Below are 57,671 nucleotides of genomic sequence, written 5' to 3' on the forward strand. Positions count from 1 at the left end.
GACGCGATGAGCAAGGCGCGCTTCGAGTTCCGCTGGAACGATCAGTTTGCACTCGGCCTGGACCCCGACACGGCGCGGGACTATCACGACGAGACACTGCCCAAGGACTCGTCCAAGGAGGCGCACTTCTGCTCGATGTGCGGGCCGAAGTTCTGCTCGATGAAGATCACGCGGGACGTGCGCGAATACGCGGCGGCCAAGGGGCTCGAAGCGGCGGACGTGGTGGCTGACGGCATGGCGCAGAAGTCAGCCGAGTTCCGCAAGGCCGGCGGCGAGCTCTACATCCCCATCAAGCCGCAGGCGTGACCCGCGTTGCAATTGCGGGCGCCGGCGTCATGGGCCGGCTGTTGGCCTGGCAGCTCGCGCGGGCCGGGCATCGCGTGACCGTGGCTGACCCTGCCTCGGGGCCGGCCGAGCCCGGCGCCGCGGCCTTCACCGCGGCCGGCATGCTGAGCCCGCTGGCGGAGCAGGAACATGCCGAACCCGAAGTGGCGGCGCTGGGCTGGCGATCGCTCGCGCTGTGGCCCGCAATCGCCGCGGCGCTGGGGCAACCCGGCCTGGTGAAGACCGAGGGCAGCCTGCTGCTGGCGCATGGCAGTGACCAGGGCGCAGCGCGGCGCGTGCTGGCCCGCCTGGCGGAAGGCCCCGAGCCGCTGGATCGCGTCGCGCTGCAGGCGCTGGAACCTGCGCTTGCGCCCGATCTGAAGGCCTGGCTGCTGCCCGGCGAAGGCCAGTTGCTGCCGCGCGAGTTGCTGGCCGCCCTGGCCGAGCAAGCCGCCGATGTCGACTGGCTCTGGGGCCGCCGCGCCGTCGCTGTCCGGCCCCACATGCTGGAACTCGACGATGGCCGTCGCCTGGATGCCGACCTCGTCATTGACACCCGCGGTCTCGGTGCCAGGCCCGACCTGCCGGACCTGCGCGGTGTTCGGGGCGAGATCCTGTGGCTGCACGCGCCGGGCGTCGTGCTCAACCGCCCCGTGCGGCTGCTGCATCCACGCCACCGCGTCTACCTCGTGCCGCGGCCGGGCGACGTCATCGTCGTTGGTGCGTCCGAGGTCGAGAGCGAGGACCGCTCGCCCGTGAGCCTTCGCAGCGCCGTTGAGCTGATGGCCGCTGCCCACAGCGTGCTGCCGGCGCTGGCCGAGGCGCGCATCGTGCACATGGAAACCAACCTCCGCCCGGCCTTTGCCGACCATCGGCCGCGCATCGACCACCAGCCCGGCCTGCTGCGCATCAACGGCCTGTTTCGCCATGGCTGGCTGCTGGCGCCGGCGCTGGCCGAGAAAGCGCTTCAACATGTCTGAGTTCACCCTGAACCGCGAGCCTCGCCCCTGGCGCGAAGGCCTGAGCGTCGCCGCGATGCTGGCCGAGCAGGACAGGGCGCCCGAAGCCGTCGCCACGGCGTTGAACGGCGCCTTCGTGCCCCGTTCGCTGCGTGAGGTGACGCTGATCCAGCCCGGCGACGAACTGACCCTCATTCAACCCATCACCGGAGGCTGAGCATGTCTTGGACCCTTTACGGCCGCCAGCTCACCAGCCGCTTCCTGCTCGGCACCGCCGGCTACCCCTCGCCCGAGATCCTTCGCCGGGCCGTGCTGGCCAGCGGCGCCCAGGTGTTGACCGTCGGCCTCAAGCGCACGCTCGCGGCGGCCGGCGACAACGGCTTTGTCGCCGCCATCCGCGCGACGCTCGCCGAGACCGGCGGCCACCTGTTGCCCAACACCGCCGGGTGCCGCACCGCGCAGGAGGCCGTCACGCTGGCGCACATGGCGCGCGAGCTCTACGACACGCCGTGGATCAAGCTGGAGGTCGTCGGCGACGAGTACACGCTGCAACCCGACCCCTGGGAGCTGGTCACGGCCGCCGAGCAGCTCGTGAAGGACGGTTTCGAGGTCTTCCCCTACTGCACCGACGACCTCGTCACCTGCCGCCGCCTGCTGGACGCCGGCTGCCAGGTGCTGATGCCCTGGGGCGCACCCATCGGGTCGGGCCAAGGCCTGCTCAACCCGTTTGCGCTGCGCACGCTCCGCGAGCGCCTGCCCGGCGTGCCGCTGATCGTGGACGCCGGCATCGGCGCGCCGTCGCATGCGGCCCAGGCGATGGAGCTGGGCTTGGACGGCGTGCTCTTGAACTCCGCCGTCGCGCAGGCCGGCGACCCCATCCGCATGGCCGCGGCGTTCGGCCAGGCCATCGAGGCCGGGCGAACCGGCTTCGAGGCCGGCGTCATGAGCAAGCAGGACATGGCTGTCGCGAGCACACCGGTGGGCGGCAGGCCCTTTCTGATTCCATGAGCAAGCCACCCATCATCTGGAGCATTGCCGGGCTGGACAGCGGTGGCGGTGCCGGCCTGTCGGCCGACCAGCGCGCCGCCGATGCGGCGGGTGTGCACCTTTGCCCCGTGGCGGCCGCGTTGACGGCGCAGAACAGCGTCGCCGTCGAGGCCGTCTTCCCCGTACCGCCTGAGCAGCTCGACGCCCAACTCGCCGCGCTGGCCGATGACCTGCCGCCTGCTGCGATCAAGACGGGTCTGCTCGGCGGAGTCGAGCAGCTGCGCGTTGTTGCACGCTGGGTTGACCGGCTGCGCGAGCGCGCTCCCGTCACTCTGGTTGTCGACCCAGTGCTGCGGGCCTCCACCGGCGCCACCTTTGCCGACGAAGCACTGCTGCGCGCTTATCGCGAGGAGCTGCTGCCGCGGGCCAGCGCCGTCACACCCAACCAACGCGAGACGGCGTGCCTGGTGGGCGAGGGCAGCGTGCCTGCGCAGGCGCGCGCGCTGCAGGCCCTGGGTGCACGCGCTGTCTGCATCACCGGTGGCGATGCCGGCGGCCCGCTCGCCCTGGATTGGCTGGCGGCCGAGCATGCAACCGGCTGGCTGGCCCTGCCGCGCCGCGCCGCTGGCAACAACCACGGTACTGGCTGCACCTTCGCGACCGCTCTGGCTGCGGCATCGGCCCGAGGTTTCGTCGCTGCCGATGCGGCCGTCATCGCCAAGATGCTGACGACCTCCGGCCTGCGTGCCGACCTTCAGTCGCCTGGCGCTGGCGCGGGGCCGGTGCGGCCTGAGTCGGGCTTCATCGGCGATGCCAGCCTGCTGCCCGCGCTGTTCGACGACGAGGCACCACCCGAGGCCTGGCCGGCAGCGCGCCGCGGGGCGCCGGCCCTTGAAGGGGTCTACGCCATCACCGACAGTGGCATCCATGCCGCCAGCCTTTTTGACGGTGGCCTGCAAGCCGTTCAATTGCGCGTCAAGCGAACCGTGGGCGAGGCTGACGCCGTCTGGACAGCCCGCTTGCGCGCCGAAATCAAGGCCGCGCGTCACCCGGGCGCCGTCCTCATCGTCAACGACCACTGGCGCGAGGCGCTGGCCTCGGGCGTCGACTTCATCCATCTTGGCCAGGAAGATCTGCTGGCGCTTTCCGCTGCCGATCGACGTGACCTTGCCGAGGCGCGGGCTCGTGGCCTTCGCCTGGGCCTGAGTTCGCACAGCCTGTGGGAGCTGGCCCGCACCGTGGCCTGGTCGCCCGACTACATCGCCTGCGGTCCCGTCTGGCCGACGCTGACCAAGGCCATGCCCTGGCGGCCGCAAGGGCTGCACAACCTGGCCTGGTGGGTGGCCATGGCGCCGGCGCCGGTGGTCGGCATTGGCGGCGTGCTGGAGCTGCAGCAACTGGCCGAGATCGCCGCCAGTGGCGCCAGCGCCGGCTGCGTCGTGCGCGGCCTTGCACCCGGGGCGACCCACCTGCCGCAGGCCTGGCAACGGGCGTGGCGCGATGGGCGTGGTGCGCTGCCCTTTCACGCGCCGCACTGGCCGCTTCCCGGCCTGCCCGTCAAGCTCGAATGAGGTGCTTGAGCCCGATTGCGGTGTCGGTGGGCTTTACAGCGCTTGTTACAAAGAATGTGCGCTTCATAGGAGAAACCAGCAATGGCCCGGAGCTTGCTTTGATTTGCTAAATCGCCTGGAGAACAAGATGAATTTCCGTACCGTCCTTGCCGGTGTTGCCCTCGCAGCGTCTGCTTTGGTTGCCCATGCCGCACCCGTCCTGATCATGCAGGGTGTTGGTGGCGTGGATCTGAACAACCTGCTCATCGGCCAAACCTTCCAGGTCGAAGTGATCGTCCAAGGCGGTTCGGCCGGCGAGGTGGATGCCGGTGGTTCCGGCGGCGGTGCGTTCACTGCCGATGGCTCGCCCGCGCTGAACCTGACAAACATCGTCATCGGAACCCTGGGTAATGGTGTGGAGTGGAATCTTGACCCGTCGCTGTTCATCATCGATTACACGGCCGTTGCCGCGGGTTCCGGTTTCATCGCCACCAATTCCCAGTGCCTGAATTCCAACCTTCAGAACTACGGCTGCGGCTTCACCAGCGGCCCGCTGAATTTCATCGTGCGTGACCCGAACCGCCTGCCCGAGCCCGCCAGCCTGGCCCTGACCGGTCTTGCATTGCTCGGCCTGGGCGCCATCCGCCGCCGCGCCCAATGAACGTCGCGGCCTCAGCGCCGCACTTCGCTTCCATCCAGGGCCCCACAGTGGGCCCTGATGCTTTCTGCGAGCCGCCGCAGGGCCGGCGTCAGGCGGTGCCGCCCGACCGCCATCCAGTGAAGCGGCGCGGGCTCGCCGAGCCATTCCGGCAGCAGCGCCACCAGCCGCCCGGCCGCCAGGTCGGCGGCCACGTCGAGGCGGCTCTTGTAGGCGATGCCCAGCCCGGCCACGGCCCATTCGCGCACCAGGCCGCCGTCGTCCACGGTGCGGTCCCCACTGACCTCGACCGCGCAAGCCTCTCCATCGGGTGACGTGAAGCGCCAGCGGCCGTGCAGGCTGTCGCCGAGCACCCAGCGCAGGCAGTTGTGGCCGCGCAGGTCAGCGGGCGTCGCCGGTTGCCCGTGGCGAGCGACATAGGCCGGGCTGGCGCACAGCACGCGACGGTTGTCCGGCGCCAAGGGCAGGGCGATGAGACTGGAGTCCGGCGGCTCGCCGTAGCGCACGGCGTAGTCGACGGGCTCCTGCACAAGATCGGCCACCCGGTCGCTGAGTCGCAACTCCAGTTGCAACGCCGAGCTGCCATCGCTGGCAATGAAATCCTCGATCCAGTGCCAAAGATGCTGGCGCCCGATGTCGCTGGGCAGGCTCACCCGCAGGCGGCCGCTGAGGGGCTGGTCCTCGGCCGTGATGCCCCGCAGCGCGGCTTGGCCACCCTCCCATGCCGCCAACAGCTGCCGTGCATGCGGCAGCCATTGCTCGCCCGCTTCGGTCAGGCGCAGCCGGCGCGTCGAGCGCTCGAACAGCCGCACGCCCAGCTCACGCTCTAGCCTTGCAATGGTGGCGCTGGCCTGCACGGGGCCGAGGTCCAGGCGTCGCGCGGCCGCCGAGAAGCTGCCAGCCTCTGCTGCGCAGACAAAGAGCTGCAGCGGTGAAAAGCGATCCATCTTCATTGTTGTGATGAAACTGATTCTCCGATCCTAGTCTTTCTGATTTGAATGCCGGCCGCCACCATGACGACCATCGTTGATTCGTCTCAGAAAGGACGCCCCATGAAAGCCGTCGGCTATCTGCAATCCCTGCCCATCGATCACCCCGAATCCCTGATCGATCTCGAACTGCCCGCGCCGGCGCCCGGCCCGCTGGACCTGCTGGTTCGCGTCGCGGCCGTGTCGGTCAACCCCGTCGACACCAAGGTGCGACGCAACCGCGCGCCCACGGCATCCCGGCCCGAGGTCCTCGGCTGGGACGCCGTGGGCACCGTGGAGGCGCTGGGCCAGGACGTCAGTGGCTTTGCCATCGGTGACCGCGTGTACTACGCCGGCGCCATCGATCGCCCCGGTTCCAATGCCGAGTTGCAGGTCGTCGACCACCGCATCGCGGCGCTGGCGCCAAAAAGCCTCACCGACGCCGAGGCCGCCGCCTTGCCGCTGACCGCCATCACGGCCTGGGAGCTGTTGTTCGACCGCCTCGGCGTGGCCGAGGGTGGCGGCACAGGCCAGAGCCTGCTGGTCACCGGCGCGGCCGGAGGCGTCGGTTCCATCCTCGTGCAACTGGCCCGCGAGCTGACCCAGTTGCGCGTCATCGGCACGGCCAGCCGGCCCGAAACGCAGGACTGGGTGAAGCAACTCGGCGCCCACATCGTCATCGACCACAGCCAGCCATTGCGGCCGCAACTGGTGGCCGCCGGCGTCGCAGAGGTCGAGTTCATCGCCAGCCTCACCCATACCGAGCAGCACTGGGACGCCCTCATCGATGCCGCCGCGCCCCAGGGCCGTCTGGGCCTCATCGACGACCTCTCGGGCCCCATCGATGTGATGACGCTCAAGCGCAAGGCCCTGTCCCTGCACTGGGAAATGATGTTCACGCGACCGATGTTCGGCACGGCGGACGTCGCGGAGCAGGGCCGCCTGCTGGCGCGCATCGCCGCCCTGGTCGACGCGGGTCGTGTGCGCACCACGGTCAGCGAGCAGCTGCGCCCGATCAATGCGGCGAACCTGCGGCGGGCGCATGAACTCGTTGAATCGGGCCGCATGCGCGGCAAGATCGTCCTTAGCGGCTTCTGAGCCGCGTCGGACAGCGGCGGGCCCGCGCTGCGCCCTTGTCCGACGCGCGAGTCGTGCCGGCCTGCCTAGGCTGTGGACATGACGATCTTCATTGGTACGTCGGACTGGGGCATTGCGGCCGAAGGCACGGCCGCCTTCCGCGCGGGTGACTCCGACCTGCAGCGCTATTCGGCCCTGATGGGCTGCGTGGAAATCAATTCGTCCTTTTACCGCAGCTATCGCGCCAGCACCTACGAGCGCTGGGCCGGCTGCGCGCCGGCCGACTTCCGTTTCGCCGTCAAATGCCCGAAGCAGATCTCGCATCGCTGCCGGCTTGAAGGCGTGAAGGAGCCGCTGGCGCGCTTCGTCGATGCCGCCACGGCCCTCGGGCCGAAATGGTGTGTGCTGCTTGTGCAACTGCCCACCACACTTGCGTATGACGATCTCGTCGCGGGCCGCTTCTTCGAGCAGGTGCATGCCCGCTTTGGCGGCACCATCGTCTGTGAACCCAGGCATCCGAGCTGGTTCACGCTGCCGGCCGAGCGCTTGATGCGGGACGTCGAGGTATCGCGCGCTGCGATCGACCCCGCGAAATGGCCGGGCGCTGACGAGCCGGGCGGCTGGACCCAAGTCCTGGCGATGGATCATGCTCCGCCGCTGTATTGCCGCTGGCATGGTTCGCCGCGGGAATACTGGTCGTCCTACGACGAGGCCTGGCTGCGCGATCGCGCGCTGGGGCTGCAGGCGCAGCCCCAGCACCAAGCCTGCTGGTGCATCTTCGGCAACACCGCCGGCGGTGCGGCGCTGCGCAATGCGCTGCGGTTGAAAGCCATGCTGCGCTCCGACCCGCGGGTTGAAGAGGGGTGGCTGCATGGCCAGGCATCATTTGAAGCGCGCGGCGTGGCGCGGGGTTGAGCGGCTGGCGTTGTGCTCATGCCCGAAGGCCGCATGGATTCCGTCGACTCCATCTATGTCGCCACCGCGGGGTGGTCCATCCCCGCCAAGGTGGCCGCGGACTTTCCCGCGGAGGGCTCCCAGCTGGAGCGCTATGCCGCCGTCGTGAATGGCGTCGAGATCAATTCCTCCTTCTACCGTCCCCACCGGCCGCAGACCTACGAGCGCTGGGCGGCCAGCACACCCGAGCATTTCCGCTTCGCCGTCAAATGCCCGAAGCAGATCACGCACGAGGCCAGGCTCGAGGGCGCGGATGAGTTGCTGGCTCGCTTTGCCGGCGAAGCTGGCGCGCTCGGCGACAAGTGGGCCGTGCTGCTGGTGCAATTGCCGCCGTCACTGCGTTTCGATGCCCGTTTGGCCGGTCGCTTCTTCAAGCAGGTGCATGCGGCGTTCTGTGGTGCCATCGTCTGCGAGCCCCGTCATCTGAGCTGGTTCACGGCCGAGGCCGAGCAGCTGCTGCGCGGCTGCGAGGTGGCGCGTGCCGGGGTCGACCCCGCCAAATGGCCCGGTTCCCACGAGCCCGGCGGCTGGCCAGGCCTGCACTACTTCCGCTGGCATGGCTCGCCGCGCATCTACTGGTCACCCTATGAAGAGGCCTGGTTGCAGGAGCGCGCCGAGTTGCTGCCGCGAGACGTGCCCTGCTGGTGCGTCTTCGACAACACAGCGTCCGGTGCGGCGCTGCAGGATGCACTGCGGCTTCAGGCCCTGCTGTGAACCCGGCTCACCACTTGCAGCCCTTGCCGCGCGCCGCGTCCACGGCCAGTGGCAGGGCGGCCAGGATGCCGGCGTTCGCGTAGGCCTTGCGGCAGTCCTTGTTGGCAGCGTCTTCGATGGACTGCTCGAGCTTGGACTTGCGCTCCGGTGGTTGCGGCAGCATGTCGACCAGGCCCGGGCCGCGGCGGGCGGCAATGTCACCGCGCGGCAGTGACAGGTTCAGCGGCGCGCGCGGTGCGCTGGCCGCGGCCGACGGCGGCATGGGCAGGTCGGGGCCCAGGCGTGAGCCGGCATCGGGCGAGCCTGCCGCAGCTTTGGGTGCGGCATAAGGGCTGGCGTTGGGATCGCCTTTCGCCGGGCCGGCCGGGGCGTTGACCTCGCCGGGCACGTTGCCTGACAGCTCGTTCAGCGCCGACGCGCCAGGTACGGCCGCGGCGGTTCGCGGGGTGGCGGTGCTTTGCAGCGGCGTGACTGCAGCACCGCCATCGGCCGACTCCAGGCGGCGCACCGGTGCCGGCAGGTCCTGGCTGTTCAGCGCCGGCGCCGTGGCCGTGGCGGCTGCCGCTGGTGCGCGCAGTTCGCTGGAGCGCGTCAGCGGCGTGACGGCGCCGCCTTCGGCTGTCGGCGCCTCCAGCCGCTGTACGGCGGAGGGCAGGGCGGTGCTCGGTTCAGGCTGGGCGACGGTGCTCGGCGGCGCGGCACGCAGCTCGGCAGCGCGTGGCGGTGCCCGGCTCACACCCGCCTCGGCTGGCGCCTCGAGGCGGCGCACCGGGGCCGGCAGCTCGACGCTCGGCGTGGCGGTGGTGGCCGGCGCAGGCGCAGCACGCAGCTCAGCCGGCCGGGGCAAGGCGGCCGCAGGGGCGGCGGGTGCAGCCTCCAGGCGGCGCACCGCCGAGGGCAGATCGGCAGGCAGGGTGGGCAGTTCGGTCGGGCGGCTCGGCGCGCGCAGGCTGGTGGCGGAGGGCAATGGCGCCACGGCGGCCTCGGGCCTGGCTTCCAGGCGGCCAACGGCGGCGGGCAGTTCCGCCGAGGGCGTCTGCAGCGGCGCGGTGCGCGGCGGTGCGCTGAGGTTCTCGCGCTCCACGGGTTTGAAGCCTTCGGGCAGCTCCAGCGTCGCCGCGCTGGGCGGTGCGGGCGAGGGCTCCTCGGTGCGGGCGGCTTCGGGTGGCACTTCCTGCGGGTTCGGGCGGCCCAGCCTGGCGGCGCCAGCTTCGGTAACGGCGGGCGTTGGCCCACGCTGTCCGCCGGAGTCGGCCGTGCTGCTGTCGCTCGGCGGCGCGCCGGCTTGGCTGCCGCTGCGGCCCAGCAGCTTGACGGTCAGGCTGCCCCAGACACCCTGGCCCGGCGCGGCCGTGCCGCTGGCGTTGCCGAAGACGAGCACCAGCCACACATGCAGCAGCACCGCCAGCAGCAGGCAGCGCTGCAGCTGCTTGGGGTCGGGCGGCAAACGGCGGGGAAGGGCGACGGCGGCAGTCACTGCGGGCGCATTTTGGCTCGGCGCCGCGCCCGGGTTGTTACCAGCTCCGGCGATCAGAAGATGGTTTGTGCGAAGGTGTCACGACCGGCGGCCTTGGCGCGGTACAAGGCCCGGTCAGCGCGCTCGAGAAGGTCGTCGGCACCGTCGCCCACGCCGCCCCAGCAGGCCATGCCGACGCTCGTCGTCACGAGGATCTCGCCGCCGGCGGGCAGTGGCATCGGCGGGCGGATGGCATCGACGAGCTTGGCCGCCACGTGCGACGCCTCGGCATCGCTCAGCAGGCCTTCCAGGATGACGACGAACTCGTCGCCGGCCAGGCGCGCCGCGGTGTCGGTGCTGCGCACGGCGCCGCGGATGCGCGTGGCAAATTCCTTGAGCACGGCATCACCGGCGGCATGGCCATGGCCGTCGTTGATGCGCTTGAAGTGGTCGATGTCCATGAAGATCAAGGCCAGGGCCTTCTGGCCGCGGCGGGCGCGCGCCAGCGCCAGGGCCAGCCTTTCCTCGAACTCGCGGCGGTTGGGCAGGCGGGTCAGCGGATCGATGCGGGCCAGTTCATGCAACCGGCGCTCGATGTCCTTGGTGGCCGTGATGTCGGTGGACAGGGTGTAGACGCCGGCGACGTTGCCGTCGGCGCGCCGGTCGGGGATGTAGACGGTGTGAAGGTACCGGGTCAGGCCCAGGGCCTGGGACGCGACCTCAAATTCAACGCGTTCGCCGCGCAGCGCCTGCTCCAGGGCCGGCTGGCGCTGGGCATAGAGCTCGGGACCGATCAGCGCTTTCAGGTGGCTGCCGACGGCCAGTTCGGGGGCCACGCCCATCCATTCCTCGAAGGTCTTGTTGACGAAGGTCAGGCGTTGGTTACGGTCGATATAGGAGATCAGCACCGGCAGGTTGTCGGCGATGGCCTTGAGGTGGGCCTGGGCGTCGCCGAGACGCTGGGCGGCGAGCTTGCGGTCGGTGATGTCGAAGGTCACCGCGAAGACGCCGACGACCTGACCGTCGGGGTCGAACTCCGGCACGTAGGTCTGCTGGTATTGGCGGGCCTGGCCAACACTGGGGCCGGTCTCGGATTCGAAGACGACGGTCTGGCCCGCCATGGCCTTGGCCAGCCAGGGGTGCACCTGCGCGACGTAGTCCGCGTCACGCACTTCGTCAATGCGCCGGCCGAGCAGTTGCTCGGGATCGAGTTTGAGCAGGGTCTCGAACTGGCGGTTGGCGAACAGATAGCGGCCGTCGGCATCCAGGTGGGAGATCAGGGCCGGCAGGTTGTCGGTGATGGAGCGCAGGCGCCGCTCGCTGCGCTCCTGCTTCAACTGGGCGCTGCGCAGGGCCGTGATGTCGAAGGTCATCAGATAGAAACCGCTGACGGCATCGGTCTGCGCGTCGCGCATCGGCACGAGGTGGATCTGGAAATAGCCGGTGCCATCGCGCCAGGGCAGCGAGCCCTCGAAAGTCTGGCGCTGGCCTTGCAGCACGGCCTTCACATGGGGCTCGTGCAGGGCATAGCTGGCCTCGCCCAGGCCGTCGCGCATGGGCAGGCCGATGGCCTTGTCACGATCGAGGCCGTGCACCTTGAGGGCCAGGTCATTGGCAAAGACGCAGCGCTCCTGGGCATCGAAGACGCCGACCATGGCGGGGATGGCGTTGGTCACGTCGCGCATGCGCTGCTCGCTGGCGGCGAGCTGGCGGGCGGCGGCCTTGCGCTGGCTGACGTCGCGCACGAAGGCATGTGCCGCGTAGCCGTCGCCCACGGCCATCGCGGCAACGGAAAGCTCCACGTCCAGCAGCCGGCCGTCGCGGTGCTGGGCCATGAGCTCGACGCGCTGGTTGACGACGCGGCCCTGGCYGGTGTGCCGGAAGCGTGCCATGCCGGCCTCGTGGGCGGCGCGTGACTCGGGCGGGATGATGAGTTCGGAAACGCGCTGGCCCCTCGCCTCGGCCGCCGTGTAGCCGAACAGGCGCTCGGCCTGCAGGTTCCAGTCGGTGATGAGGCCTTCGCTGTCCAGGCCGATGAAGGCGTCGCTGGAGTGGTCGAGGATGGCGCGGCAGCGCGCCTGCTCGCCGGCCAGCTGCTTCACGAGGGGCCTCACGTGCTGCCTGAGCACCCAGGTGCCCATCAGAGTCAGCACCGTCAGCAGCAGCGCCAGCCAGCCCAGGCGCTGTCGGATGACGGCGAAGACGGCGTCGATGTCGGCCTTGACGACCATGGCCAGGCCGGTGCGCCCGAGCGGCACATAGGCCGCGACGACCGGCACGCCGCGCAGGTCGGGCGTCAGCATGACGCCCGTCTCGCCGAGCAGGGCGCGGTTGATCGGCAGGTTGACGTTGCCGCTCGCGTCGAACATCGGGATAGTGAAGGCCTGCGGGTAGAGCTTGGACGGCACGCAGGACGCGACCTTGTCGACGCGGTTGCAGATCAGCACGTCGGAGGAGGCATCGGTGTCGCGGATGCGCATGACCAGGCGGTCCATCAATGCCAGGCGCTGCTCACTCTGGAAGCGGCCCACCACCTCGCCCTTGTCCATGATCGGAACGTCGGTTGCAAGCAGGAAACCGCTGGTCCAGGCGAGACGACCCGTGGCGGCGTAGTCGCGCGCCAGCGCCAGCGAGGGCGTGCCGGCCTGGGCAGCGAAGGCGCCGGCCTCGGCCAGCGGCGCGCCGGTGGCGTCGACGAAGCGCGCCGCGGTGACGCCGGCCGTCAGCAGGCTGCGGGTGATGTTGCCCAGGCGCTCGCGCCGGGCAGTGTCGGCCGGGCTGCTGGCCAGCGCCGCGAGTTGCTCGATGACGACGGGGCGGGTGGCGATGGTCTGCGCAAGCCAGACGCCGCCGTCGACGGCGCTGACCAGTGCCTCGGCGGTGAGCACTGCCGTGGAGCGCACATCTTCCTTGCGCGTGTGCTCGAACTCCGATTCCAGCGCTGCGAAGCCGCCCGCGCCGGCCGCCACGGCGACCAGGGCCAGCACGGCCAGCGAGCGCCGCGTGATGCGCTGCTCATGCAGGTCGATGCGCTCACGCAGGTCGCTCCAGCTCAGGCGCAACTCCCAGATCGACAGGGCCAGCAGCGCCAGGCCAGCGGCCGTCGGCAGCGTCAGGCGGTTGTATGAACCCCAGTGGTAGAGCTGCTCCAGATTCAGCAGATAGCCCAGGATGCCAAGGAGGGCGATGCAGGCCGCGACGATGATGCCGACCGCGCTCAAACGCCGGGCCAGCGTGCGTGGCGGGCCGGCCAGCAGGCCCTGGCAGGCGAACAGCAGCAGCAGGGCCACGCAGCCATTGGGTGAGATGCGGCCGGGGTGAGGGTTCAGCGCCGTTGGCAGCACGCCGGGGCGGGTGATGTCGATACCCAAGGACTGGCCACCCATGGCCTCGATGAGCATCAAGGCTGGCAACACGGCCATCAGCAGTGCCATGCCCTGCACGGCGCGCCTGGCGGCAGCGCTCGGCGCCTGCCCGCTGCGCCAGCCGGCCATGACCCAGGCCGTGGCGCTGCCGAGCAGCAGCAGCACCGACGACACGATGCCGATCTCGGCCAGTCCGGGCAGGAAACTGCCGACATCCAGTTGCAGGCACCAGCGCACCGCGACAAAGCCGGCCAGGACCATGCAGGCCAGCGCGGTCCAGCGGGCGGTCGACAGGCGAGGCAAGGGTTTCATCGGGCAGCGAGAAGCGGCAGTGCCCGCCTGTATATCAGCTTGAGCGGCGCCTGGGTCAGGGCCAGCGGCTCAATTCGTGGTGGACGGGCGGGAGCCAGTCACCGCCGGCCGTGATGCTGCGCTCGATGACGTGGGTAGTACCGTTGGCCTCACGGATCAGCACGGTCGCGCAGCGCGTGCCGTAGACAGCCCTGTCAGGCCGAGCCGGATCGGGCATGCGCACGAAGCGGGGCGACAGCAGGCGCTCCCGGGCCAGGCCGACGCCGGTGTCGGGCAGGGTTGCGTCCGGAGCCGGCGTGGCGTCGGCCAGCGCGGCGAAGAGCCGGCTTGCCAGTTGCTGCGCCGAGGCCGAGCTGCCGAGCGCCTCGGCCAGCGCTACCGACAAGCCCTCGGTCTTGGGCCAGGGCGTGTCAAGCGAGGCATTGGATAGCGCGTGGATGCCGGGCCGCAGTTCAAGCGGCGCGGAGGCACGGTTGCTGATCCAGTGCCAGGCGTTGCGGGCCAGATCGGCGGTGATGAGATTGAAGCCGTTGTAACCCTGTGCCAGCCCCGCCGCGAAATCGTCAGCGGCGCTGGATGAGCCCAGCCAGTCAACGACCAGGGCGCCGCGCGATGGCGCATCGGCGACTTGCCGTCCGGGCTCGCGCACATTGGTCAGCAGCGCGAGACGCCCGGCGCGCGTCAGGCCAAACCAGGTGCCGCCGGCACTGAGATCGCGGCCGGCGAGGATGTCGGGCAGGTCCGGCCACCAACCCATGGGCGCGGCCTCGCGAGCGAAAAACTCGTCGCGGTTGGCGGCGATGACGAGGGGGAAGCGCGGGTGGGCGTTCAGCGCGAACGCAGCGAGGCACATGGCCGCGTCAGCACTCGACGATGTTGACCGCCAGTCCGCCGCGGGCCGTTTCCTTGTACTTGGTCATCATGTCGGCGCCGGTGTCGCGCATGGTCTTGATGACCTTGTCCAGGCTGACGAAGTGGGTACCGTCGCCGCGCAGCGCCATGCGCGCCGCGTTGATGGCCTTGACCGACGCGATCGCGTTGCGCTCAATGCAGGGAATCTGCACCAGGCCGCCGACCGGATCGCAGGTCAGGCCCAGGTGGTGCTCCATGCCGATCTCGGCGGCGTTCTCGACCTGCTCCGGCGTGCCGCCCATGACGGCGCACAAGGCGCCGGCGGCCATCGAGCAGGCCACGCCCACCTCGCCCTGGCAGCCGACCTCGGCACCGCTGATGGAGGCGTTTTCCTTGTAGAGGATGCCGATGGCTGCGGCGGTCAGCAGGAAGTCGACGACCCCGCGTTCAGTGGCGTGGTGGACGAAGCGCGTGTAGTAGTGCAGCACCGCGGGCACGATGCCGGCGGCGCCGTTGGTAGGCGCCGTGACGACGCGGCCACCGGCGGCGTTCTCTTCGTTGACCGCCAGCGCGTAGAGGTTGACCCAGTCCATCACCTGCAGTGGGTCGCGCAGCGCGGCCTCGGGGTTGGCTGTCAGGTCGCGGTGCAGCTGGGCCGCGCGGCGCTTGACCTTGAAGCCGCCGGGCAGGATGCCCTCGGTCTTGCAGCCGCGCGTGACGCAGGCCTGCATGACGCCCCAGATCTTCATCAGGCCGGCGTCGATCTCGGCCTCGGTGCGCCAATGGCATTCGTTGCGGCGCATCAGCTCGGCGATGGAGATGCCGTGGCGCTTGGTCAGCTCCAGCAGCTCGTCGCCGGACTTGAAGGGGTAGGGCAGCACGGTGGTGTCTGGCGCGATGACCTTCTGCTTGCTGCCGTCGGCCGCCACCTCGTCGCTGACGACAAAACCGCCGCCGACGGAGTAGTAGACGCGGTTGGCGATTTCGTTGCCATCCGCGTCGAAGGCGATGCAGCGCATGCCGTTGGCGTGGAAGGGCAGCGTCTCGCGGCGCTTGAAGACCAGGTCCTTGGCTTCGTCGAAGACGACCTGGTGCTGGCCGAGCAGGTTCAAGTCGCCTGCGCGGATGGTGTCCATCAAGGCCGGGATGGCCTCGATGTCCACTGTGTCAGGCTCATGCCCGGCCAGGCCCAGCAGCACCGCCTTGTCGCTGCCGTGGCCCTTGCCGGTGGCGCCCAGGCTGCCGTACAGGATGACCTGCACGCGCGCCACCTTGTCGAGCAGGCCGTCGTGTTGCAGCCGCAGGCCGAAAAGCCGCGCCGCGCGCATCGGCCCGACCGTGTGCGAGCTGCTCGGGCCGATGCCGATCTTGAAGAGGTCGAAGACGGAGACTGCCATGGGAGGCCTTTCGGGCAATGAGTGGAAGCCTCTCAGCGGAGCGGGTGCGGGCGCTGCCTACACTCCCGCCCCATGCTGAAGAGGTGTTTGGGTGGGCGCCAGCAAGCCTGGCGGTGGTGGGTGGCGGGGATGTTGTGGCTGCTGTCGGGCGTCGCCTGGGCGGGTGGTGTCGACCTGCAGGCCCTGCCGGCCGATGGGCTGGCGCTGGGGCCGCACTGGGAGCTGTTGCAGGACCCGGACCGCAAGCTGGATCTGGCGGCCGCAGCCCGTGGCGACTGGCAGCCCAGCACGGCCGGCGGCGAGGCCGTGTCGTTCGGCTACACCGGGGCTGCGGTCTGGCTGCGCCTGCCGCTGCGCAACGGTGGCAGCCAGCCGGTGCAGGCCATGCTGGACATCAGCTATCCGCTGCTGCAATACCTCGACGTGATCCTGCTCGCGCCGGACGGCACCGCCGTCCGGCATGAGCTCGGCTACCAGCGCCCCTTTGCGCAGCGGCTCTGGCCGGGTGGCAACTTCGCCGTGCCGGTCACGCTGGCCCCGGGCGAGACCCGGACGCTGGTACTGCGCGTGGCGTCCGCGAATTCGCTGATCGTGCCGGCCCGACTGTGGCGCGCCGACGCCTTCCCGCACTTCGACCAGCGCCGGCTGGCCGTGCAGATGCTGTACTTCGGGCTGGCGCTGGCCGTGGGCCTCTACAACCTGGTGATCTTCCTGCTGCTGCGCGACGCGTCGTTCGGTTGGTACGTGCTGTTCGCCGGCAGCATCGCGGCGTCGCTGGCCTGCTTCACCGGCATCGGCACGAACTTCCTTTGGCCGGACGCAGCCTTCTGGCAGCAGCGCGGCGTCAACGTGCCCGGCTCTGTGGCGGCTATCGCGCTGATGATGTTCTCGCGCCGCATGCTGCGCACGCCACAGACCATGCCGCGGCTGGACCTCGGGCTGCGTGCGCTGATCGCGCTGAATGTGCTGCTCATCCCGTTGCTGATGGGCTGGTTCGCGCAGACGGCGCCGTTCTGGGCCGTCTGCAGCGCCACGACCGCCGCGTTGCTGCTGGCCTGCGGCATCACGGGCACGTTGCAGCGCCAGCGCAGTGCCTACTTCTTCGTCGTGGCCTTCAGCGTGCTGCTGGTGGCCGTGCTGCTGGGCCATATGCGCAACCTGGGCGTGCTGCCCAGCAACCTGATCACCAGCGCCGGCACCCAGGCCGGCTCGGCGGTCGACCTGCTGCTGCTGTCGCTGGCGCTGGCTGACCGCTACGCGCGCATGCGTGCCGACAAGGAGCAGGCCCAGGCGCGCGCGCTGCAGGCCGAGCAGGCCCGCGTGCAGGCACTGACCGACAGCGAACGCGTGTTGGAGGCGCGCGTGCTGGAGCGCACCGCGGCGCTGGAGGCCGCCAACCGGCAGCTCGAGCTGATGAGCCAGACCGACGGCCTGACCGGGCTGGCCAACCGGCGGCATTTCGACGCGGTGTTGGCCGCTGAATGGGCGCGCGCCCAGCGGGCCGGCCAGCCGCTCGGCCTGGGGCTGCTCGACGCCGACCTGTTCAAGGCCTACAACGACCGGATGGGCCATGTCGCTGGCGACGACTGCCTGCGCCAGATCGCGGCCGTGCTGGCCGACACCATCGGCCGGCGCAGCGGCGAGCTGGTGGCTCGCTATGGCGGCGAGGAGTTCGCCTTCATCGTGCCCGGCGCTAGTGCCATGCAGATGCAGGCGCTGGGCGAGCGCATCGTCGCCGCGTTGCGCGCGCGGGCGCTGCCGCACCCGGCCAGCCCCACGGGTCATGTCACGGCCAGCATTGGGCTGGCGGCCGAAGTGCCCGGCGCAGATCGTCGCCCCGAGCTGTTGGTGCAGACCGCCGATACGGCTCTCTATGCCGCCAAGGCGGCTGGGCGTGATCGGGTGCAGCTGGCGCACGAGGGCTAGAACCGGTACCGGGATGTCGTCTGTTTTCCGATACCAGCGAACCCGCATGGCCTGAGCCTCAGGCCTCTTCGTACTCGCTCAGCGGCACGCAGCTGCAGAACAGATTGCGGTCGCCCCACACGTTGTCCACGCGGCCCACCGGCGACCAGTACTTCTGGCGGCGCAGCGAGGGCAGTGGGAAGGCGGCGGCTTCGCGGCTGTAGCCGTGGGTCCAGTCGGTGGCGCTGACGACCATCGAGGTGTGCGGCGCGTTGACCAGCGGGTTGTCCTCGCGGCTGACCTTGCCGGACTCGACGTCGGCGATCTCCTGGCGGATCTGGATCATCGCGTCGATGAAGCGGTCCAACTCGGCGCGGGACTCGCTTTCGGTCGGCTCGACCATCAGCGTGCCGGCTACGGGGAAGCTCAGCGTCGGCGCATGGAAGCCATAGTCGATGAGGCGCTTGGCCACGTCCTCGGCGCTGACGCCGGAGCTGTCCTTCAGCGGGCGCAGGTCCAGGATGCACTCGTGGGCCACGCCGCCGCCCTTGACGCCATCGATGTTGCCGCTGAAGTGGATGTCGTAGTGGTCCGACAGGCGGGCCGCGACGTAGTTGGCCGACAGGATGGCCACCTCGGTGGCCTTCTTCAGGCCCTCGGCACCCATCATGCGGATGTACATCCACGAGATCGGCAGCACGGCCGCGTTGCCGAGCGGCGCGGCGGAGACGGCGCCGATGTTGGTCTCCTTGCCAAGCCCCGCGGTGCGGTGCGCGGGCAGGAAGGGCACGAGGTCATCGACGACGCAGACCGGGCCGATGCCCGGGCCGCCACCGCCGTGCGGGATGCAGAAGGTCTTGTGCAGGTTCAGGTGGCTGACGTCGCCGCCGAACTCGCCGGGTGCCGCCACGCCAACCAGCGCATTCATGTTGGCGCCGTCCACGTAGACGCGGCCGCCGTGGGTCTTCACCATCGCGCAGATTTCCTTCACGTGCGTGTCGAACACGCCATACGTGGAGGGGTAGGTGATCATGATGGCGGCCAGCTTGGCGGCGTGCTGTTCGCACTTGGCCTTCAGGTCGACCAGGTCGATATTGCCTTCCTTGTCGCACTTGGTGACGACGACCTGCATGCCCACCATCTGGGCCGACGCCGGGTTGGTGCCGTGTGCGGATTCGGGGATCAGGCAGACGTTGCGCTGGTGGTCGCCACGCGACTCATGCCAGGCCTTGATGGCCAAGAGGCCGGCGTACTCGCCCTGCGAGCCGGCATTGGGCTGCAGGCTGATGCCGGCATAGCCGGTGCACTCGGTCAGCCAGTTCTGCAGCAGCTGGTCCAGCTCGGTGTAGCCGGCCAGTTGGTCTTGCGGCGCGAAGGGGTGCACGCCCGCGAACTCCGGCCAGGTGATGGGGATCATCTCGGCCGTGGCGTTGAGCTTCATCGTGCAGGAGCCCAGCGGGATCATGCTGCGGTCCAGCGCCAGGTCCTTGTCCGACAGGCTGCGGATGTAGCGCAGCATCTCGGTTTCACTGTGGTGGGTGTTGAAGACCGGGTGGGTCAGGTAGGCGCCGCTGCGGCGCAGTTGCGTCGGGATCAGGCTGTCGACGCCAGCGGCGAACTCGGCAACGGTCGGGACCGTCGCGCCGGCGGGCGCGAACCAGCTCCAGATCGCCTCGACGTCGGCGCGCGTCGTCGTCTCGTCCAGCGCGATGCTGACGTGCTTGTCGCTGATCTTGCGCAGGTTGGCCTGGGCCGCCACGGCCTTGGCCATGACGGGGGCGGGATCGCACTCCACCAGCAGCGTGTCGAACACATGCGGCGTGACGACCTTGGCGCCCATGCGCGTCAGGCCGGCGTGCAGGATGGCCGTGTAGCTGGCCACGCGTTCGGCGATGCGCTTGAGGCCTTGCGGGCCGTGATAGACCGCGTACATGCTGGCCACGACGGCCGGCAGCACTTGCGCCGTGCAGATGTTGGAGGTGGCCTTCTCGCGGCGGATGTGTTGCTCGCGGGTCTGCAGCGCCAGGCGCATGGCCGGGTGGCCTTGCGCGTCCTTGCTGACGCCGACCAAGCGACCCGGCATGGAGCGCTTGAATTCGTCCTTGCAAGCCAGGAAGGCGGCGTGCGGGCCGCCGGCGCCCATGGGCATGCCGAAGCGCTGGCTGTTGCCGGCAACGATGTCGGCGCCGAACTCGCCAGGCGAGACCAGCAACGTCAGCGCGAGCAAATCGGTGCAGACGATGAAGGCGGCGCTCTTGGCGTGGGCCTGGTCGGCAAATACCTTCAGGTCATGGATGAGGCCGGTGGTGCTGGGGTATTGGCAGACGACGGCGAAGTAGTCGTTCTCGGCCATCAGCGCGGGCGCCATGCCGACCTTCACGTCGATACCCAACGGCGCGCAACGCGTCTGGATGACTTCGATGGTCTGCGGGTGCACGTCACCAGCAACGATCAGCGTGTTGCTCTTGCTCTTCACGCCGCGCTTGGCCAGCGTGACGGCTTCTGCGGCCGAGGTGGCCTCGTCCAGCATGGAGCCATTGGCGATGTCCATGCCGGTGAGGTCAGTCACCATGGTCTGGAAGTTCAGGATGGCTTCCATGCGGCCCTGCGAGATCTCGGCCTGATAGGGCGTGTAGGCCGTGTACCAGGCGGGGTTCTCGAGGATGTTGCGCAGGATGACGCCCGGCGTGTGGGTGCCGTAGTAGCCCTGGCCGATGAAGCTCTTGTAGACCTTGTTCTTGCCGGCGATGAGCTTCAGCTCGGCCAGCGCGCCGGCCTCGGTGATGGGCGCGGGCAGCTTCATGCCCTGGGCGCGGCGGATGGATTTCGGCACGACCGCGTCGATCAGCGCGGTCCGGCTGGCCACGCCGACGGCGGCACACATCAGGGATTCATCGACGGCATCCGGCCCGATGTGGCGGGCGTGGAATTCGGAGGCGTCTTCGAGATGGGAGAGCGGCGTCGGCATGGCGGGTCTTACTTCGAGGATTTACAGAGTCTTGAGCAGGGCGTCGTAGGCGGTCGAGTCCATCAGGGCATCGAGCTGGCTGGGATTGCTCAGCTTGACCTTGAAGAACCAGCCGGCCTTGAGCGGGTCGGTGTTGGCAAGCGCCGGGTCGTCGCGCAGCGCTTCGTTCACTTCGACGACTTCGCCGTCCACGGGCATGTAGACGTCGGCCGCGGCCTTGACGGATTCGACGACGCCGGCGACTTCCTTCTCGGCATAGGTCTTGCCGACTTCAGGCAGGTCCACGAAGACCACGTCGCCCAGCGCGTCCTGCGCGTGCACGGTGATGCCGACCGTCGCCGTGCCGTCGCCGTGGACGTCAAGCCATTCGTGATCGGGGGTGTACTTGATGCTCATCGTTCAGGCTCCGAGTGGATTAGCCGCGGTAGTAGCGGTTGGGGGTGAAGGGGGTGGCGGAAACAACCATGGGCGTGCGCTTGTCGCGCACGATGGCGAAGACTTCGGTGCCAGCGGCGGTATGCGCCTTGTCGAGATAGGCGAGTGCCACCGGTTGGTTGACCGTGGGGCCGAGTGTGCCGCTGGTGACGGTGCCGATCTCGGTGCCGTCGGCCGACACGATCTTGGCGCCCTCACGCACGGGCATGCGTTCCTTGCCGACCAGGCCCACGCGCTTGCGCGCCGCGCCGTTGGCCAGTTGCTCGTCGATGATGGCCGCGCCGGGATAGCCACCGGCACGCGCGCCGCCAGCGCGGCGCACCTTCTGGATGGCCCAGGTGATGGCCGCTTCGACCGGCGTGGTCGTCTCGTTGATGTCATGGCCGTACAGGCACAGGCCGGCTTCCAGGCGCAGCGAGTCGCGCGCACCCAGGCCGATGGGCTTGACCTCGGGTTGCGCCAGCAGCTTGCGGGCGAAGGCGATCGCGTGATCCTGGTGGACCGAGATTTCGAAGCCATCCTCGCCGGTGTAGCCCGAGCGGGTCAGGAAGAAGTCAATGCCGTCGACATAGAAGAAGCCGCCGGTCATGAAGGTCAGCTTTTCGACACCGGGAATCAGGCGGCTGAGCGCATCGACGGCCAGCGGGCCTTGCAGCGCCAGCAGCGCGCGCTCGGGCACGGGGATGACTTCGCAGCGCGAGCCGATGTGCTTTTGCATGTGGGCAATGTCCTGCTCCTTGCAACCGGCGTTCACGACGACGAACAGGTCGTCGGGCCGCTTGCAGACCATCAGGTCGTCCAGCAGGCCGCCTTGCTCGTTCGTGAACAGGGCGTAGCGCTGCTTGAAAACGCCGAGGTCGACGATATCGACCGGCACCAGGGTCTCGAGCGCAGCGGCAGCATCCGCGCCGACCAGGCGCACCTGGCCCATGTGCGACACATCGAACAGGCCGGCGGCGGCCCGCGTGTGCTTGTGCTCGGCCATCACGCCGGCGGGGTATTGCACCGGCATGTCATAGCCGGCGAAGGGCACCATCTTGGCGCCGAGTTCGACGTGGAGGGCGTGAAGAGGCGTGGTTTTGAGTGACGACAGCAAAGAGGACATCAAGAGCTCCGACGGAATTCGGGATTGGATGTCCTCGCTGTCCCTGGTACCTGAGAGATTGACAAGGCGGTGTGCAGTCCCGCGCAAGCTTGCCCCTTCGGTGAGCCGGCTCCAGGGCCGGCTTCTCTCCAGTGAGGAACGTCGGGAGTGTCTGCCACTGGTGGCGCCCACTCAAGACGTTTGTCAGTCCTTTTGCCTGAGCGTTCGGATCGCAAGACCCTGCGCCTTCGGCGGCCCCCAACTTCAGCGGGGCGCTCTCCTGACGAGTGAGGATTCTATGCACATCTAGGGGGCTGTCCGCGCAAGCAGCTAGGGGCAGACTCGCGGCCATCATTTATGAGGAGACCGCCATGTTGCTTATCCGCGCCGCGCTTGCCCTAGCGATAGCCTCCTTGGCGGCCCCCGCCGGAGCTGTCACCAATGTCACGGTGCAGCTGGGTGTGAATCCGAATTTCTTTGGCGGCACCGGCCCGGTGAATACCTTGCTGACCCAACCCAGCACGGCTGAGCTGAGCAGCGGCCTCGTGACCGGCGGCTTCAATTCCAGCGGCGCCGCCCATGCCTTCGCACAGGCCGGCACCCTGAAGATGGACGGCACCTCGACGGGCAGCCTGAACAGCCTGGCCCGGGCGACCTTCCGCGACGATTTCAAGCTGGATCTGGCCGGGGTTGCCGCGGGCACCCAGGTGGTCGTGCAATTCGATCTGCTGCTGAGTGGCAGCTTCAGTGTCGGCGCGTCCAATGAGGCCGCGGCGAACTGGCAGGTGCGGGCCGACATGGGCGGCGGCGCCTTCGACCTGGGTGCCGGGGGGCATCTGTACAACAACTCCCCGACGCTGGCTATCCATGGCTATGTGGGTGATCCTGTCGGCATCTTGCACGGCACGGCCACTATCAACACCGGCCAAATGCTGCCCCTGTATGTGGAGCTGGAAGCCTCGGCCCAGACCTCATACAACGGTCAGGGCGGCGCCTTGGCCACGGCCGCTTTCGATCTGGGGCACACGCTGCGCTGGGGCGGCATGACGGTTTCGCTCAACGGTGTGCCGCAGAGCCAGGTGACGCTGACCTCGGGCTCGGGATTCAACTACCTGCAGGCGGCCCCCGTGCCCGAACCGGGCACGCTGGTGCTGGCGCTGTGCGGCGCTTCAGTCCTGCTGGCGAGAAGGATGCGCCAGTCCTGAGATGTTCTTTCCGGCGGGCCGAGCGCCGGGCCGCTCCCTAGCCGGCCCGCGCTGGCGATGTGCTTGGCGGTCAATCCGCCAAGCATCGCCCTCCCCTCGGGGGACCGCCCGGGCGGACACGCGTTCAGCGCGGCCAGACCGGGCGAGGGGCGCCATTTCAGTCGCCGAGGTGGCCCGACTCCAGGGCCTCCGCGTCGATGGGCATGGTCTGGCCGTCGGCGCCTTCGAAGAACAGCGGCTTGCGCGCCTTGGCAACCGGGGCGACCTGGTTCATCGTCATCGCGTCGAAGAGGCGGCCGTTCTGCATCACCTGGGCGATGCGGTCGGTCTGGCGGATGTCGGCCAGCGGATTGCCGTTGATGACGACCAGGTCGGCCAGCTTGCCGGGTTCGATGGAGCCCAGGTCCTTGTCGAAACCGAAGTTGCGTGCCGGGTTGATGGTGGCCGTCCGCAGGGCTTCGTGCGGCGTCATGCCGCCGAGCACGAACATCCACATCTCCCAGTGCGAGCCCAGGCCCTCGCGCTGGCCGTGGGCGCCGATGGAGGTGTTGACGCCGGCGCGTGACAGCTGGGTGGCGGTACGGGCCACGCGGATGACGTTGAAGTCTTCCTCGGGCGCGGTCTCGCGGCGAATCGAGCGCGGCTCGAGCACGGTGCGCGGCACGTAGCGGCTCAGCAACGGGTGCTTCCAGACGTCGGTGTGGGCATACCAATAGTTCTCGCCGAACAGGCCGCCGTAGCCGACGTTCAGCGTCGGCGTGTAGCCCACGGCGTTCTGGCTCCACAGCTGCTTGACGTCGTCCCAGACCTCGGCCAGCGGCAGCGCATGCTCCACCGTCGTGTGACCGTCGACGATCATGCTCATGTTCAGCTGAAATAGCGAGCCGCCTTCGGGCACCACCATCATGCCGGTCTGGCGTGCGGCCTCCAGCACCTGCTGACGCTGGTCACGGCGCGGCTGCTGGTAGCTCTTGACGCTGATGGCGCCTTCGGCCTTCTGGCGGTTCAGGTGGGTCAGCGCGTCGTCCAGGCTGTTGACGTTGGAATAGAAGGGCGTGCGGGCACCGTAGAGGATGGTGCCGGTCGAGTAGATGCGCGGGCCCAGCACGAGGCCGGCGCGCTGCATCTCGGCCTGCGTGAAGATGGCCGAGCTCAGGTTGGACGGGTCGTGCAGCGTCGTCACGCCGAAGGCCAGCGAGGCGAGGTTGACCCAGCTCTGCTGCGGGATCAGGCCCGAGTCGTTCATGGAACCATGCCAGTGGGCATCGATGAAGCCGGGCACGATGGTCTTGCCGCTGGCGTCGATGCGCTTGGCGTCCGCGGGAATCGCGACGTCCTTGCCGACCGCCACGATGCGGTTGCCGTCGACCAGGACCGTGCCGCCCTCGATGACTTCATCACCCTTCATCGTCACGATGCGGGCGCCGGTCAGTGCGACCTTGCCCGTGGGCTTGTCGCTGGCCTGCTCGAAGCCGATCTTCTGGCTGGTTGCCTTGTCCTTGCCTTCGGCGCTCGCGGTGAAGAGCTCATCACCCAGCGTGAAATGCAGCTTCTTGCTGTCGCCGCTCCAATGCAGCGCCGAGCCGGCGTTGACGTCGAGCTGACGCACCGGCAGCGCGTCCATCTTGGCGCCGACGGTGATGGTCTTGCCGGACTGGCCCTGCACATTCGGCAGCGGCATCACGTAGGCGTGGTAACGCTCGACAAAGCCCAGCCACTGGCCGTCGGGTGACACGCTGTACTCGGCCGCCGCGTCGCTGCGCGCCACCTCGGTCTCGCTATGGTCGCGCAGGTTCAGTCGGGTCAGCGAGAAGCGCTGCTCGACCTCACTGGTGCCGCTCGTCTTCGTGAAGAAGAGCTCGTCGCTCTTCGCACCGAACTGCGCGCCGCTGCCCTCCTTGGCTATCCGCTCGGGCTTGCCCGAGCCATCGGCCGCGGCGAGGTAGAGGCCGGTGTCCAGGCTGTGCCAGGGGCTGGTCAGGCCGCCGCCCTTGACCTTGCGGTAGACCACCTGCTTGCCGTCCGGCGACAGGCGCGGTTCCAGGTATTTGCCCGGCTCCTTGACGAGCACGGTCTCCTTGCCGGAGGCAATGTCCAGGCGGCGGATAGCTCCCTGAGCGTCGTCGCGCCAGGTGGCGTAGACCAGGCTCTTGCCGTCGCGCGCCCAGCTGGGCGCAAACTCAMACGACTCGTCTTGCTTGGTCAGCCGGCGCGGCGTGCCGTCCGGCAGATCCTTGACGTAGAGCGAGCCCAGGGCCGAGTAGACGACGCGCTTGCCGTCCGGCGACACCTGGGCACCGCGCAACTGGTGCACGGCGAACTTCGCCGGGGACACGTCTTGCGCAAAGCGCATCGGTTCGCGCAGCTCGCGCGTGTCCTTCACGTGGAAGGGAATGTCGGCAGCCGTGCCCTTGAAGGGGTCGACGCGCCAGATCTTGCCCTCGGCCCAGACGACCATCTCCTTGGAGCCAGGCATCCACGCGAAGCAGGGGTAGACGCCCCACATCGCCCAGATCTCCTGCAGGTCGCGTGACAGGCCACTCCAGGCCGGGCGCTCGACACCAGTGCTCAGGTCCTTCAGGAACAGCGTGCTCTGGTTGCGCACGCGGCGCACGAAGGCCAGGTATTTGCCATCCGGCGAGGGCGTGGGCCGCACCGCGCCACCGGGGCCTTGAACGAAGGCCTCGACCGACCCGTCGCCCAGGTCCTGGCGGAAGATCTTGTAGATCTCGCCATTGCTGTCCTTGTTGTATTCGAAGGTCTTTCCGGGTGTCGTGTCTTGCGAGTAGTAGAGGTACTTGCCGTCCGGCGACACGGCCGGCTCGCCGAGGTCCTTCTGCCAGTTGGGCTTCTCGTTGAGCTGCACGCCCTTGTTCTTCGCGGCGTCGCCGTCGACATGGAAGAGCCAGATCTCGCCCGAGCCCGCGCTGCGCGTGCCGGTGTAGTGCTTGCGTGCCAGCAGGTATTTGCCGCTGGGGTGCCAGACCGGGTTGTTCAGCAGGCGGAAGTCTTCCTTGGTCACGGCGCGGGCGCCGCTGCCGTCCACGTTCATGACCCAGATGTTGTCGCCGCCGCCGGCGTCGCTGAGGAAGGCGATCTGCTTGCCGTCCGGCGAGAAGCGGGCTTGGTGTTCCCAGGCGATGGAGTGGGTCAGCGCCTTGGCCTCGCCGCCGCCGATCGGCAGCGTGTACAGGTCACCCAGCAGGTCGAACACGATCGTCTTGCCGTCGGGGCTGACGTCCACGCTCATCCAGGTGCCGGTCTTCACATCGATGCTGGCCGTCCTGGCCACGCCGGGCGGCGTGTTGACATTCCAGACCGCGGACGCGGCCGGCGCGGCAGGCTTGGGCGCTTCTTGTGCGTTCGCGGCCAGGGCTGCGGCCAGCAGCAGGGCGGGGGCGGCGTTCAGACGATGCATGGAGGCGGGTGTTGGGAAGACCAAAACCTTCGATGCTAGCGAAGGGTGGCTTGCCCGCCCGTTCGTCACGCCCCAGCCAAGGCCAGGGCTTCTGCGAGGCTCAGGGTTTGCCCGGAGGCCCAGGCCAGCTTGGCGCCGTCACGGCTGAGTTGGGCGCCGGCCAGGCGGCGCACACGCGCCAGCGCGCGGGCTTCACGCGAGCCCAGGGCGCCCAGATGGCGCTGCCAGTACTGCTCTGCAAAGGCCGCCAGCTGCAGCGCCTGCTCGGGCTGGCGCAGCCGTGCCAGCGGCCGGGGGAAGAGCTGCAGCGTCAGGGCCCGCGCGTGCAGATGCTGACGCCCATGCGCGATGCGCAAGGCCTGGCGAGCCGCCGCGAGCATGGCCGGCCAGTCGCGGCGGGCTTCGTGGACCATGGCGAGCGAGATGGCCGCGTCGAGTTGGCCCACGCCGTCGCCATCGGCCTCGGCCAGCCGCTGGCAGGCGGTGATCCAACCCAGCGCGGTGGCGATGTCGCCCAGCTCGATCAGGCACTGGGCGCGGTTGCGCAGCCTTGCGGCGGCCTGGCGCGAGTGGCCGACCGCCTCCCACAGCTCCTGGGCGCGGGCGTACAGCGCCTCGGCCTGCGCGGGCTGGCCACGCGACACGGCTATTGCCGCGAGCTGCTGCCAGGCACGTGCCTCGGTGGCCACGTCGCCGACGCGCCGGGCCAGGCCGATAGCTTCTTCAAGCGGGCGGGTCTGGCCCTGCTCGCGGTTGTCGCCGGCCAGCAGCACCCAGGCACGGCGCACCAGAGCCGGTGCGCGGGCGACGGGGTCGCTGCCGGCCAGTTGCAGCGCACGCTCGGCCTCGGCCAGCGCGAGGGCGCGGTCGCCGTGTGTGAAGGCCAGTTGCGCGCGCAGCTCATGGCCGGCGGAGGAGGGTGCGAGTTGCAGCAGCAGGCCGAGCTGGTCCACCAGCGTGCGATCCACGCCGTCGCTTTCCCAGCAGGGGCGCATGGCCAGCGCCAGGCGCAGGCCGGTGGCCGCGTCACTGTCGTCCGCCGCGCTGGCCACAAGGGCGCGAGCCTGCTCGCGCCGTGGCGCCCAGGCCGTGATGGGCGCCTGCAGGCCCAGCGCCAGCGCCCAGTCGCACAGCGCCGCGCGCAGCTTGCGGCGCGCTTGGCGCTGCTCGGCCGCGTCCACGTGCGCCAGCACGCCGCGGCGCAGCAGCTCCAGCATGCGGTAGCGCGGCTCGGCGTCGCCGCCGGCCTGCAGCAAGGAATGGCCGACCAGTTCACTCAGCAGTGCCGGTGTGCCGCCGAGGGCTTCGACGTCGGCCCAGGCGAAAGCACCGGACAGGGCGGCCAGGCGCTGCAGCAGGGCGCGCGGCTCGGGGCCGAGCAGGGCCAGGCTCCAGTCCAGCAGGCCCGCCACCGAGGCGTGGCGGGGCGCTCGCGTCGGGCTCGCGAGCCAGGCAGGCAGTGGCGCGGCCTGCGTGCCGAGGCCGCGCCACTGCGCCAGCATCTGGGCCGGCGAAAAGCTGCGCACGCGGGCGGCCGCCAGCTCCAGCGCCAGCGGCAGTCCCTCAAGCTCGCGGATCAGTTCGGTCAGCGCGGCCTGGTTGTCGCGGCTGGCGTGGAAGTCGGCCCGCACGGCGCGGGCGCGGTCGATGAAGAGAGCCTGGGCGGTGTCCTGGGCCGAATTGTCAGCACTTGCGAGCGGTGCCACCTCGACGAGGGTTTCGCCGTCCACCTCCAGCGCATGCCGGGACGTGACGAGCAGGCACAGCGTGGGCGCCTGCGCCAGCAGCCGCTGCACGGCCAGGGCGACGACGCCGAGGGCCTGCTCGGCGTTGTCCAGCACCAGCAACCGCAGGCCGCCGGGGTCTTGCAGCGCAGCCTCGATGGCCGGCCAGCCGCCGCCGCGCGTGACGGTCAGGGCGCGCTCGAGCGCTGCCACCAGGCCGGCCTCGTCGCGCACCTCGGCCAGGGCCGCCATGCCGCAGCTCCAGTCGTGCTCGCCGAACTGCAGCCAGGCCAGCTCCACCGCGAGCCGGGTCTTGCCCACGCCGCCTGGGCCGACGAGCGTCAGCAGGCGCAGCTGGGGCAGCCGCACGGCCAGCGCTTCGAGCCGGTCCGGCGGCGCGAAATAGCGCGTCAGGTAGCGCGGCAGGCTGGTCGCGAACGAGGGCAGGGCGGGAGCCGTTGCGAACTGCAGCACCGGCGGCGGTTGCGCGGGCAGATCGTCGGCCAGCGCGGCCAGCCGATGCCGCTCGGCGACGACCCAGTCGTCGAAATAGCCAGGCAGCAGCTCGCCGCCATAGTGGGACGGGTTGCGAGTCGCCTCGAAGTCCTGCACGTCGGACGAGAGCGAACCGGGCAACAGCGAGATCTGCAGACGGTCGGCGTTGAAGAGCGGCGCTTCGTCGGTTTCGAGCAGGGCACGCAGCGTGGACAGGGTCTGGCGCAGCCGGTTGCGGCCGACGTCCAGTTCGACACCCGGCCACAGCAGCTCGACAAGTTCCTCGCGCGGATGCTGGCGCCTGGGCGCCAGCGCGAGGCGGGCCAGCAGCAGCACGCTGGCGCGGCTGGGCAGGCGGGTCAGCTCGACGCGGCCGGCCCGCTCGATCTCAAAACCACCGAGCAGGCGCAGACGGAGCATGGGTTCAGAACAGCCACCAGACGAACAAGCCGCCAAAGATCAGCCACTGCAAGCCGTAGTAGGCGAAGCGGCTCCTGGCCTTGATGCGTTTGCCGAACATGCGCACCTGCTGCACATAGGCAAACAGCTGGTTGATGCCGCCGGTCTTGTCGGTGTCCGAGTTGGGGGCGGCTGCGGCGCGGATCAGCGTGTGGCTGATGAAATGGTTGAACCAGCGCGCCACCGGGTTGTTGAGCGGCCGCTCGACGTCGCAGAACAGGATGATGCGCATCACGTCCGACTGGTTCTCTGCGTAGTGCAGATAGGTCTCGTCAAAGATGACGCCCTGGCCGTCACGCCAGGAATAGCGCTCGCCGTCGACCGAGATATAGCAGCTGTCGGCATTGGGCGTGACGAGACCGAGGTGATAGCGCACCGAGCCGGCGAAGGGATCGCGGTGGGTGACGAGGCGCCCGCCCGGCGGCAAGGCCGCGAACATGGCGGCCTTCACGGTCGGGATGCGCTGCAGCAGCCCGGTCGTCACCGGGCAGAGTTCGCGCGCCGATGGATGCGCGTCGCCATACCACTTCAGGTGAAAGCGCGTCCAGCCGGTCTTGAAAAAGCTGTTGAAGCCGGCGTCGTTGTACTTGTCGCTCTTCTTGATCTCACCCGCGTCGGCCAGCTTGAAGGCTTCGGCGCGGATGTCCTGCCAATGGTCTTGCAGCAGCTTGAGCTCCGGGAAGCCGGCGACCGGCAGATAGGGCTTGGCCGGCAGCCTGGAGAACAGGTACATCAGGCAGTTGATGGGCGCCATGAAGGTGGAGTGATCCATCAGCTGGCGGAAGAAGCGCAGGCGCACGCGGCCGCGGAAATGCACGTACATCGTGCTCGCGATGAAGACCGCCACGATGAGCAGCTTGATATAGGGAATGTCGTGGGTCATTTGGCGTAGAAGTCAGCCTCGCCGGGAGGCCGTGACTTGAAGCGCTTGTGCAGCCAGAAGTATTGGTGCAATTGTCGGCGCGCTTGAGCCTCGATGACGGCGTTCATCCGGGTGGCGTCGGCGACGATGTCATCGGTCGGGAAATTGGCCAGCGCCGGCTCGATGACCAGCGTGTAGCCATCCGCCTCGCGGCGCGGGTAGCAGGGCAGCACGGCCGCCTTGGTGACAGCCGCCATGCGCGACAGCCCGCCGATGGTGGCCGCCGGCACGCCAAAGAAGGGCACGAAGACCGAGTCGCGGTGGCCGAAGTCCTGGTCGGGCAGGTAGTAGAGGCGATAGCCCTCCTTCAGCGCCCGCAGCGTCGGCCGCGTGCCCTGCTGGCGCGCAAAGATGATGCCGGTGCCAAAACGCAGCCGCTTGGCGCGAAAGAACGCGTCCAGCCAGGGGTCCTTCTGAACCGAGTAGATGCTGACCAGCGGCGTCTCCAGCGACACCCGCAGGCCGGCCAGGTCCAGGCCGGTGAAGTGGGGCATCATCAAGATGACATTGCGGCCATCCAACGCGCGCAGGTTCTCAAGGCCTTCGATGCGGACCAGGCGCTTCAGGCGCTCGCGCGAAGCGAACCAGCCGTAGCCGTACTCCAGCAGCATCTGCACCATGGCGACGAAATTCTGGCGCAGCAGGCGGCGGCGAGCTGCCGGTGTCCAGTCCGGCAGCGCGAGCTTCAGGTTGACTTCACCGATGTGCCGGCGTGACGACGGCATCGATGCGACGAGGTTGCCAATCAGCCAGCCGAGGGCCGTGATGGCGCGAAACGGCAGCCAGCTGAGCAGCCAGACAAAACCGACAAGAAGCCTCAGGCCCACGATGTTCCCTGCCGTTTTTTCAAGGCATTCCTTTTAAAAACAATCACTTAGGGGTGAAGTGCGCCCTGATGGCGCGCGGCCATTGTCTCAGGCCGCCAGCACCGTGCGCCGCAGGCGCAAGCGTTGCGCCGTCAGCATCAGCAGCGGGATGGCCGCCAGCCAGGCGTAGGCCCAGGCGGACGGATGCATCCACCACGCCGCCGCGACCAGGCCGCATTGCAGCAACATGGCATTGCCGAAGCCCGCGCCGCGACCGCCGGTGTAGCTGGCGATCAGCATCGCCGCCAGCCACAGGCCGAGCAGGATGCGCAGGGCGAGCCAGAGCATGCCGGGCTGGTCGAGGGCCAGCAGGCCGACCAGCGCCGGCCATTGCAGCAGCGCGAAGGTGCAGGGTTCGGAGAGGGCACGGTTCAGCATGGGGTCTCCCGGGCTCATCAGGGTTCGACGGTGTAGTTGCGCCAGCGCGTGGTGATGGTGTTGGCGACGCTGATGTTCAGGTTGGACGTCCGGCGTCCGCTGGCGTTGAGGATCTCGGCTCGGCATGTGATGGTGCTGGGGATGTATTGCTCTTCCTCGACCACACCGCGGACGGCCTCCAGCTCACGGCGCCGGCTGGCGCTGGCCGTGGCGAGCTCGGCGTTGATCTCGTTCAGGGCCGCTCCGCGGTTGCCGCGGCCGTAGTTCATCGTCACATTGAAGTTGCGCGCCGAGCCACCGCCGTCCACCGCAGTCTTCACGTCCGTCTCGAAGGCATGCAGCATCGAGGCGCCGCCGCGGTTGTTGGCGTCCTGCGTGATGGGGCCGAGGTTCTCCCAGATATTGCCGGGGCCGTCGAGGTTGTGGTTGAGCAGGTGGCCCTTGACGTAAAGGTGGTCGCCTGCATTGCCGTCGCTGCGGCGCTTGGCCAGCCGCACCCAGCGCGCCGACGTGACGCTGGGCTCGCCACCGCGCACTGGCCAATGCGAGCGTTGGGCGTTCAGCCGATCGATCTGCGCGGAACGGGCCCATCCCTGCGCGGTGACGGTGCCGAACGCCGGCGGTGTGGAGGCGCCACCGCCGGCCGGCATCAGGCGCCGCGTGACGGTGGCGATCTCGGTGATCAGCGCGACGATGGCGGCGGAAACCACCTGAGGATCGTTGGACGTCATCGGATCGGCCGAACCGCCCGCGGCCGCAGTGCCCGCAGCCGGTGCCGCGCTGCCCAGCGAGCGGGCACGACGGCGCAACTGCTGCAGCCGGCGGTACTTCTGCTGGGCATCCGTGCGGTCTTCGCTGGCGGGCAGGCCGGCCAGGAAGTCGGGGAAGCGCTGCGGCGTCGAGGCCACCATCAGCTCGCCTTCCTCGCCTTCACCCTCGAGATAGAGCTCGTGCGGCTCGCCGCTCTCCGTCGTGAAGCTGAAGCGCTCGCGCCACCATTGCACGACCGCACCAACGGCACCGCGCACTGCCGCCACGCCGCGGCGCGCCATCGCGATGAAGGCCTGGCCCAGCTCGATGGCGCGGTCGATCAGCCAGTCGATGGCCTGGTCGACCAGCGCGCGCACGGTCTCCAGCAGCTCGTGCATGCGCTCGCCGATGCGGCCCAGGCCGAACTGGTTGGCCAGGAAACCGATGGCAACGGGCATGGCGCGGTCCAGCGCGTCCTCCAGGAAAACGGCCGCGCCGTCGATGGCGCCGTGGGCGATGTCCAGGATGCCGTCGAGCACCTTCGAGACGATCTCCAGCATCTCGCGCAGGTACTGCATGAAGGACTCGATGGCGTTGTAGACGGCCACCAGCGTGTTGATGACCGGCATGATCCCGGTCACGTCCAGCAGGCTCATCAGCCAGCGCGTGGCGCGGCCGATGATGGCGTCGGTGACCCAGCTGATGACGCCGTCCAGCACCCGGTCCCACAGGTTGGACAGCTGGTTCTGGATCTCCACCCACAGCCCCGCCGGCCCCTCGTTGATAAGGATGGACAGGAAGTGCCAGGCGCCGGTGGCCAGGTTCATGATCTGGCGCAGGCGCCGCACGGTGCTGGCGTCGAGCTTGAGCGTCAGCCGCTCGAAGATGTGCTCCACCGTGATGCCCAGCACCTGCAGCACGAAGCCGAAGATGGAGCCGATGGAAAAGTCGGTCGGCGGCGCGATGCCGGCGGACTCGGCCTGGCCGAACAGCCAGCCGCTGACGCCGTTGAGCAGATGGGTGCCGATGTTCTCGAAGAAGCGCCCGAAGCCGGCCTTCACGGCGCCCAGCAGGTTGATGAGGAAGCCGACCGGGTCGGTCAGGATGTCGCCGATGGCCGCGGCGGCCTTGGCCAGCACCTGCACCACCAGCTCCGGCGGCAGGCCCAGCACGCGCAGCACCGACTGGAAGAAGGTCCAGGCCGCGCCGGCCAGGTCGCCGTCGACGAACACCTGGCGCAGGATGCGCAGGGCTGTAGCCTGCACCCGCGGCCACAGCGTCGGGTCGCTGAAGAACTGGCCGAAGACGGGGATGCGCGCCAGGATCTGGTTGAAGACGAAGTTCTTGATGGGCTCCCGGATGCAGCAGGGAATCGCCTCCCAGACGCTGGACAGGATGAGCTGGGGCAGGCGCATCAGGTCGCCCACCACGCCGATGAGCTTGCGCACCACGCCCACGGCGCTCTCGATGAAGGGTGTCAGCGCGTCGAAGCCCTGCAGGATCCAGTCGAACAGGCCGCGCACCTTCTCGTCTGCCCAGCTCACGAGGCGCAGGGCCGCGTCCTCCAGCCAGCCCAGGGCATTGGCCAGCATGGCCATCAGGCTGTTGGAGCGCAGGCTGCCCATCAGCGAGGACACCGCATTGCCGAGCGCGCCCACCTTGGTCGACACCCAGCCGCCTGCTTCAACGATGACGCTGCGCACCGTGCCAATTACCTGCGTGACGGAAGGCAGCACGGTGGCCAACGTGTCGCGGTTCTCGGCCACGCCATCGCCGCCTTCCATGGCCGTGGCCGACGCGTTCAGCTGCGTCGACATCTGCTGCATCTGCTGGCCGAAGTTGCGCATCCACGGCGGCGGCAGCATGTCCGCCACCTTCTGCGCCGTGGCGGCGATGGGCTGCCAGACGGGCGCCGTCTGCTCCTTGACCCAGTCCCAGGCCTCGCCGGCCTTGCTCGTGATCCAGCCGACGATGCCGCCGGAGCTGTCGGCGCTGGTCGCATCCTCCGGCCCGAAGAGCTGCTCCTTGACCCAGCCCCAGGCATCGCCGACGGCATTGCGCACCGGCGCGGTCCAGTTCCAGATGTCGGTGCCGAAGGCCTCGATACGCGCCCACACGGCGCCGGCCTTGCTGCGCAGCCACTCGATGGCCGGCGCGCCGTAGCCGTTCCACAGGTCGGTGAAGAAGTCGCCGATGGGCTGCAGGAAGGTCGTCAAGCGCTCCCAGGCTTCGCCGGCCACCTCCGTCACGAAGGTCTTCAGCTCGTCGATGGCGTTCAGCAGCGGCTGGCAGTCGCCCGAGATCAGCGCGGCGGCAATGCCGCTGGCCCGCTCGACCAGGCCGGTGAACACGCCCAGCATCGTCGTCAGCGTGCCGCTCGGGTCCAGCGCGTTGAGCACCGAGGCCAGGCCGTCCAGCGCCGAGGACACCATCTCGCGCAGCAGGGCCATCGGTCCGCGCTCGATGACGGGCACCAGGCTGGGTGCCACTTCGCGCACCAGGCGCATGGCCACGGCGCCGATGGCTTCGCCGACCGCCTCGACGGCGGAACCGGCTGCATCCACGCCGGCATCCACGACATCGCCGCCGAAATCGGCCACGGCGCCCGCGGCGTTGCCGAGGGTGTCCAGAATGCCCGAGCGCTGCACGCCGGCTGCGGGTTGTTCCTTGGCCGTCAGCGGCGCGCTGCTGGCCACCTTCTTCGCATTGGCCTCGGCCTCGCGTTCGGCCTTGTCGTGGTGGGCGCCACCGTCGGCCGCGCTCGGCTGGGTCGCAGGCACGCCCGCACGCTGCTGCTGCACGACGTGGGTGAGCTCGTGCGCGAGCAGGCCGCGGCCCTCTGCGCTTTCCGGCGCGAAGTGGGCGGCGCCGAAAACGATATTGCTGCCGGCCGTGTAGGCCCGCGCGCCCATGCCGGCGGCGGACTCGGCGGCGTCGCCGTCGGTGTGCACGCGAACATCGGCCAGCGGCACGCCGAAGCGGCCTTCCATCTCGGTGCGCACCGGCGCCGGCAGCGGCTGGCCGCCGCCGGCCTTGTCCTGCAGATAGCGGGGCAGGCCTGCGGCCGATGTTTTGGCTGCCGCTGCGCGCGGCGGCCCGCGGCTGGCTGCGCCTCGCGGCTTGCGTGCGGTGGCGGTGCGCGCCTGCATGGTCAGGGCCTGCTAACGCTACGGGAATCGGTGCGAGAGGGGCTACGCGGGTGCACGGCTAGGCGTCGCGCTGAAGCCCGGGCTGGGTGCCCGGGCAAGGCGCGCAACAACGCCGTGCGCCCGCGTAGCCCCTCTCCCGAAGGGTTGTCACTCAAAAGCCCGCGCGCGGCGTTGCGAAGCCTCGCTGGGGTCGACCCCAGCTTCGACTTCGCGCCTTGCTCGCGGGCTTTTGAGTGGCAACGCATCCGATCCCCGTAGTGTTAGCAGGCCCTACAGATCAGACGGCGCGCTACGCCCCAGCTTGCGGTACTCGGCGCGCAGGCCGTCAGCAATGTCCGCATAGGCAATGCGCTCACCGCGGGCGCGGGCCTGGGCGGCGGCAGCGAGCACGGCATTGCGCACATGGCCACCGGCGAAGTCGCCCAGGGCCGCCAGGCGGTTCAGGTCGGCGGCGCTGCAGTCGCTGGCCTCGCCGAGATGGGCCTGCCAGAGGCTGCGCCGCGCGGTAGCGTCGGGCGCGACGAAATCGATGATGAAGTCCAGCCGGCGCGCGAAGGCCGGGTCGAAGCGGGCGCGGCTGTTGCTCGTCAGCACGACGATGCCGCTGTGGGTCTCGATGCGCTGCAGCAGGTAGTTGGTCTGCGCATTGGCGAAGCGGTCGTTGGCGCTGGCCACCTCGGTGCGCTTGCCGAACAGGGTGTCGGCCTCGTCGAAGAGCAGCACCGCGTCGGCATGCTCGGCGCGGGCCAGCAACTCGGCCAGGTTCTTCTCGGTATCGCCTATCCATTTGCTCAGCATGGCCGCCAGGTCCACGCGGTAGACCGGCAGGCCCAGACGGTGGGCCAGCCACTGGCCGGCAAGCGACTTGCCGGTGCCGGAGCCGCCGGTGAACAGCATGCGCACGCCATCGCAGGCGCGCGTGCGTGCCGCCGCGCCCAGGCCGACGTGCAGGGTCTCGCGTTGCATGCAGCGCTGCAGGATGCGCTCCAACTCGGAGCGCAATTGCGGGCTGGCGACGAGGGCGGCGTCGGGCACGGGTTCGCTCAGTGGTTGGGCGAGGGCGTCGAGGGCGCGGCCTGAGGGCGTCATCAGCGCGGCGCGGTGCAAGCTATCTACGGTCGCTTGCCCGGCACCGAGCAGGCGTGCCAGGCGGGCGTGGTCGCTGATCTGGGCGTAGCCGGCGCGGTAGCGGCCAGCGGCTTGCGTGGCCAGGGTCTCATCGGCCAGCGCGTCCCGCCAGAGCGCGGTGCGGGTCGCCGCATCGGGCAGCGGCACGCGCCAATCGGCCATGGGGCCATCGCGACGCACGCCGCCGTCCAGGCCGGTGACGACCAGGGCCGGGCCGTCGTACACGGCCAGGGCTGGCAGCGTGGTCACGGTGCCCGGCGCGCCGTCGATCTCGAAGACGGGAACCCGGCCGGTCAGCACCAGCCAGGCTTCGGCACCGGGCGGCAGGGCGTCCGCGTTGGCAAACCAGGCGGGTTCGGCGCCGAGGCGGCGCACGAGTTCGGCGGCCAGGCCGCGTGCCTCGTGGGGCGCGGCACTGCGGATGACCAGGCCGGAGCGCGGCATGGCGGCCAGGTCTCGGGCCCAGTCGGCCAGCGCTGTGTCGAGAGCGGGGACAGGGGTGACGGGCCAGACCGCCGGCGTCGGCGCGCCAGGCCAGTCGCAGGCCACGCCCGCCAGCGCGGCGGCGATGGGCGCCGGCACGCGCAGCGCGGTCTCGCACAGCGGATGGGCAGCATTCGGCTCCTCGGCCTGCAGCAGGCCATGGCGCATGGCGCGGCCATAGGCCAGGGCGTGAAGGGTCGTGGCTTCACTGCGTTGCGGGTCTGTGTCGCAGAAGCTTTCGTGCAGCGGCGCGAAGGCGCGGGCGAGCAGGGCCAGCGCGGGCCGCGGGCTGGCCTGGGGCGCCTGCATCCAGGCGATCACGCGGCAGGCGAGCGGGTCGTCTTCTACCGCGGCGACCAGGGCGAGCGCCAGGGTCTCGATGCTGCTCAAGCCGAAGGCGTCGCGAGCGCGAGCCAAGGGCGCATCCCTGTCCAGGCTGGCCGGTGCATGGGTGCGCCACTCGTCCCCGCCAGCGGCAGCCAGGGCCTCGCGCAGAAAGCGCTCCTCGGGTGCGGCGTTCTGCTCGCTCGGATGAATCAGCAAGGCACCCAGCGCTGCGAGGCCGAAGTCGCGCGGGCGCATCGTCGGCGTCAACTGGGGCGGCAGGTCGGCGGGGTTCATGACGGGTAATGAAAGTGCACGATGCGGCCCAGCCAAGGCACGAAGCCGGGGTTGATGTCGAAGCCGGCGCGGCGGATGCGCAGGTCCAGCGATGTGGGCGGGAACTCGACGTCGATGCGCTCTGGCGAGATCCAGACCGCGCCGCGGCGGCGAGCAAGGCGAAGCAGGGGCAGGCGGGCGTCGTGGGCGGCGGCCAGGCGAGCGGCGCGCAGCCAGCGCGGGTCTGCGGCGACGGGCAGGTCGAGCCCGGCGAGTGCGGCGTGGATGGGGTCGTCGTCGGGGATACGCAGTCGCCTGCACGCGGCTCGCATCGCACCGGCCCAGGCGGCCAACGGATCATCGGCGTCGTCCAGGCCGTGGCGCAGCAGCATGGGCAGCAGCAGCCAGAGGCCGGACCAGAGGCTGGCGAGGCCGTTGCTGAGGAGGGCGTGAGGCTCTGGTTTGGTGATGGCCTGAGCCGCAGGCGCTTCGGTGGCGATGACCTCTGGGCGTCGGGACGCTGCAGGCGCTGCTTCGTCGGGATGCGCTGCCAGCGCTTTTGCCTCCGCCTGCAGAGCATTCGACAGGGTTGACGACGTGACGCGCAGCTCGATGAGCGCGTCTTCAGCGCAGGCCGACATGGCTGTCATCAGCTCGAGCAGCCGTGCCCGCGGTGTCACGGCAGGCGGCGCAGGCGACTCGTTGTGAAGCCGCCGATGAGCCAGCTGGGGGTCCTCATCTGCCGCTTCGATCAGGCTCAGGACGGCGAGGGCTTGCGCATCGGCGATGGCCTCGATGAACTGCGCCGCCAGCCTGTGCTCAGCGACCAGCGCCAGCAGCGCACGCACTTGCAGGGCCTGCCGCCGCGCCCCGGCGAGGGTGCAAGGCCCGGGCGCTTCGTCATCTGCCATCAGCATCAGCGCCACGGCACGCGCCGGCCATGCGCCGTCCACATGCGGTGAAATCAGCCGCTGCCAGAACCAGGCCTTGGCGTCCTCACCGCGCAGCCATCGCCGCAACAGCGCCTGGCGCGCCACTGCCAGGCCAGGCGCCCACACCGCTTCGGCCGTCTCGCTCGCCTGCTCCATGGGCTGGGCCTGCGCTGCCAGTTGCTGCCAGGCCCGCTCCAGTTGCAGGGCCAAGGCCTGCGCACTGGCACCTGCCGCCACGCGAAGCCGCAGTCGGCGCACAAGCACAAAGCGATTCAGCAACGCAGCCGGCTTGGACGAAACGCGCAGCGCGTCCTCCACGTTCGGCAGCAGGCCCGGCACCGCTGACCGCGACTTCAGCCGCAGGCGTTGAACGGTGACTTCGGCCGCGGCCATGGCTTCATCAACCCAGCAGGAAGTTCACGGTGGACCGCGCGCTCGGCGTGAAGCCGGCCTGCACGGTCTGGGTCACGCTGACATGGGCGATGCCACCCACGATGTCGGCCACCACGGCATGGGCGGCGATACGGGCCACGCCGTGGGAGGCATCCAGCACCGGGTCCATCAGCTGCACCTTCATGCCCACACGCAGCCGGTCGGGCAGCGAGGGCTGGACCTCGAAGCGCACGCCCGGGTGGATGGGAATCGGCCGCGCCAGCCGGCCGGTCAGCAGCTGGCCCGCCGGGCTGTGGCTGGCGGCCAACAGGCAGACGCGCACCAGGGCCGCCATGAGGGCCACCGCGCGCGGCTGGTTGGCGTTGGCGCGCCGGCGCAGCCAGGAGGCCAGGTCGCGGATGTCCTCGCGGTCGTCGCGTTCCAGCTCGGCAAAGTGCGGCAGCGTCGACAGATCGCCCAGGTCGCCCACCGTGTCGAACTGGCTGAAGCGCTCGGCCCAGTCCAGGCGGATGCCGGCGCGTACCGTGGACAGGCGGGCGTGCAGGCAGGTGGCCACCTGGGCAATGCGCGCGAGCTCTTCCGTCACGCGGCGGTTCAGCAGGTTGCGCTCGGCATTGCTGGCGGCCAGGTCGGCGAGCGACGCGCTCCTGGCGATGAGGTCGATCTTGCCCACCAGCCCCAGGCTGGCCGACGACAGGGCCACCGCGGCGAAGGGGAGCGCTTCACTGCGGGCCAGGCTGACGCTTTCTGCCTGGGCGCGCACGGCATTGAAGGCGACCTGCTGGCTGGCGCTGCCAGCCAGGCCGTTGAGCAGGGTCAGGGCGCTGAAGCTGCTGCTGGTGATGGCCGTGGCCGTGAGCGGCAGGGCGGTGAGCACGCGGTCGGCGACGAAGTGGGTGTCGAGCAGGCTCAGGTGGGCACGCATGGCCGGGAACCAGTCGACGGGCGCCTGCCGCACGATGCCGATCATGGCGGCCACGTCGCCGGGCGGGTCGTCGTGGTCGGCCAGGCAGGCGGGCACGGCGTCGGGCTCCAGGGCCGAATCGAGCAGGCGCGACGGCAGGGCCACCGTGCGGCTGCCGATGCGGGCTCGCGCGAAGGCGAGGAACTTCACGTGCTCGGCAATGATGGCGTCGCGCGAGGCGTTGAGCGCGGCCGCGCGCTGCTGGTCTTCGGCAAGCAGCGCGCGGGCAGTGGCGACGTCCTGGCGCGACTCGGCCAGTTCGCGATCGACCAGGGCCAGGCGTGAGGCGAGCCCGCCCAGGCTCACGTCGATGGCCGCCAGCGACTTCTGGCAGCGCGCCAGCGCGTCGCGGTACTTGCGCACGATGCCTTCGGCGGCGCGCAGCACGGCGATGGTGTGGTCCGACAGGTCGACGCCGCCGAGGAAGTAGGCCGACTCATCCCGGGCCTTGTCTTCCGGGTCGGGGTCGAAGCTGATGTCGGCAAAACGGATGCGCAGGGCTCCGAGCTTGATCGGCGTGGCGCGCAGCGGCTGGCCGCCGGGGTCGAACTCCTTGACCACGCCGTTGACGGTCTGCTTCTGCGCGATGCCGGGCACCTCCAGTTCGTCCAGGTCCAGGCCAAGCGCCGCGAGCTTGCTGATGACTTCGAGCCGCGTGGCCACGGTGAAGTCCTTGGCCTCGATGGCCCGCGGGCGCTCCAGCCGTGAGGCGATGGAGGTGGTGCGGATCTCCGCCTTGCCGGTCAACGCCGAGGAGTCGGTGACCTTGGTGCTGGGCGGCGGCGCTGTGGCCACGGGGGCCAGCGGCACCAGGCCCGCCAGATTGATGCGCGGGTCGAGCGCGACCTGGCCGCCGATGATGCCGCCAATGCTTCCGCCACCAATGACGCCGCCGATGCGCGGCGCTACGGGCGTAAAGGCCGAGATGGGCGTTTCGATGGCCCGGATCGGCGATGGCGCGGGTGTCATGAAGCCGCCGACGCTCCTGCCGATGCCCACATTGCTGGTCACAATCAGCGCCGCCGCGCTTTCGGCGACGCCCGCGCCCACCCGGGCGATGCCGCGCGGCATGGGTACCGGCGCAACGCCGCCGGTGCGCGTGCGGATGGGGAAGATCGGCGGCGCGGTCGCACCATCCGGGCGCTTCAGCTGGGCCTCGCTCTTGACCGTGCCATAGAAGTCGGAGAGCTGCTCGCGCGTGGCGCTGGCGTTGTCGAGGTCGGCGATCTGGGTCAGCGCGGGCGAGACGGCGAAGCGGCTGGCCTGGGACTGCTTGAGCACCGTCTGGCGCAGCCGGTACATGTCGGTCTGCACGCGCAGATAACCAAGGTTGACGGCGTCGTCCGCCTCGTCGATGCGGCCAGACAGATCGGCCACGGTCTGGCGCAGACCATTGGCCTGGATCAGGGCGGCCAGGGTCTGGAAGCCACGCTTGGTGGCGTCTGCTTCGGTGGGGTCGAGCTTGCTGTCGTCGCCGGTGATGGGGGCAAGCTTGCGGCCGGCGATCAGCGGGTCGGCCACCAGCGTGGCCAGCTCGGTGGACTCGCGCTCGCCGTTGGCGTTCGCGCTGGTGTCGTACGCGCTCTCGAAGGCCGTGTCGGCATCTGCGGCGGCGACGAAGTCCCAGGACTCGCCTTCGCCGCGCAAGGTTCCCGAGTCCCGTGTCTTCGGGTCGAGCCAGACGGTCTCCGCGTTGTCTCGCAGCACGCCGACAGGCCCGAACAGGGCCTGGCCGTCGTAGAGTGTGAAGGCCACGCCGCTGACGGTGGTGTCTTCCAGCGCCAGCGCCGCGGCAGGAATTTCGAGGCGATGCCAACGGCCCGGCGTGGGCACCATGGGCGGCTGGTCAGTGGACTGCTGCAGGCGCGACGGCGTGCCGTCCAAGCCCCAGCCGATCAGGTTCTCGCCCCAGTAGGCGCGGTGCTCCCAGCTGTTGGCGATCTGCCATTGCAGCATCAGCGTGCGCGGCGGGAACTCGCGGTCCAGCTGCACCCAGACGAACAGCACATCGCCAGGGCGCACGGCCAGGGTCTCGGTGGCGTGGTCCAGGAAATGCTGGTGCAGGCCGCGCACATTGGCAGAGCGATGCAGCAGGCCGGCCGGTGCGGGCAGCAGGGGCAGCAGGCGTTCGTCCTCGACGCGCAGCGGGTCGTCTTGCGGGTCGGGCACGGTGTCGGTGTTGTCGGGGCCTTCCGCGGCCATCGTCAACGCCTCGCGTTGCAGCCGCTGGCGCTGGCGGCGGCGCAGCCAGTCGGCGCGGTCGTCCACATGGCGCTCGATGGCGTCGGCGATCTTGTGATCGGCGTCGGCCACTTCGGTCAGCAGCAGTTGGGGGTCGAACAGCGTCTGTGGCACCGGCACGTAGACGCAGACGCTGTCGCGCACGGCGAGGTCGATGGGCGAGAGGCCGGCCGCGGCTTCCAGCACCAGGTCCAGCTGCTCGATGGGCACGGGCAGGGCTGCGACGTCCAGCGTCGACGGGAAGAAGACCTGCCGGGCGGCGCGGGCGTTGACGGCGTCGCGCGGCAGCAGGCCCGCGGGCGGCAGCGTCAGCATCTGGTCGCCCAGGGCCACCGTGTCATCCCCCGCTGCGGCGGCTTCGGTCAGGTGTTCGGTGAATTGGTCGATGCGCGCCTGCCACAGGAAGCGCGTGCCGGCGCCGAGCCTGGCATTGGCCTCGGTGCGCGGCCGGCCACCCAGGCGGGCGACGGCAGCGCGATCGGCGAACAGCGGCTGCCAGGCGGTGTTGACGGCCACCAGCGCCAGCGGCACGCCGCTGGCATGCCAGGGCATGCTCTGGCTGTTGCCCAGCTGGGCCTCGCGGGCGAAGACGGCATAGGCCAGCGCATTGCGCCAGGTGTTGCCAGGCGCGGGCAGGGGCAGCCATTCGTCGGGCCAGGCATAGAAGACGGGGCGCGTAGCGTCCTGGCGCACCTGATCCTCGAAGGCTTCGGCGTCCAGGTCGCGCTCGCACTGGTCGAAGGGATCGGCGCCTTGAACGACGCGGTGCTCGATGGGTTCCAGCACGACGATGCCCACCTGCGGCAGCGGCCGCCCGGCGGCCAGCAGGGTGCGCAGGCTGCGGCCGGTGGCGCGGGCGAACAGCACGCTGCCGTCGGCGTCTGCCGGCATGGCGGGCGCCGGGTCGGCATTGGACAGCAGCCAGGGCGGTGCGACGACCGGCAGGTCCAGCAGGTCGAAGGAGAAGGCCGCGGGGACGATGACCTCCTCGCCGCCTGCACTGAGCGCCATGCCGGGCTCGATGGTGACCCGGCGCGCGCTGTCGAGATCCAGCCCACCCTCGGGCGGCGGCGCGGCGGCGCTGGCGATGGGCGCGATGGCGTCGTCATCGAAAGCCAGGGCCAGGCCCTCGACCACGCCGGCGCTGAGGGCGCGATTGAGCAGGGCGATGCGGCGCGCCCGCTGGTTCTGCTCGGCCTCCAGCAGCGGCGCGGTCAGGGCACGGCCGGCGAAGGCGTTCATGCGCCGCTCGCCATCGGGCGCGGTGCGGCTGGACAGGCGGGGCTGCACGGCCACGGCGATCTCGCCGGAGCCCAGGGCAAGTCGCTGCCCTTGGCCGGTGCCGGCCGGCGGCGTGACCTTCAGCGCGACGATGCGCGCGCCGTCCAGGGCGGGGGTGCTGCGGTCGCTGGCCATGGTGATGGGCTCCGGTTCAACGCGGCTTGGCAGGCATGAAGCGCGCTGCCAGCACCTTGTCGAGATTGGCCTTGCCGCGCGCCGGCACTTTGATGTCGGCCGACAGGCGCTGCGCCTCCTGGCCGCTGCTGCGCGAAAGCGTGCGGCCCATGTCGAGCAGCTGTTCGCTGCCGGCGAGCTTGTGCAGGGCCTCCTTGTCTTCCAGCAGGTCGGGGCGCTGGGCGGCCAGCTTGGCCAGGCCGTCGGCCACGCCCGGTGTGTTCAGCGCCGTGGCGACCTCGGCTACTGCGGCTTCGTCCATGGTCTTGTGCGCCTCCAACTGCGCCAGCGCGGCGTGAGCCATCAGCGGCTCTGAGAACTTGGTGGCGGACAGCAGCTTGACCGCCTCGGCGCGCGCCAGCGAGTCGGAGCGGGCGAGCAGCTTGTCCACGCGTTCCGTTTCACCCAATGCCTTGAAACGCTCGCGGATGATGTTGTCGGGGTTGGGGCCTTCGTTGATGACGGCGACGGCCACGCCTTCCACCTCGGGGCGTAGCGACACATTGCGCCGCCGGGCATACCAGAGGGTGGTCTGGGCGTTGACGAGGCTGGCCCAGGCGGTGTCGACGGGGTCGGTGATGGCCGGCGGCGGGAACAGCCCGGTCTTCACCAGTCGCGTGTTCTCTAGCAGGCGCAGCGACTCCGCCGGTGAACGCCTGAGGGCCAGCCGCGTGGCAGGTACGACCAGGGCGCGCGTGAGTCGCTGCTGCAACTCGCGCGCCCGTTGCGCCAGGGCCTCGCGGGGCACGGGCACGAGGATGCTGACGAAGGTCGAGGCCTGGGCCTGGGCGGCCAGTTGCAGGTCGATGGGCGGCAGGGTCAGCGACTCCTCGACCAGCATGGCGATCTCGTCCTGCGGCACCAACGTCAGCTCAGCAGCGATGCCGGCGGGCAGCCAGCTCTGGCTGAAGTCCGCCGTGTTGACGGCCGCGGCTGGCAGGGGTCCCGCGGCCGGCAGGGCGGAGAAGAACTGGGCGGCGCTGGGCCGTCCGCCCAGGGGCCGCTTCATGACGTCGTCCAGCTGCGCCTGGTACTGGGCCAGGTGGGCCTCGCGCAGCAGGCGCGGCGCAAAGCCGAAGCCGAGCACGTCGGCGTGCGACTGGCCGGCGGTGCGGCGGGCGAGGTGGACGTCGATCCAGCGCACCGTGTCGCCGGTCAGAGCGACGAGTGCCAAGGCCAGGGTCTCGGCCGGCAGGCTGGGGCCGGCCTGCTGCACGAAGACCTCGCGCGCCAGTTCACCGCGCAGGGCGTCGGCGCGGTCGCCGGGCGCGTCGGCCACGTAATGCAGCGTCAGCGCGCTGGCCTCGACGATGTCGCCCGGTTCGACGGTGCGTTCGGCGTCGAGGCCGGTCGGGTAGCTGGAGACCGGGTTGGCGCTGAACTCCAGCGCGCGCAGGCCCAGCACGAAGATGCCGGTGCGATTGCGCAGCGGCGGGATGAGCAGCTTCTTCTTGCCGCTGAGCTGCTGGGCCAGCGTCTGCAGCTGGAAGAGCTGGGCCAGCGACACCCGCACCGGTCCGGTCAGCGCGACCAGCTCGCCGGCCGTCGTGTAGCCAAAGCCCGGGCTGACCTGCAGCTCGGTCGCCACGCTGCCCTGGGAGACCTCCAGCCCCTCGACCACGCCCGCGCCCAGGGCGCGCGCGAAACCGGCCTGGCGGGCCAGGAAATAGGACTGCTCGCGAGTCAGGTCGCGCGCGGCCAGGAACTTGCCGTCAAACCAGCGCGGCCGCACGCGGTGCGACTCCTCCACCATCAGGTTGGCCTCGCGCAGAGCGCGGGCGGTGTCCACGCTGACGACGGTGCGCTGGGTGCCACTGGCGGCACCGAATGAGACCTGGGGGGCTTTCTGGATGGCCATGGCGGTCTCCAATCAAATGCCGAAGACGGCGGCCAGCGCGTCGGCTGGGTAGACGAAGCGGCGACTGAGGTTGTCGATGCCGGCGGTGGCGAGCGCGGCGAAGTCGGGCGTGGGGCGCGAGCCGGCGGGCACGTCCGCGGGAAGTTCGGCGGTTGGGACCACCAACCGTGCGAGGAAGATCGAGACGGGGTCGACGAGCGAGGCCGTGTCGTCGGTCGTCTCGCCATGCTCGGGCAGCGGCGACAAGGCCTCGCCGTCGGGCCGAGCAAGATCTCGCGCGTGCGGGTTCCTCTCATCGTCCCAGCCATCGAGCAGGGCACGGTGCAGGTCGTCGGGGCGCTTGGATGGATCGGCGAGCGTGCGTGTCTCGTCGAAGCGCGAGCGGGGCAGGAAGTCGGTGGTCGGTGCGCCCTTCGCATCCGGCCGAAGCACCAGCTCGAAGCGGAAGGCATCGCGCACGCGATTGGGCACCAGGGCGTCCGTCGCGTCGAAGGCGCCCTGGGCAAAGCTGGGCGTGCGGCCGCGGGCCTGGGGCGTGAAGCGCACGAAGAGATCCGCCACCACGCCCTGCGCGCCATGGGCGGCGCGTATGGCGTCGGCCGGCTGCGCCAGGAACCAGGGCTCAAGGCGCACGCACCAGGAGCGCGGTACTTCGATAAGGCGGCCCAGGCGGTCGATGGCCAGGCCGGCGCCGACCTTGAGCTCGTGCTCTGTGCCTGCTTCGTTGGCGACCGCCTCGGCCTTGAGACCGATCAGCGTGCCGGCGCCGGCCAGATAGGCCAGGGCGCGGGCCAGGCGGGAGCGGTGGTAGGTCTGCTCGTCGCGGAAGTCGTCGCTGCCCAGCAGCACGCCGGTGTCGTAGAAGGGGCGGTCGGGTCGGTCCAGGCGATCGGCGGCTTCCAGGGCATCGACCTCATCGAGGGCATTCATGGGATCAGTCCTCTGTCAATCGGCGTCACCGGGCGCCGCGGCACGATCAGGCCGGTTTCCACGCTCACGTCCAGCGACACCGGCTCGCTCTCCACGCCCTGGTCGTTGATGACGACGAGGGTGAAGCGGTGCTTGCCGGCCGCGAGCTTGTTCTCGACCAGCAGCACCGGTTTCTCCTGCTCCAGTGGCTTGCCGACAGGCAGCACGGCCATGGCGGGTCTCACCGCACCGGGCCGAGATAGGTGTAGCGGTAGCTCTTGATGACGCCACCGATGTCGAAGGACTTGGAGCCATTGAGCTCGAAGTTCTTGCCGAGGTCGGCGACCTGCGGGCCGGCCAGCACGGCGGTCGGGCGCTCGCGGTCGGCCACGATGATGTCGACCACGTCTGGCAGCGACACATTGCCCGAGTCGTCGATGACCTCCAGCTGGAACTTGTGCCGGCCACGGGCCAGCGGGCTCCTCGGGTCGACCTCGACGACGACGGTTGGCTGGTCGGTTTCGAAGGGAACGTTGATTTCGAGCTTGGCCATGGTGGCACTCCTTGGGAGGTTGAGGCTGGGTTATTCGGGGGCAGAAAGTCGCGTGAAGCGCCAGCGCGCGATCACGCCGTCGGGCGGGGGTTCGGAGCGGCGGCCGTCGAGCAGCAGATTGCCGCCCGGGCTGCCGATGGCAGCGGCGTCCAGATGGGCGCGTGGTGCTCCGTCAAAGGCGACCAGGCCGGCGCTGTCGTCCAGCCGCCAGTCCAGCGCACCGCCACCGGTGATGCGGTCGCCGCGGCCGATACCGCTGCGACTGATGCGCGCCACCTCCAGCGGCACCGGCGCGCGCAGATAGCTGTCCACGCCGACAAGAGAGGCGATGCCGACCATGAAGGGCTCGCGCGCGGCCATCACCTTGACGAGGACATGGGCCGGCGCGATCTCCTCGGCCAGGTTGCGCACCATGGCGATCAGCTCTTCGTCCAGCCCCTCGTGCACAAGGATGGTGGCGCGGTGGGCGGTGCGCTCGTAGACGCTGGCGACGGTCTCGCGCTCGGCTTCGGAATCAATCTCCTCGCCGAACAGGGCCAGGAACTCGTGGCGGGCCTGGGCGTCGTCGGCATCGCCCAGCGTCAACGTGTCGCCGACGAAGGAATTGCCGGAGACGACGAGGCCGGGCAGCAGCGGGTCGTCGCTGCGCTCCAGGTCGATACCCAGCAGCGTGGCTAGGGTGCGGCGCAGGCGGAAGTCCTCCAGCACGATGACGCGGCCCAGGCTCACGGCGCCATCCGTGGCGATGTCCAGGGCCAATGCCAGGCCGCCACGCGTGCCGCGCAGGCGGCGCAGCAGCGGCGCGTTGGCCAGCCAGGCGCGCTTCTGTGCGGTGGGCAGGCGGGATGGAAAGCGCTCGCCGGTCCAGCGGGCCAGCCAGTCCAGCGCATCGGGTGGAGTGCTCGCGGGCGCCGTCAAAACGCGGGCGTCGGCGATCTGGTCTTCCATCGGCGTCAGCACGCTTTCGAACAGGCCGATGAAGCGCTCCAGGAAGTCGTGGCGCGTGGCGTCGCCGCTGGCGGTGCGGTCGAAGACGGGATCGTCCCGGTAGAGCTCGGGCAGATAGCGACGCAGATAGGAGAAGCGGTCGCCCCAGACGCGCACGGCCGCCACATGCGGCGTGGCGCGGCCGTTGCCATAGAGCGTCACACGCAATTGCAGGCGGCGGCCGCGCAGCTCGCGCAGCTGCATGCCGGCGCGCTGCACCAAGGCGCCGAACAGGCCGACGCGGTTCGCCTGCGGCGCGCAGCCGAGCAGGCTGGCGTGATGGGGCAGCTCGCTCGGGCAGGCCAGCCAGGCGGCGCGGGGCGTGCCCGTGGGCAGATCGGCCTGCAGCGCGCTGGCGTCGCCGAACCAGTGCGGCCACCAGGTGCCGCTGAACGTGTCTTCGTCGGAGGCGCGCAGCTCCACAAGCACGCCGCAGCCGGGCGGGATGACGGCCTCGACATAGAGGCGGTGCCAGACCAGATCGAGGGATTGCGTGTCCACCGTGCGGCCCTGCGCGGTGCCGCTGGCTGCAAAGCCACGCCAAGACAGGGGCACCAGGGCGCGGCTGAACGTCGCGTTTTCCGCGGCCTCGGGTACATCCTGCGGGCGGACCAGCGGCAGATGCGGCGGCCAGTCCTGTGAGGCGACAAAGCCGCCGGGTGCGGCGTCGGCGCTCGGGTAGCGGCGGCCGAGGGGCTTTTGTTGCCCGGATCCATCGGCCGCGTAGACGAGCACTTCGGCCAGATCGGACACGCGCAGGGCGATGTCGGCCTCGTCCAACCAGGCGATGGCGTGTGCGTAGGCTGCGCCTTCGAGAATGGCGCTCTTGCGTTCCAAGCCGTCGAACACGCTCAGATGCAGCTCGCCATCCGGCCCCCAGGAAATCACCGCGAGCCGGCCTTGCGGGCTGGCAGTCAGGGCGACGGGGCGCAGAGTGGCATCAAGCAGCGCCTCAGGAAGCAGTTCGAGGCGCGCGTCGTCGGCGTTTTCGGGTTGCGGGCGGAAGGTGCCGGCGTCGCGCACCACGTCGCCGCGCTCGGGGAAGGGTGTGCCGACCAGCACGGCCAGGCGGCGGTTGTTGCGGTCGAGCAGCCAGCGCCCGCCCTGGGCATCGCAGGCGACGGCTTGCGGCGTGAACAGCGGCGGCAGCTCCAGGCGCACGGGCTCGTGGCGCTCGCGCAGGTCGAAGAGTTCCACGCGGTCGGCGAAAGCAAAGACGATGCGATCGTCGGCATCAATGGCCATCGCCGTGGGCGCGCCGGGCGCCGAGGTGGCGTAGCGCGGCACCTCGCCGGGGAAGGCGCCAAAGCCCATCAGCGAGCCGCCCGGGCCTTCGGGCGTAGGACGTGGGTCCCAGCGGGCATAGCTGCCAAAGCGATCGCGCAGCAGCGGCAGCATGGCCAGCTGGGTCTCGGCGCTGGCCAGGCGCGAGACACCGTCAAGCATCGGCGGCACGCCGAGTTCCGAGGCCAGGGACAGCACTTCTTCCACGCCGCCATGGACTGCATCGCGCGGCGCGATGGCGCAGCCGTCTTCCAAGGCCCAGTCCGCCGGTCGCGACCAGAGCCAGAAGCGTTGCGAGTTGGCGTCCATGATCAGCAGAGGTCCACGATGACGGGCACGGCGACGCGAGTGCCACCGCTGCCGGAAGCCGAGTCCGGTGCCAGGCTGGTAGCCGGTGCATTGCCCACTTCCACCAGCACCTGCATCAGCTCCGGCAGCTGCCACGGCGCGAGGGCGACCTGCTGTAGGCCGTTGGCGTCGCGGCCGGCAAGAGCCCAGGCGCCCGGCCCGCCGGTGAAGAGATTGACGCCGGCCACCGTCGCCACGCCTGGCACGCGGGCGGCTTCGACCTCCAGCTCACGGTCGGCCAGGGCGCGGCCCAGCGGCCAGCCATTGCCGTCGAAACCGCCCGGCGCGAGTGGCCACAACAGCCGCCGGATCACCAGGCGCACAGCCGCCAGCGTCTCCTCGCGCGGCGCGCCGTCGCGCAGGCCGATGGCGATGGAGACGGACAGCGGCAGGTATTCGCAGCCGATGACGTTCAGCTCGGTCGCCAGCGGCCGCCGCGGCTCCAGCCAGGCGTGGACAGCCTCGATCAGCGGCCGGTCGGCGCGCGGGTTGGGCGCGGTGCCGACCTCGCCGCTGGCCGTGCCCGGCAGCACCATCACGGCGACGACGCCGGGGATGCCGAAGGCCCGCGTGCGTGGCGCAAAGCGCGGCAGCACTTCCACGCGGCCAATGTCCATGCCGGGCGTCTCGCGGGCCAGGCTGGCGTAGTCGTCGGCCGTCACCGCGCGTTCGCGGTGGCGCAGCATGGCCGGGATGCGCTGCTGGGCGGCATCCACGTCCTCGGCGTCTTCGCCGCCCTGGGTGGCCACCGGCTGCGACAGCTTGAGGTTGTTGACCACCGTGCCGGGCAGGCCGCTGGCGTTGATGGTGGTGGCGACGATGTCCTTCAGCAGGCCCGGCGCGAGATTGCCGGCGCGGCCGCCGCCGGAGCGGGCCGAGACGATGCGCACCCGCGAGCCCGGCGGCGGCAGGCGGCCGCGCATGCCGTCGCCGAAGCGCACCTGGCCGGATTCAGCATCCAGCTCGTAGGCGCGGGCGTCCCGGGCCAGCTCAGCGCGGTGCGACACCAGCGCCAGGTCGTCGACGTGCGTCCAGGCCGCGTATTGCATGCCGGGTTCGGCAATCTCGAGCTGCAGGCTGTCGGGCTGCACATTGCGCAGCGGCAGAGCGATGACCTCGCCGGGCTGGCCGGAGGTCTGCGCGACCACCAAGCCCTGGGTCGTCACGCCCTGTTCGATCTGCACGGCGTGCAGGCCGGCCCAGCTCAGGCGCAGGCGCTGCACACCGGCGGCAGGCTTCATGCGCAGCCAGGCGACGAGGCGCTGGGCGCGGTCGGGGTCGTCCAGGCGCGGCGGCTCGTCGTCGACGCCGGAGACGGCATCGATGCCGCGGGCCGAGTCACCGACGCCGATCAGCTCGGGGCCGGGCATCAGCACGCGCACGACGCCGGCGCGGCGCAGGCCGTCGGTGCTGTCGTTGCCTGTAGGGTCGAGCGTCTGGTAGTCGGTGGCACGGGCACCGCCGACCGAGATCTCCCAGCTGACGCCGATGCGCTCGCGCTCGCCGACGAGTTCCTGGTCGTCGGGCACGGTCAGCGCCGGCACCAGGCCGATGTTGAGCAGGCGCGCCGCACCCGCCGTGTTGCGCGCCAGCTGCTGGACGCAGCGCTGGCGCAGCGTGATGAGGGATTCGCCGCGCGCCGGCTTGGGCGCCAGCAGGGCGATCCACAGGCAGCCGTCGACGCTGTCGGCCACGATGTCCACGCCGGCGTCCACGGCGCCATCGGCGAACAGCGGCTGGGTCTGGTAGGCGTCGAGCGTGCGGCCGCCGTAGAGGGCGCCGAGCTGTGCCAGGGTGTCGGCCAGCTCGGGGTGGTCATCGGCCGTGACGCGTTGCTTCAGATAGGCCTCGCCGGTGACCGGCGCCACGCTGATTTCCTGCGCCGTCTCGAAGGGCACAGGGCGGTTGATGGTGGCGCGCTCGCGCAGGTCCAGCGCTTCACGAGCCTCGTCGGGCAGGCGCAGCGTGACCAGGCCGCGGGCCATCCGCGCGGGCTTGAGGCCCATGCCCAGCAGGTTCAGGAACACGCGGCGCTGCAGCTCGGGAACCTGGTTGGCGCGGTAGAGCAAGGCATCGCCGAGGAAGGCGAAGAGCTCGATCAGCGTGCGGCCGGGGTCGCCCACGCGTGGGTCGGTCCACTCCGGCGTGTGCGCGGGGATGCGGGCGAGCAGGTCGGCGACGAGGTCGTCGGCGCGGCGGTCGTCCAGCAGGGGAACGGGCAGCGGCATGTCAGTCACCCATTCCGCGGTCGAGAGTGAACTTGCGGGCCGAGCGCCGGGCCGCTCCCAAGCCGGCCCGGTTGGCGATGTGCTTGCGGCTCGATGCCGCAAGCATCGCCGCCCCCTCGGGGGGCCGACTGGGCTGGCCCGCGTGCAGCAGGGCCAGAGCGGGCGAGGGGCTCACGTTCATGTCAGCTTCCCAAGGTCAAGGCCAGCGCCATGCGCTGGGGCTCACCGGTGCGGCGCAAGCGGTAGTGCACGGCGATGTGGACGACGCGCGGGTCTTCGGGGTCCTCGTCCACGTCGATTCGCTCCACCTGGGCGCGCGGCTCCAGGCGGGCGATGGCACCGGTGATGCGCTCGTGCAGCCGGGCGCGCACGGTGAGGTTGTTGGGCTGGTTCAGGAAGTCCTGCACGCCGGCACCGAAGTCCGGGTGCATCAGCAGCTCGCCGGGCCGCGTGGCGAGCACGCAGCGCAGGCCGTCGGCCACGCTGCGCGCCAGGCCCGGCCAGGCCCAGCGGCCGTCGGCGTCGGGCCGGCCGAGCAGCGGGAAGCCGATCGGCGGAGAAAGTTCGGGGGCGAGCTTGCGGGCCATGGTGTGCTTATTTCTTCTTGGGCACCGGCAGGCAGATCTTCACCAGCGGCAACCAGAAGAACACGAGGTTGAGCAGGGACAGCACGACGTTGAGCAGGATGAAGGCGCAGATCGTGATGATGGGAATCGAGAAGGAGCACAGCCAGCCGATGCCGATCTCGCTGACCGCCTTCGGCTTCTTCATGAAGTCCTCGGGCTTGTTGCGCATCAGCAGGTTGGCCAGTCCAGGCGGCACGTCGAAGGCGACGTTGGGCTTCATGGCGGCGAGGGACGCGCGGTCGAAAGCAGGCAGCGAGATGCGGGCCTGGGGCGTGCCGGTGGAGGCGAACCAGGGGGCCACGCGGTAGAGCGGCGTCATGTCGCTCCACACCAGGCGGGTCGGGCAGCCAGGCTCGCCGTGCACGCGCACGAAGGCGCGGATGGCGTAGAGGGCTTCGGCGTCGTCGAAGCGGCCCTCCAGCGTGCGGACCTCGGCGGCGCGGCCTTCGAGCACGGTCAGTGCCGCGTTGGTGAAGCGGTCCAGCCAGCCAGCGGGCACGGGGCCGAAGTCGTCGGGGATGTCAACGGCGCTGGCGCCCAGGTCCGTGACGACGCGCACGCAGGCTTGCAGGAAGCCGGACGCTCCGGCGGTGATGCGCTCCGTGGTGCCGAAGGTGGTCACGTTGCGGCCGATGAGCAATTCATCGAGCAGCAGCAGCAGGGCCGTGCCGCGGCCGTTGATGTCGAACTCCAAGGCGAGCTGGCGGACAAAGGCGACGAACTGCTCACGCATGGCGGCGCTGTCGCCGCTGTCAGGTTCGCTGGCGTCGACGGGCTCATTGCCGTCCAGCCAAGTGGCCTCGAAGGCGCCGCGTGGGTTCGGCAAGGGGCGAATGCTGGCTCGGGACAGATAGGGCGACAGATGGGCGATGAAGCTGTCGCGCGCGGTGGAGCTCGGGGCGCGGGCGGCGGCGTAGTCCACCGCGGCGTCGGCCGGCTTGCGTAGCGCCTCGCTGGTGGGCACGACGCCGTAGAGCAGGCTGCGTTTGGCGGCGTCGCAGACCGCGGGCATCAGCGCGTGCAGCGGGTTCACGGCCTCGGCCGGATGCACGGCGCGCAGGGCGGCCAGGCGAGCATCGACGCCGGGGTTGCCGGTGCGTGGCGCAGGGCGGCGGGCAGGGTCGGGGTCCGCATCAAAGGCGGCGGCGTTAGGCAGGGTGCGCCATCCGTCGGCCTGCCAGGCCTGCCAGTTGTGCGGGTCGGCCAGGGCTTGCGCGTTCAGGTCCTCGGGCCCGCTCCAGCGGCGCACGACAAACCCGCTGGATTCGATCTTCTTCGGGTCCAGCCGCGGCGAGCCGAAGATTTCGCAGTGCGTGTCGAACAGCACCAGGTTGAAGCGCCGGTGGATGGGTTGGAACAGCGCGCGCGGGGCGCCCTGGTCGGGCAGGCGGGCGATGGGTAGCGAGGCCGGCCAGCCGAAGCGGGGCCAGCCGGTGGACGTGATGGCATCGCTGAGTGCGGCGACGAAATCACCGGCCTCGATGTCGACAAGGACGGCCGGCGCATGCGGGTGCTGGCGCGACGGCCCACCCACGGCGACGGCGTGGTGGGGGTGGACGTCCATGACGGCTGCCATGTCAGTTCACCAAATATTGCCCGCGCCGGGCGTGTAGCTCGACGACACGACGGCGTTGGTGATCAGCGTGTCGCACTGGACGACGCCGCTGAACTTGGACATGCCAGCATCCACATTCACCATGCCGGCACTGACCTTGACGGTCGCCGCGTTGACGGTGACGGTGGCCGAAGCGGTGACGGTGATGCCGCTGCTCTCGAGCTTGATGCTGTTGCCGTTGGAGTCGACGAGCTCGCAGGAACCGGGGCCGTCCTTCAGCGTCAGCTTCTGGCCGCCCGGGGTTTCGAGGATGAGCTTTTCCTGGCCGTCCTGGTCGTCGAGGGTGACCTTCACGCCATTGCGCGAGCGCAGCACCTTCAGGAAGTTGTTGCCAGCGCCGTCCATGCTCTCGGGCGGCGAAGCGGCGCCATGCCACAGGCCGCCCAGCACGATGGGCATGCGTGCGTCGCCCTGCACGAAGGCCACGGCCACGAGGTCGCCGACGTCGGGCACCCACCAGGAGCCGCGGTTGTCGCCGGCGAAGGGAGCCACCAGCATGGCCCAGATCTCGGCGTCGCCGCTTTGCTCGTCCACGCCATGGACGCGCACCTTGACGCGGCCACGGTTGTCGGGGTCCTTGATGTCGGTCACGTCGGCCATGAAGACGCCGCCGCCCAGCCAGGCCGGGCCGAGGGCCGGTGGGTTGCCGGCGGGGGCGAAGGTGAAGGGGGCGCGGTCCATGTCAGTTGTCGGCGATGAAGGCCGACTGGGCGACAAACTCGGTCACATAGCCGCTCGTCGGATCGAAGCGGTGGCGCGCCTCGACCACGGCGTAGCAGTTGTCGAAGCGCCGGCCGACGCCGTGCAGGTTCACGCGGCTGCCCACGCGCAGGCCGGCATTGCCCTCGGTGCGGCCGTGCAGGCGCACGAACTGGCGGGCGCGCTGGTCGAATGCGGCGTCGGCGAGGGCCTGGGCTTCGGTGTCGTTGCGGCAGGGCAGGGCGCCGAGGTTTTCGCTGCGGTCGATGCCGATCTCGGTCAGCAGCGAGGCGCCCGTGCGGCCGCTTCCCGGACCGGGTTGAGCGCCGGTGCTGGTCTTGGTGAAGTCGCTGCCGGCGGCCGGGTCGAAGCCACGCGCCATGACCTCGGTGACCTGGCTGGACAGGTCGGCGATGACGCGCACCTCCTGCAGCTGGCTGTAGAGCGTCAGGTCCAGCGTGCCGCGGTCCATGTCGGCGCTGCTGCGTACCTGCAGCGTGCTGCCGACGACCTGCATCTCGCAATCGCAACGGCCCAGCAGGCGGCGCAAAAAGGACAGGTCGCTTTCGTTCAACTGCACCCACAGGCCAGTGCCGCCGGGCAGGCCGCTGGCGTCGACGGTGAGGCCGTGGTCGCCAGCAATGGCCCGCACGACGTCTTCCAGGCTCGAATCCACATGGCTCTTGCTGCGGCGCTTCATGCGGGCGGCGAAAAGCTTGTCCTCGGCCAGCACCAGCAGGCTCGGCGGTGCGCCGACGGAGCCGCTGGCTTCGATGGCGTGGATCTGGCCGTCGAAGATCTCGGTGGGGCCGGCGGTCTCGCCGGCATAGAGCTGCACGCGGGCACCGAGCTTGATGGGTCCGCCGGCGTCGAACACCAGGCCTAGGCTGCCGCCGACCATGCCCCAGTTGCCCATGCCGAGCGACAGGCTGCTCATGCCGCCCTCGGCCTCGGTGACGGAGAAGGTTCGCACGAGATCGTCCAGCGCGGGCAGGGCCTGACCGTCCACGCGCAGCGTCGGCCGCGCGCTGTAGGCGGTGCGCGAGGAGACGGGGCGTTCGCTGGTTTCGGGAGGCATGACCGGTGTGTCCTAGTCAGCCAGCTGGCGCGCGCGGCGCTCGATGGCGACGCTGAGCTGCTGGTCCAGCATGTGGGCGAATTCGGGCGTCCAGGCCGGCGTGGGCGTGGCGTTGGCCGCACCCTGGGCGTCGCGTGATTGCTGGCCGGCGGTGGTTTCCGGCGGCGGAACGTCGACGACGAATTCATCGATGAAGACGGGCATGGCTTTTCTTCTCCTGCTCAGTCGTCGAAGCGCAGAGCGCGCGGGGCCTGGCCGACGTTGGCGCGCAGGCCGGCGGCACCCGCGGGCAGGGCGCGGCCGTCGATGCTGAAGCCGGCGCCGACGTCGGTGGCGAGTTGCTGGGCCGCTGGCGGCGGGGCAAGGCGGCCGGCGTCGAAGCGCAGCGTCGGCGCGGAGGCGGAGAGGCCAATGCCGGCACCCGCGCCGATTCCTGCGCCAATGCCGCCGACACCCGCACCGCCAGCAAACGAAACCGCCGCCTTGAGATCGACCTTGGCGCCCACGGCCAGCGTCGCGCCGGCCGAGAAGCGCAGGCTGACCTCGCCATTCATGCTGGCGATGGCGCGGGCGGCGCGCAGGTCACCACCCAGGCCGGCGATGCCGGCAGCACCACCCAGCCCGCCCGCCACTTCGAAGGCGCTGCTGCGCGCACGCGAGGCGTTGGCGGCAGACGGGTTGTCGCGCTCCAGAGCGCTGAACTCGTTGGGCTGCTCCTTCAGGGCCAGGGCCACGCTGGAGCGCAGCGGCACGCCCTCGGGTGAGAAGAAGTCCAGCGTCTCGCGATAGCTGTCCGAGATGCCGGTGAAGGTGAAGGTCCCCCATTCGAAGCGCAGCGTGGGCGGCGTGAAGGCGGCGCTGGACTCGGCGCTTTGCGTGCCGGTGGCGTCCGGCGAGCGCACGGCGGCGCGCAGGCGGCGGGTGATGGTGCGCACGTCTTCGCCGGTGTGGGTGGTGTCGAACAGCAGATCCAGGCCGAGCTTGGCGCTGGACTGCGTGGCCGTTTGCGTGGTGCTGCCGCTGCCGCTTTGCGGGCTGGTGGAGTTGGTGATCTCCACCTGCAGCGACACCGGGTTGAAGTGCACCTCCACGGTGTCGATGTCCTGGCCATTCCTTTGCAGAACGATCTTGGCCTTCACGACATTGGGAGCAGTCATGATGTCGAGTGCTCCAGTCCTTCGTGGACGATGTGCAGCTCTTCCACGCCCACGTCGGTGCCGCGGGCGTTGAGGTCGGCGGCCTTGAACTTGACGGGCATGGCGCGGCGCAGCGTCCAGCCCATGACACGCTCGCCAGTCGTGCTGCGGATCTCGATCTCGGCCTTGAGGCGGTTCACATAACCCCCCTGGCCCAGGAGCTCGAACCATTGCCAGAGGTCGCGCGAGCGGGTGATGCCGCGCTTGAGCACGACGGTGGCGAAATTGACGCCGCCGGGGCGCTGCACGCTGCCCCAGTTGCGGCCGCCTTCGCGGATGCTGCGCGGCTCCATGGTGGCTTCCAGTCCGGTCAGCTCGCTGAAGGCGCCCTGGCAGAGCGTGGCATCGTCGCCGCCGCTGCCGTCGACCGGGTCGCGGCTGAAGGCGACGTGGAAATTGAACACGCCGATTGGGGCGGCCGTGGCGTCAATGCTCATGCGGCCTCCGCCGTGTGGGCAAGCGGCTCGGCGTCCTGCCAGTTGACGCTGCCGTCCTCGGCCAGGGCGAGTTCGATGCGGATGTGCTCGATGGCGGCCTGGGGCGCGAACTGCACCAGCACGATGACACGGCCGGCGTCGAGATCGCTCTGGGTCATCACGCTGCGGTCGCAGCGCACCGTGAAGGCTTCGGCCGCGGTGCTGCCGCGCAGGGCGCCGGCCTGCCAGTAGCTGGCCAGCATGTCCTCGAAGCGGCTGCGCACCCGCGCCCACAGGGCTTCGCCGGAGGTCTCGAAGACGAGCGTCGCGCCGACCATGCGGGCCGT

Annotated in this window: 42 protein-coding genes and 2 riboswitches (2 of these 44 only partly in view); of the genes, 11 read left to right on the forward strand and 31 right to left on the reverse strand. The window is 70.0% G+C overall.

Annotation, left to right across the window (positions count from 1 at the left end; all coding sequences use genetic code 11):
• The 6 genes from thiC to ACXJLH_RS01730 all read left to right on the forward strand — a co-directional run.
• Window positions 1-306 carry the 3' end of a phosphomethylpyrimidine synthase ThiC gene (gene thiC, locus ACXJLH_RS01705; protein WP_457442251.1) on the forward strand. The gene continues 1,578 nt to the left of window position 1, outside the view, so only the last 306 of its 1,884 coding nucleotides appear in the window; its start codon lies beyond the left edge, outside the window; its stop codon occupies window positions 304-306.
• On the forward strand, window positions 303-1,304 hold the full coding sequence (locus tag ACXJLH_RS01710; RefSeq protein WP_457442252.1) for an FAD-dependent oxidoreductase: 1,002 nt from the start codon (window positions 303-305) through the stop codon (window positions 1,302-1,304). Before thiC ends, ACXJLH_RS01710 begins: the two co-directional genes overlap by 4 nt.
• On the forward strand, window positions 1,297-1,500 hold the full coding sequence (gene thiS, locus ACXJLH_RS01715; protein WP_056196984.1) for a sulfur carrier protein ThiS: 204 nt from the start codon (window positions 1,297-1,299) through the stop codon (window positions 1,498-1,500). Before ACXJLH_RS01710 ends, thiS begins: the two co-directional genes overlap by 8 nt.
• Before the next feature lie 2 nt (window positions 1,501-1,502).
• Window positions 1,503-2,291 carry a thiazole synthase gene (locus ACXJLH_RS01720; RefSeq protein ID WP_457442253.1) on the forward strand — a complete coding sequence of 263 codons (789 nt, stop codon included), beginning with the start codon at window positions 1,503-1,505 and terminating at the stop codon, window positions 2,289-2,291.
• A complete protein-coding gene (locus ACXJLH_RS01725; RefSeq protein WP_457442254.1) occupies window positions 2,288-3,841 on the forward strand; it encodes a bifunctional hydroxymethylpyrimidine kinase/phosphomethylpyrimidine kinase in 1,554 nt (517 codons plus the stop codon). The genes ACXJLH_RS01720 and ACXJLH_RS01725 overlap by 4 nt, the downstream gene beginning before the upstream one ends.
• A gap of 127 nt (window positions 3,842-3,968) precedes the next feature.
• On the forward strand, window positions 3,969-4,481 hold the full coding sequence (locus ACXJLH_RS01730; RefSeq protein WP_457442255.1) for a PEP-CTERM sorting domain-containing protein: 513 nt from the start codon (window positions 3,969-3,971) through the stop codon (window positions 4,479-4,481).
• 11 nt (window positions 4,482-4,492) lie between these two features.
• Here the strand turns inward: ACXJLH_RS01730 and ACXJLH_RS01735 are convergent, their stop codons facing one another.
• Complete coding sequence (locus tag ACXJLH_RS01735; RefSeq protein ID WP_457442256.1) at window positions 4,493-5,425, reverse strand: LysR family transcriptional regulator; 933 nt, start codon at window positions 5,423-5,425, stop codon at window positions 4,493-4,495.
• Between the two features lie 105 nt (window positions 5,426-5,530).
• Here ACXJLH_RS01735 and ACXJLH_RS01740 point away from each other — a divergent pair, with 105 nt between their 5' ends.
• The 3 genes from ACXJLH_RS01740 (at window position 5,531) to ACXJLH_RS01750 (ending at window position 8,191) form a co-directional block, all read left to right on the forward strand.
• Window positions 5,531-6,544, forward strand: coding sequence for a zinc-binding alcohol dehydrogenase family protein (locus ACXJLH_RS01740; RefSeq protein WP_457442258.1), 1,014 nt, complete (start codon window positions 5,531-5,533; stop codon window positions 6,542-6,544).
• A 78-nt stretch (window positions 6,545-6,622) separates the two neighbouring features.
• Window positions 6,623-7,438 (forward strand): DUF72 domain-containing protein, encoded by an 816-nt coding sequence (locus ACXJLH_RS01745; RefSeq protein WP_457442259.1) that lies wholly within the window; start codon window positions 6,623-6,625, stop codon window positions 7,436-7,438.
• A gap of 33 nt (window positions 7,439-7,471) precedes the next feature.
• Window positions 7,472-8,191 (forward strand): DUF72 domain-containing protein, encoded by a 720-nt coding sequence (locus ACXJLH_RS01750; protein WP_457442260.1) that lies wholly within the window; start codon window positions 7,472-7,474, stop codon window positions 8,189-8,191.
• Between the two features lie 7 nt (window positions 8,192-8,198).
• On the opposite strand, the gene ACXJLH_RS01755 is transcribed toward ACXJLH_RS01750, so the two are convergent.
• Genes ACXJLH_RS01755 through ACXJLH_RS01770 form a run of 4 tightly spaced genes read right to left on the reverse strand, consistent with a single transcriptional unit; the run spans window position 8,199 to window position 15,573 of the window.
• Window positions 8,199-9,668, reverse strand: coding sequence for a hypothetical protein (locus ACXJLH_RS01755; RefSeq protein ID WP_457442261.1), 1,470 nt, complete (start codon window positions 9,666-9,668; stop codon window positions 8,199-8,201).
• A gap of 53 nt (window positions 9,669-9,721) precedes the next feature.
• A complete protein-coding gene (locus ACXJLH_RS01760; RefSeq protein ID WP_457442262.1) occupies window positions 9,722-13,324 on the reverse strand; it encodes a PAS domain-containing protein in 3,603 nt (1,200 codons plus the stop codon).
• Between the two features lie 55 nt (window positions 13,325-13,379).
• A complete protein-coding gene (locus ACXJLH_RS01765; protein WP_457442263.1) occupies window positions 13,380-14,177 on the reverse strand; it encodes an NRDE family protein in 798 nt (265 codons plus the stop codon).
• Window positions 14,178-14,184: 7 nt separating this feature from the next.
• Window positions 14,185-15,573, reverse strand: coding sequence for an L-serine ammonia-lyase (locus ACXJLH_RS01770; RefSeq protein ID WP_457442265.1), 1,389 nt, complete (start codon window positions 15,571-15,573; stop codon window positions 14,185-14,187).
• Between the two features lie 72 nt (window positions 15,574-15,645).
• On the opposite strand from ACXJLH_RS01770, the gene ACXJLH_RS01775 reads away from it, so the two are divergent.
• Window positions 15,646-17,499, forward strand: a complete 1,854-nt coding sequence (locus tag ACXJLH_RS01775; RefSeq protein ID WP_457442266.1) for a sensor domain-containing diguanylate cyclase — start codon at window positions 15,646-15,648, stop codon at window positions 17,497-17,499.
• A 58-nt stretch (window positions 17,500-17,557) separates the two neighbouring features.
• Here ACXJLH_RS01775 and gcvP read toward each other — a convergent pair whose 3' ends face one another.
• The 3 genes from gcvP to gcvT are packed head-to-tail and all read right to left on the reverse strand — an operon-like array spanning window position 17,558 to window position 21,986.
• Window positions 17,558-20,446 carry an aminomethyl-transferring glycine dehydrogenase gene (gcvP, locus tag ACXJLH_RS01780; RefSeq protein WP_457442267.1) on the reverse strand — a complete coding sequence of 963 codons (2,889 nt, stop codon included), beginning with the start codon at window positions 20,444-20,446 and terminating at the stop codon, window positions 17,558-17,560.
• A gap of 21 nt (window positions 20,447-20,467) precedes the next feature.
• The gene (gcvH, locus tag ACXJLH_RS01785; protein WP_056197006.1) at window positions 20,468-20,842 is read right to left on the reverse strand and encodes a glycine cleavage system protein GcvH; all 375 of its coding nucleotides are present in this window, start codon (window positions 20,840-20,842) and stop codon (window positions 20,468-20,470) included.
• Between the two features lie 19 nt (window positions 20,843-20,861).
• Window positions 20,862-21,986 carry a glycine cleavage system aminomethyltransferase GcvT gene (gene gcvT, locus ACXJLH_RS01790; protein WP_457442268.1) on the reverse strand — a complete coding sequence of 375 codons (1,125 nt, stop codon included), beginning with the start codon at window positions 21,984-21,986 and terminating at the stop codon, window positions 20,862-20,864.
• 27 nt (window positions 21,987-22,013) lie between these two features.
• Window positions 22,014-22,128, reverse strand: a riboswitch (glycine riboswitch).
• A 32-nt stretch (window positions 22,129-22,160) separates the two neighbouring features.
• Window positions 22,161-22,258, reverse strand: a riboswitch (glycine riboswitch).
• Between the two features lie 78 nt (window positions 22,259-22,336).
• Here gcvT and ACXJLH_RS01795 point away from each other — a divergent pair.
• Window positions 22,337-23,170, forward strand: coding sequence for a hypothetical protein (locus ACXJLH_RS01795; protein ID WP_457442269.1), 834 nt, complete (start codon window positions 22,337-22,339; stop codon window positions 23,168-23,170).
• A 157-nt stretch (window positions 23,171-23,327) separates the two neighbouring features.
• Here ACXJLH_RS01795 and ACXJLH_RS01800 read toward each other — a convergent pair whose 3' ends face one another.
• The 23 genes from ACXJLH_RS01800 to ACXJLH_RS01910 form a co-directional block, all read right to left on the reverse strand.
• The gene (locus ACXJLH_RS01800) at window positions 23,328-26,588 is read right to left on the reverse strand and encodes an amidohydrolase family protein (RefSeq protein WP_457442270.1); all 3,261 of its coding nucleotides are present in this window, start codon (window positions 26,586-26,588) and stop codon (window positions 23,328-23,330) included.
• 65 nt (window positions 26,589-26,653) lie between these two features.
• A complete protein-coding gene (locus ACXJLH_RS01805; RefSeq protein WP_457442271.1) occupies window positions 26,654-29,227 on the reverse strand; it encodes an ATP-binding protein in 2,574 nt (857 codons plus the stop codon).
• Between the two features lie 4 nt (window positions 29,228-29,231).
• Complete coding sequence (locus tag ACXJLH_RS01810; RefSeq protein ID WP_457394834.1) at window positions 29,232-30,149, reverse strand: aspartyl/asparaginyl beta-hydroxylase domain-containing protein; 918 nt, start codon at window positions 30,147-30,149, stop codon at window positions 29,232-29,234.
• A complete protein-coding gene (locus ACXJLH_RS01815; RefSeq protein ID WP_457325831.1) occupies window positions 30,146-31,015 on the reverse strand; it encodes a lysophospholipid acyltransferase family protein in 870 nt (289 codons plus the stop codon). Before ACXJLH_RS01815 ends, ACXJLH_RS01810 begins: the two co-directional genes overlap by 4 nt.
• Before the next feature lie 87 nt (window positions 31,016-31,102).
• Window positions 31,103-31,432: a hypothetical protein gene (locus ACXJLH_RS01820; protein WP_457394831.1), complete on the reverse strand. Its 330-nt coding sequence runs from the start codon at window positions 31,430-31,432 to the stop codon at window positions 31,103-31,105.
• A gap of 17 nt (window positions 31,433-31,449) precedes the next feature.
• Entirely contained in the window at window positions 31,450-35,331 is a 3,882-nt protein-coding gene (locus ACXJLH_RS01825; protein ID WP_457442272.1) for an eCIS core domain-containing protein, read from the reverse strand.
• Between the two features lie 270 nt (window positions 35,332-35,601).
• The gene (locus ACXJLH_RS01830; protein ID WP_457442274.1) at window positions 35,602-37,563 is read right to left on the reverse strand and encodes an ATP-binding protein; all 1,962 of its coding nucleotides are present in this window, start codon (window positions 37,561-37,563) and stop codon (window positions 35,602-35,604) included.
• The gene (locus ACXJLH_RS01835) at window positions 37,560-38,867 is read right to left on the reverse strand and encodes a hypothetical protein (protein ID WP_457442275.1); all 1,308 of its coding nucleotides are present in this window, start codon (window positions 38,865-38,867) and stop codon (window positions 37,560-37,562) included. The genes ACXJLH_RS01830 and ACXJLH_RS01835 overlap by 4 nt, the downstream gene beginning before the upstream one ends.
• Window positions 38,868-38,874: 7 nt before the next feature.
• Window positions 38,875-43,488 (reverse strand): hypothetical protein, encoded by a 4,614-nt coding sequence (locus tag ACXJLH_RS01840; protein ID WP_457442276.1) that lies wholly within the window; start codon window positions 43,486-43,488, stop codon window positions 38,875-38,877.
• Between the two features lie 16 nt (window positions 43,489-43,504).
• Complete coding sequence (locus ACXJLH_RS01845) at window positions 43,505-45,385, reverse strand: hypothetical protein (protein ID WP_457442277.1); 1,881 nt, start codon at window positions 45,383-45,385, stop codon at window positions 43,505-43,507.
• Between the two features lie 12 nt (window positions 45,386-45,397).
• The gene (locus tag ACXJLH_RS01850) at window positions 45,398-46,315 is read right to left on the reverse strand and encodes a hypothetical protein (protein WP_457391039.1); all 918 of its coding nucleotides are present in this window, start codon (window positions 46,313-46,315) and stop codon (window positions 45,398-45,400) included.
• Window positions 46,312-46,527, reverse strand: coding sequence for a hypothetical protein (locus tag ACXJLH_RS01855; protein ID WP_056197026.1), 216 nt, complete (start codon window positions 46,525-46,527; stop codon window positions 46,312-46,314). The genes ACXJLH_RS01850 and ACXJLH_RS01855 overlap by 4 nt, the downstream gene beginning before the upstream one ends.
• 8 nt (window positions 46,528-46,535) lie before the next feature.
• On the reverse strand, window positions 46,536-46,847 hold the full coding sequence (locus ACXJLH_RS01860; RefSeq protein ID WP_457442279.1) for a hypothetical protein: 312 nt from the start codon (window positions 46,845-46,847) through the stop codon (window positions 46,536-46,538).
• A 30-nt stretch (window positions 46,848-46,877) separates the two neighbouring features.
• Complete coding sequence (locus ACXJLH_RS01865; RefSeq protein ID WP_457442281.1) at window positions 46,878-49,427, reverse strand: phage tail protein; 2,550 nt, start codon at window positions 49,425-49,427, stop codon at window positions 46,878-46,880.
• Between the two features lie 2 nt (window positions 49,428-49,429).
• Window positions 49,430-51,694, reverse strand: a complete 2,265-nt coding sequence (locus ACXJLH_RS01870; protein ID WP_457442282.1) for a putative baseplate assembly protein — start codon at window positions 51,692-51,694, stop codon at window positions 49,430-49,432.
• Window positions 51,695-51,876: 182 nt separating this feature from the next.
• Window positions 51,877-52,281 (reverse strand): GPW/gp25 family protein, encoded by a 405-nt coding sequence (locus ACXJLH_RS01875; protein ID WP_457442283.1) that lies wholly within the window; start codon window positions 52,279-52,281, stop codon window positions 51,877-51,879.
• Between the two features lie 7 nt (window positions 52,282-52,288).
• Window positions 52,289-53,884 carry a hypothetical protein gene (locus tag ACXJLH_RS01880; RefSeq protein ID WP_457442284.1) on the reverse strand — a complete coding sequence of 532 codons (1,596 nt, stop codon included), beginning with the start codon at window positions 53,882-53,884 and terminating at the stop codon, window positions 52,289-52,291.
• Between the two features lie 18 nt (window positions 53,885-53,902).
• The gene (locus tag ACXJLH_RS01885; protein ID WP_457442285.1) at window positions 53,903-54,616 is read right to left on the reverse strand and encodes a phage baseplate assembly protein V; all 714 of its coding nucleotides are present in this window, start codon (window positions 54,614-54,616) and stop codon (window positions 53,903-53,905) included.
• A gap of 1 nt (window position 54,617) precedes the next feature.
• Window positions 54,618-55,712, reverse strand: coding sequence for a phage late control D family protein (locus ACXJLH_RS01890; protein WP_457442286.1), 1,095 nt, complete (start codon window positions 55,710-55,712; stop codon window positions 54,618-54,620).
• A 12-nt stretch (window positions 55,713-55,724) separates the two neighbouring features.
• Entirely contained in the window at window positions 55,725-55,916 is a 192-nt protein-coding gene (locus ACXJLH_RS01895; protein WP_457442287.1) for a hypothetical protein, read from the reverse strand.
• 17 nt (window positions 55,917-55,933) lie between these two features.
• Window positions 55,934-56,869, reverse strand: coding sequence for a CIS tube protein (locus ACXJLH_RS01900; RefSeq protein WP_457442288.1), 936 nt, complete (start codon window positions 56,867-56,869; stop codon window positions 55,934-55,936).
• Complete coding sequence (locus ACXJLH_RS01905) at window positions 56,866-57,345, reverse strand: phage tail protein (protein WP_457442289.1); 480 nt, start codon at window positions 57,343-57,345, stop codon at window positions 56,866-56,868. Before ACXJLH_RS01905 ends, ACXJLH_RS01900 begins: the two co-directional genes overlap by 4 nt.
• On the reverse strand, window positions 57,342-57,671 hold the end of the coding sequence (locus ACXJLH_RS01910) for a hypothetical protein (RefSeq protein WP_457442290.1). Its footprint extends 1,164 nt past the window's final position; only the last 330 of its 1,494 coding nucleotides appear in the window; the start codon falls outside the window, past its right edge; the stop codon is at window positions 57,342-57,344. Before ACXJLH_RS01910 ends, ACXJLH_RS01905 begins: the two co-directional genes overlap by 4 nt.

The organism is Roseateles sp. P5_E4, assembly GCF_054049255.1.

Bases quoted from the DNA above. Each gene is read 5' to 3' on its own strand.
- thiS (WP_056196984.1), top strand. From the start codon at position 1,297: ATGTCTGAGTTCACCCTGAACCGCGAGCCTCGCCCCTGGCGCGAAGGC.
- ACXJLH_RS01720 (WP_457442253.1), top strand. From the start codon at position 1,503: ATGTCTTGGACCCTTTACGGCCGCCAGCTCACCAGCCGCTTCCTGCTC.
- ACXJLH_RS01725 (WP_457442254.1), top strand. From the start codon at position 2,288: ATGAGCAAGCCACCCATCATCTGGAGCATTGCCGGGCTGGACAGCGGT.
- ACXJLH_RS01730 (WP_457442255.1), top strand. From the start codon at position 3,969: ATGAATTTCCGTACCGTCCTTGCCGGTGTTGCCCTCGCAGCGTCTGCT.
- ACXJLH_RS01735 (WP_457442256.1), bottom strand. From the start codon at position 5,425: ATGGATCGCTTTTCACCGCTGCAGCTCTTTGTCTGCGCAGCAGAGGCT.
- ACXJLH_RS01740 (WP_457442258.1), top strand. From the start codon at position 5,531: ATGAAAGCCGTCGGCTATCTGCAATCCCTGCCCATCGATCACCCCGAA.
- ACXJLH_RS01745 (WP_457442259.1), top strand. From the start codon at position 6,623: ATGACGATCTTCATTGGTACGTCGGACTGGGGCATTGCGGCCGAAGGC.
- ACXJLH_RS01750 (WP_457442260.1), top strand. From the start codon at position 7,472: ATGGATTCCGTCGACTCCATCTATGTCGCCACCGCGGGGTGGTCCATC.
- ACXJLH_RS01765 (WP_457442263.1), bottom strand. From the start codon at position 14,177: ATGTGCCTCGCTGCGTTCGCGCTGAACGCCCACCCGCGCTTCCCCCTC.
- ACXJLH_RS01770 (WP_457442265.1), bottom strand. From the start codon at position 15,573: ATGGCAGTCTCCGTCTTCGACCTCTTCAAGATCGGCATCGGCCCGAGC.
- ACXJLH_RS01775 (WP_457442266.1), top strand. From the start codon at position 15,646: ATGCTGAAGAGGTGTTTGGGTGGGCGCCAGCAAGCCTGGCGGTGGTGG.
- gcvP (WP_457442267.1), bottom strand. From the start codon at position 20,446: ATGCCGACGCCGCTCTCCCATCTCGAAGACGCCTCCGAATTCCACGCC.
- gcvH (WP_056197006.1), bottom strand. From the start codon at position 20,842: ATGAGCATCAAGTACACCCCCGATCACGAATGGCTTGACGTCCACGGC.
- gcvT (WP_457442268.1), bottom strand. From the start codon at position 21,986: ATGTCCTCTTTGCTGTCGTCACTCAAAACCACGCCTCTTCACGCCCTC.
- ACXJLH_RS01795 (WP_457442269.1), top strand. From the start codon at position 22,337: ATGTTGCTTATCCGCGCCGCGCTTGCCCTAGCGATAGCCTCCTTGGCG.
- ACXJLH_RS01805 (WP_457442271.1), bottom strand. From the start codon at position 29,227: ATGCTCCGTCTGCGCCTGCTCGGTGGTTTTGAGATCGAGCGGGCCGGC.
- ACXJLH_RS01810 (WP_457394834.1), bottom strand. From the start codon at position 30,149: ATGACCCACGACATTCCCTATATCAAGCTGCTCATCGTGGCGGTCTTC.
- ACXJLH_RS01820 (WP_457394831.1), bottom strand. From the start codon at position 31,432: ATGCTGAACCGTGCCCTCTCCGAACCCTGCACCTTCGCGCTGCTGCAA.
- ACXJLH_RS01825 (WP_457442272.1), bottom strand. From the start codon at position 35,331: ATGCAGGCGCGCACCGCCACCGCACGCAAGCCGCGAGGCGCAGCCAGC.
- ACXJLH_RS01830 (WP_457442274.1), bottom strand. From the start codon at position 37,563: ATGAACCCCGCCGACCTGCCGCCCCAGTTGACGCCGACGATGCGCCCG.
- ACXJLH_RS01835 (WP_457442275.1), bottom strand. From the start codon at position 38,867: ATGGCCGCGGCCGAAGTCACCGTTCAACGCCTGCGGCTGAAGTCGCGG.
- ACXJLH_RS01840 (WP_457442276.1), bottom strand. From the start codon at position 43,488: ATGGCCAGCGACCGCAGCACCCCCGCCCTGGACGGCGCGCGCATCGTC.
- ACXJLH_RS01845 (WP_457442277.1), bottom strand. From the start codon at position 45,385: ATGGCCATCCAGAAAGCCCCCCAGGTCTCATTCGGTGCCGCCAGTGGC.
- ACXJLH_RS01850 (WP_457391039.1), bottom strand. From the start codon at position 46,315: ATGAATGCCCTCGATGAGGTCGATGCCCTGGAAGCCGCCGATCGCCTG.
- ACXJLH_RS01855 (WP_056197026.1), bottom strand. From the start codon at position 46,527: ATGGCCGTGCTGCCTGTCGGCAAGCCACTGGAGCAGGAGAAACCGGTG.
- ACXJLH_RS01860 (WP_457442279.1), bottom strand. From the start codon at position 46,847: ATGGCCAAGCTCGAAATCAACGTTCCCTTCGAAACCGACCAGCCAACC.
- ACXJLH_RS01865 (WP_457442281.1), bottom strand. From the start codon at position 49,427: ATGGACGCCAACTCGCAACGCTTCTGGCTCTGGTCGCGACCGGCGGAC.
- ACXJLH_RS01870 (WP_457442282.1), bottom strand. From the start codon at position 51,694: ATGCCGCTGCCCGTTCCCCTGCTGGACGACCGCCGCGCCGACGACCTC.
- ACXJLH_RS01875 (WP_457442283.1), bottom strand. From the start codon at position 52,281: ATGGCCCGCAAGCTCGCCCCCGAACTTTCTCCGCCGATCGGCTTCCCG.
- ACXJLH_RS01880 (WP_457442284.1), bottom strand. From the start codon at position 53,884: ATGGACGTCCACCCCCACCACGCCGTCGCCGTGGGTGGGCCGTCGCGC.
- ACXJLH_RS01885 (WP_457442285.1), bottom strand. From the start codon at position 54,616: ATGGACCGCGCCCCCTTCACCTTCGCCCCCGCCGGCAACCCACCGGCC.
- ACXJLH_RS01890 (WP_457442286.1), bottom strand. From the start codon at position 55,712: ATGCCTCCCGAAACCAGCGAACGCCCCGTCTCCTCGCGCACCGCCTAC.
- ACXJLH_RS01895 (WP_457442287.1), bottom strand. From the start codon at position 55,916: ATGCCCGTCTTCATCGATGAATTCGTCGTCGACGTTCCGCCGCCGGAA.
- ACXJLH_RS01900 (WP_457442288.1), bottom strand. From the start codon at position 56,869: ATGACTGCTCCCAATGTCGTGAAGGCCAAGATCGTTCTGCAAAGGAAT.
- ACXJLH_RS01905 (WP_457442289.1), bottom strand. From the start codon at position 57,345: ATGAGCATTGACGCCACGGCCGCCCCAATCGGCGTGTTCAATTTCCAC.